Here is a 56,063-nt window from a genome sequence, read left to right as displayed (position 1 = left end):
ACGGGCCAGCAACACGCTGGCGCCCTGGTAGCGCTCGGCGTTGAGGACGAAGTCCTTGTTCAGCGGACGCTTGGAGTTGTCCTGGTACGGCTGGCCGACATCCAGGTAACGCCATTCGTCGAACAGGTTCGGGCCGAAGCCGGTGCGCTTGATCGACTTCAAGAATTGTTTCGGGATGATCTGGTCGGTGTCGACGTTGGCACGATCCAAAGGCGCGACAAGGCCAGTGTGCTGGGTAAAGGCTTTCATGCTGCGCTCCTCAGATCAAATCGCGGACGTCGATGAAACGACCGTTCACCGCCGCGGCGGCGGCCATGGCCGGGCTGACGAGGTGGGTACGACCACCGGCGCCCTGACGGCCTTCGAAGTTACGGTTGGACGTGGAGGCGCAATGCTCGCCCGACTCCAAACGGTCCGGGTTCATCGCCAGGCACATCGAGCAACCCGGCTCGCGCCATTCGAAACCGGCTTCGAGGAAAATCTTGTCCAGCCCTTCGGATTCCGCCTGCGCCTTCACCAGACCCGAGCCCGGCACAACGATGGCCTGCTTGATGGTCGAAGCCACTTTACGGCCCTTGGCGATCACGGCAGCGGCACGCAGGTCCTCGATTCGCGAGTTGGTGCACGAACCGATGAAAACACGGTCAAGCTGGATATCGGTGATCGCCTGATTGGCGGTCAAACCCATGTACTTCAAGGCGCGTTCGATAGAACCGCGCTTGACCAGGTCGGCTTCCTTGGCCGGGTCCGGCACGTTCTGATCAACGGCCAGAACCATTTCCGGCGAGGTTCCCCAGCTCACTTGCGGCTTGATCTGGGCGGCGTCGAGCTCGACGACGGTATCGAACACTGCATCGGCGTCGGACACCAGGTCTTTCCAGGCTTCGACGGCCAAGTCCCATTCCGCGCCTTTCGGAGCGAACGGACGGCCCTTCACGTAGGCCACGGTCTTTTCATCCGCCGCCACCAGGCCCACGCGGGCGCCGGCCTCGATGGACATGTTGCAGATGGTCATGCGGCCTTCGACGGACAGGTCGCGAATGGCGCTGCCGGCGAACTCGATGGCGTGGCCGTTACCGCCGGCGGTGCCGATCTTGCCGATCACGGCGAGGACGATGTCCTTGGCCGTCACGCCGAACGGCAGGGTGCCTTCAACCAGCACCTGCATGTTCTTCATTTTCTTGGCGACCAGGCACTGGGTGGCGAGCACGTGCTCGACCTCGGAGGTGCCGATACCGTGAGCCAGGGCACCGAAGGCGCCGTGGGTCGAGGTGTGGGAGTCGCCGCAGACCACGGTCATGCCGGGCAAGGTCGCGCCCTGCTCCGGGCCGATGACGTGGACGATGCCCTGGCGAACGTCGTTCATCTTGAATTCGACGATGCCGTATTCATCGCAGTTGTCGTCGAGGGTCTGCACTTGCAGGCGCGAAACCTGGTCGGCGATGGCCTCGATGCCACCCTTGCGCTCCGGCGTGGTCGGTACGTTGTGGTCCGGGGTCGCGATGTTGGCATCAATACGCCAAGGCTTGCGCCCGGCCAGGCGCAGGCCTTCGAAGGCTTGCGGCGAAGTCACTTCGTGGATGATGTGACGATCGATATAAATCAGCGCCGAGCCATCGTCGCGCTGTTTGACCAAGTGCGAATCCCAGAGCTTGTCGTAGAGCGTTTTGCCGGCCATCAGACGTTTCCTCATCAGCTTGTTTCTATGCCCTGGGTCTTGAGCGATTCAATAACCCTTTGGCTTGTGAGGCTGATGCTATGGGGTTAGATTAAATAACTCAAATTCATATTTTTTATGCTTTGGATAACCAACTGGAATGCGGCCATGGACCTCGCCAACCTCAATGCCTTTATTGCCATTGCCGAGACCGGCAGCTTCTCCGGCGCCGGCGAACGCCTGCACCTGACGCAACCGGCGATCAGCAAACGCATCGCTGGCCTGGAGCAGCAACTGAAGGTGCGCCTGTTCGATCGCCTGGGCCGTGAAGTCGGCCTGACCGAGGCCGGGCGCGCCCTGCTGCCGCGGGCCTATCAGATCCTCAATGTGCTGGACGACACCCGCCGCGCGCTGACCAATCTCACCGGCGAAGTGACGGGGCGGCTGACCCTGGCCACCAGTCACCACATCGGCCTGCACCGCCTGCCGCCGCTTTTAAGGGAGTTCACTCGACGCTACCCGCAGGTGGCGCTGGATATTCAGTTCCTCGATTCGGAAGTGGCCTACGAGGAAATTCTCCATGGCCGCGCCGAGCTGGCGGTCATCACCCTGGCGCCGGAGCCCCATTCGCTGGTCAAGGCCACACCGGTGTGGGACGACCCGCTGGACTTCGTGGTCGCCCCGGAACATTCGTTGATCAGCAACGGCGCGGTCAGCCTGGCGGACGTCGCCCTGCACCCGGCCGTGTTCCCCGGCGGCAACACCTTCACCCACCACATCGTCCAGCGCCTGTTCGAAGCCCAGGGCCTGACGCCGAACATCGCCATGAGCACCAACTACCTGGAAACCATCAAGATGATGGTGTCGATCGGCCTGGCCTGGAGCGTGCTGCCACGCACCATGCTCGACGATCAGGTGGCGCGCATACCTTTGCCGGGCATACAGCTCACTCGCCAGCTAGGCTATATCTTGCACACCGAAAGGACGCTGTCGAACGCAGCACGGGCTTTCATGGCCCTGCTGGATGGACAAGTCGATCTGCCAGGGAATCGAGGCTAACTTGTGCTACTCCTATAGAGCCGCGAATACCTGTGCCTAACGCCAATTCAGCCTAAGGCTTGCCAATGCCCAAATCTGTTGACCGTATTCCACCCATGCCCCGCATCCAGGCGCTCGACCCCAAACAATCGGAGCAGAGCTGGGAAAGTGCACCGCAGTTGCTCGCCGCCCTCAACGGCGCACGCCTGGGTGCCTGGTATTGGGACATCGAGCGCGGGCAGATCAGTTGGTCACGGGGCACGCAGGCCTTGTTCGGCTTCGACCCTCACCAGCCCCTGCCCGACGACCTGGAATACCTCGACCTGCTGCCGTTGGAAGACCGCGCGAAAACCGTCCGCGCCTTCCACGCGGTGATTGCCGGGGCACCGCTGGAGCAGGCGATGCACCACCGCATCCGCTGGCCCGATGGCAGCCTGCACTGGCTGGAGATCAACGGCAGCCTGCTGCCGGACAAGCACGGTCGGCCCAGGATGATCGGGGTGATTCGCGAAATCACTCACCAGCGCCAGCGCGAACAGGCCCTGAGCAGTTCGGAAAAACGCTTTGCGACGCTGTTTCACCTGTGCCCGAACATGGTCCTGCTGACGCGCCAGGACGACGGCCTGATCACCGAAGCCAATCAGTATTTCGAAAGCCTGTTCGGCTGGCCGGTACAGAACGCGATTGGCCGCACCACCGTTGAACTGGGCTTGTGGGTGCACCCCGAGCAACGGGAAAAGCTGGTCAAGGCGACCAAGGCCAAGGGCGAGCTGATCAGCATGGAAGTGCAGTTTCGCGCCAGCAACGGGCAGATCCACGACGGCATCCTCAGCGCACAGAAGGTCGAGCTCGAAGGGCAACCGTACTTGCTCAGCACCTTCCTCGACACCACCGAGCGCAAGGCCGCCGAACTCGCCCTCAAGGACAGCCAGGAACGCCTCGACCTGGCGCTGGACTCGGCGCAACTGGGTACCTGGGACTGGCACATCCCCAGCGGCATGCTCTATGGCTCGGCCCGGGCCGCGCAACTGCACGGGCTGGAAGCCAAACCCTTCCATGAATCGTTCGAGGAGTTTTTCGAAGGCGTGCCCGGCGAAGAACGCGCCGGCATGCGCGATGCCTACCGCAGCCTGCGCGAAGGGCCGGCGGGCAACTATCAACTGACCTATCGCGTACAACTCGAGGACGGCTCTTCGCGCTACCTGGAAAGTCGCGCGCGCCTCTACCGCGACGAAAACGGCGCCCCGCTGCGCATGGCCGGGACCTTGCTGGACATTACCGACCAGGTCGAACGGGAACAGAAACTGGTGGCCTCCGAAGAGAAGTTCGCCACGCTGTTCCAGGTCAGCCCTGACCCGATCTGCGTCACGCGCCAGGACACTGGCCAGTTCATCGAGATCAACTCAAGCTTCACCCAGACCTTCGGCTGGAGCACCGCCGAGGTGATCGGTCGTAGCGCCGACGAAATCGGCCTGTGGGATGCCTCGGCAAAAAGCCAGCGACGGATCGAACAAGTGGTCCGCGAACAGGGCCTGAACAACGTCGCCATCCTCGTGCGGCACAAGGACGGCCAATCCTTGACCTGCGTGATTTCCAGCCGGCAGATCAGCGTCGGCGACCAGCCCTGCATCGTCACCACCCTGCGCGACATCACCCAGCAGCAACGTTCGGAAGCGGCGTTGAAGGCCAGTGAGGAGAAGTTCGCCAAGGCCTTCCACTCCAGCCCGGACGCCATCACCATTACCGAGCGCGATACCGGCCGCTACCTAGAGGTCAACGACGGGTTCTGCCGCCTGACCGGCTACCGCGCCGATGAGGTGGTGGGCCGCACGGTGTACCAGGTCGGGATCTGGGCCGAGGAAAAACAGCGCTCGGCGCTGCTGGCCGAGCTGCAGATCAAAGGGCGTGTGCATCACCAGGAAATGCTCGGGCGCAACAAGCGCGGCGAGATGCTGACCGTGGAAGTGTCGGTGGAGCCGATCACCCTCAACGAAACGGCCTGCCTGTTGCTGACCGCCCGGGACGTCAGCCTGCTTAAGAATGCCGAGGCGCAGATCCGCCACCTCGCTTACCACGACCCGCTGACCAACTTGCCCAACCGTGCCCTGCTGATGGATCGCCTGAGCCAGCAGATCGCCCTGCTCAAGCGCCATAATCTGCGCGGCGCGCTGATGTTCCTCGACCTCGACCACTTCAAGCACATCAACGACTCGCTCGGCCATCCGGTGGGCGACACGGTGCTGAAGATCATCACCGCGCGCCTGGAAGCCAGCGTGCGCATGGAAGACACCGTGGCGCGCCTGGGTGGCGACGAGTTCGTGGTGCTGCTCAGCGGCCTTGAAGGCACGCGCAATGAGGTTTCCGCCCAGGTTCGCGAACTGGCCGACACCCTGCGCGACCTGCTCTCCGAACCGATGTTCCTCGACGGCCAGCGCCTGCAAGTGACGCCGAGCATCGGGATCGCACTGATTCCCGACCACGGCTCGACCCCGACCGATCTGCTCAAGCGCGCGGACATCGCGCTGTATCGGGCCAAGGACTCCGGGCGCAACACCGCGCAGATGTATCACAACACCATGCAGAAGGCCGCCAGTGAACGCCTGCGCATGGAAACCGACCTGCGCCTGGCGCTGTCCCGGGGCGAGTTCGACGTGCATTTCCAGCCCCAGGTCGATGCGCGGGACAACCGCATCGTCGGCGCCGAGGCGCTGGTGCGCTGGAATCACCCGGAACTGGGCGCGCAATCCCCCGCCGAATTCATCAAGGTATTGGAAGACAGCGGCCTGATCCTCGAGGTCGGCACCTGGATTGTCGACGAAGCCTGCGACGCCTTCAGGCAATTGATTGCCAAGGGCCTGGTCAACCCCTTGCAGTTCAGCCTGTGCGTGAACATCAGCCCGCGGCAGTTCCGCCAGAACGACTTCGTCGAGCGCATCGAACACAGCCTGCAAAGCCACGGCCTGCCCTGCTCGATGCTGAAACTGGAAATCACCGAAGGCATCGTCATCCAGAACCTGGAAGACACCATCAGCAAAATGCGCCGCCTGAAAAAGCTCGGCGTGAGCTTCGCCATGGACGACTTCGGCACCGGCTATTCCTCGCTGACCTACCTCAAGCGCCTGCCGGTCGACACGCTGAAAATCGACCAGTCGTTCATCCGCGACGCCACCACCGACCCCAACGACGCCGAGATCATTCGCGCCATCGTCGCCATGGCCCGCAGCCTGGAACTGAAAGTGATCGCCGAAGGGGTGGAAACGCCGGAGCAACTGGAGTTTTTGCAGGGGCTGGGTTGTCACCTGTACCAGGGCTACCTGCACAGCCAGCCGTTGCCGGTGGAGGCGTTTCAGCAGTTGTTGCGCTGAAACCTGTAGGAGCGAGCTTGCTCGCGATGGACGTCAACGATGACGCTGGCTGTCTGGATGCCAGCGGTGTCTGGGCGAACATCGCGAGCAAGCTCGCTCCTACAGGGATAGGGGCATCTCCCATACCTGCGTATGAATCTCTCAAACCTACACATGACGCCACTGACCCTGCGTACAAATGACGCCCCGGCGGCCAGCCCGTACATTGGATCCCACGTCGACGGCAAGCGCCCCCGCATCGCCGCCGACTGATCGCCAACAGTCGATCGCCCTCCCTGCAATACCCCGGCCCACCCTTCCCGATCACGGGCCGGTTTTTTTGCGCCCGCATACAGGTTATGCGGGCGCCTTTTTTCGTAGGTCATTACGACCAGGACGTAGTCAATGTGACCGCTCATGCAGCGTGTCATTTAGACGCTGGACAGGTAAACGAGCCCGCAAAAACGGGCGACTCCGCTCGGCACGAGTCTTGATAGGGCTACGCCCGAATGCCGAACGTCAACATCAAGGAGCTGATATGCAGCGCTACCCCGACCCGACAGCGATGAAGCTGTCGCGGCCATTACACAACCCTGTTCCGACGGAGGTGATCCATGGGTGAATACCGCAAATTATGGTGGTCGCTGATTGGCGTCCTCGGCGTGACTTTCTGCCTGCTGGGGTGGTTCGGTCGCGAGATCTACCGCCAGGCGCCACCGATCCCCGAACAGGTGCAGAGCGTCGATGGCACCACGCTGTTCCGGGCCGCCGACATCCTCGACGGCCAGACCGCCTGGCAGAGCATTGGCGGTATGCAGCTGGGTTCGATCTGGGGCCACGGTGCGTATCAGGCGCCGGACTGGACCGCCGACTGGCTGCACCGCGAACTGCTCGCCTGGCTGGACCTGGCGGCGCAACAGCGGTTTGGCAAGGCCTACAGCCAGATTGATGACGATCAGCAGGCGCTGCTGCGCCACCAGCTCAAACGCGAGTACCGGGGCAATCGACTGGTCGACGGCACGCTGGTGCTCAGTGAGCGACGCATCCAGGCGATCGCGAAAACCGCGGCCTACTACCACGCGCTGTTCAGCAACGATCCGTCGTTGCACGGCAGCCGTGAAAGCTTCGCCATGAAGGAAAACACCCTGCCGGACGCCGCCCGGCGCCAGCAATTGACCCAGTTTTTCTTCTGGACCGCCTGGGCGGCCGCCACCGAGCGTGATGGCCAGAGCGCGACCTTCACCAACAACTGGCCGCACGAGCCGCTGATCGACAACCACCCGACCGCCGAAAACATGGTCTGGTCGATCGTCAGCATTGTCGTGCTGCTCGCCGGCATCGGCCTCCTGGTGTGGGGCTGGGCGTTCCTGCGCAACCATGAAGAAGGCGAACCGACGGTGCCGGCCCAGGACCCACTGAGCCTGATCAAGCTGACGCCTTCGCAGAAAGCCCTGGGCAAGTATCTGCTGCTGGTCGGCGCCCTGTTCGGCTTCCAGGTACTGATGGGCGGCGTGACCGCGCACTACACCGTGGAAGGCCAGGATTTCTACGGCCTGCCCCTGTCGAAGTGGTTCCCCTACTCGCTGACCCGCACCTGGCACTTGCAGAGCGCGATGTTCTGGATCGCCACCGGCTTCCTCGCGGCCGGGCTGTTTCTGGCACCGTTCATCAACGGCGGCAAGGACCCCAAATACCAGAAACTGGGGGTCGATGTGCTGTTCTGGGCCCTGGTACTGGTGGTGGTCGGCTCCTACGCCGGTAACTTCCTCGCCATCGCCCAACTGATGCCCGTCGAGTGGAGTTTCTGGCTCGGTCACCAGGGTTACGAGTACGTCGACCTCGGCCGCCTGTGGCAGATCGCCAAGTTCGCCGGCATCGTGTTCTGGCTGGTACTGATGTTGCGCGCGATGATGCCTGCGCTGCGTCAGCCCGGTGACAAGAACCTGCTGGCACTGCTGGCGTGCTCGGTGATTGCCATCGGCCTGTTCTACGGCGCCGGCCTGTTCTATGGCGAGCGCACCAACCTGTCGGTCATGGAGTACTGGCGCTGGTGGGTCGTGCACCTGTGGGTCGAAGGCTTCTTCGAAGTGTTCGCCACCACGGCGCTGGCCTTCATTTTTACCAGCATGGGCCTGGTGTCCAAGCGCCTGGCGACCACCGCGACCCTCGGTTCGGCTTCGCTGTTCATGCTCGGCGGCGTTCCCGGCACTTTCCACCACATCTACTTTTCCGGCACCACCACACCGGTGATGGCGGTGGGCGCGACCTTCAGCGCCCTGGAAGTAGTACCGCTGATTCTGCTGGGCTACGAAGCCTGGGAAAACTGGCGCCTCAAAGATCGCGCGCCGTGGATGTCGCGCATTCGCTGGCCGTTGCAGTTCTTCATCGCCACGGCGTTCTGGAACATGCTGGGCGCCGGCGTCTTCGGTTTCCTGATCAACCCACCGATCTCGCTGTATTACATCCAGGGCCTGAACACCACGCCACTGCATGCACACGCGGCGTTGTTCGGCGTGTACGGTTCGCTGGCACTGGGCTTCAGCCTGTTGATCCTGCGCTACCTGCGGCCTAACTTGCAGTTCAATGATCGCCTGATGAGCACCGGTTTCTGGTGGCTCAACGGCGGCCTGGCGCTGATGATTTTCACCAGCCTGCTGCCAGTTGGCATCCTGCAGTTCTACGCCAGTGCCAGCCAAGGCCTGTGGTATGCCCGCAGCGAAGCATTCATGCAGCAGGACCTGCTGCAAACCCTGCGCTGGATCCGCACCTTCGGCGACATCGTATTCCTGATCGGCGCATTTGCGGTGATCTGGCAAATCGCCGGTGGGCTGCTGTTTTCGTCGCGCCATCCACGCGCCGTGAACTCGGCCACGATCGGTCAGCGCTAAACACCCACGCACAAAAAAGGGCGCCATTGGCGCCCTTTTTCATTGCTCGGCCTTAGTGTTGCAGGGCCGGCTTTTGCTCCCCGTTGATCGGGATGCGTTTGGCTTTCGCCTCTTCCGGAACCACGCGCAGCAGGTCGATGCTCAGCAGGCCATTGCGCAGGTCGGCGGCCTTAATCTCGATGTGATCGGCCAGGCGGAAGGACAGTTTGAAGGCACGCTGGGCGATGCCTTGATGCAGGAAGGTCACGCCTTCGTTGCCATCACGTTTGCCGCCACTGATGGTCAGCACACCCTTCTCGACTTGCAGCTCCAGGTCGTCTTCCTGGAAACCGGCTGCCGCTACGACGATGCGGTATTGATCGTCACCGTGTTTTTCCACGTTGTAGGGAGGGTAAGAGCTGCCAGGCTCGTTGCGCAGGGCGGTTTCGAACAGGTCGTTGAAGCGGTCGAAGCCCACCGAGGAACGGAACAGAGGCGCGAGGGAAAATGCAGTAGTCATGGTTCAAATCTCCTGAAAACAATCAGCAAGTTTTTTGTCTCCGCGACCCGAATTCGGCATCGCGTAACCCTTAGATAAGGACCGCTGATTGCATTTCAAGAGACTTTTTGCAGATTTTTTCAGGCCGCCTGCGCCACCGGCACACCGAGCAAACGCGAGACCTGATCCGGCTCGGTCTCGCGGCGCAGCGTGGTGAACAGCTCCACCGCCTCGGGATAATTGCGCGTGAGCATGGCCAGCCATTGCTTCAGACGCCCCGGTGACTGGCGCGGGGTCATCTGCGCCTGGGCCTGTTGCCAGAACTCGCGGATCAGCGGCAGCAGCTCGGCCCAGGTCATTTCGACCACCTCTTCACCGGCGCGGGCCGCCATGATCTGCCGGCCCAGGTCCGGACGCGAGACCAGGCCGCGACCGAGCATGATGTCTTCCACGCCGCTGATTTCGCGGCAACGGCGCCAGTCTTCGACGCTCCAGATATCGCCATTGGCGAACACCGGCACCTTGACCACGTCCTGCACCCGCGGGATCCACTCCCAGTGCGCTGGCGGCTTGTAGCCATCGGTCTTGGTCCGCGCATGCACCACGATGTGCTCCGCGCCGCCTTCGGCCAGCGCCGTGGCGCACACCAGCGAACCGTCCGGGCTGTCGAAGCCCAGGCGCATCTTCGCGGTGACCGGAATGTGCGCCGGCACCGCGCGCCGCACGTGCTCGACAATGCGGTTGAGCAGCTCGGGCTCCTTGAGCAGCACCGCCCCGCCCCGGGACTTGTTGACGGTCTTGGCCGGGCAACCGAAATTCAGGTCGATGACCTCAGAGCCCAGCTCGCAGGCCAGCGCGGCGTTTTCCGCCAGGCACACCGGGTCCGAACCCAGCAGCTGCACACGCAGGGGCACACCGGCGGCGGTGCGCGCACCGGTCAGCAGCTCGGGGCCGAACTTGTGGAAGTAGGCCGGGGTGAGCAATTGGTCGTTGATGCGGATGAACTCGGTCACGCACCAGTCGATACCACCGACACGGGTCAGCACGTCGCGCAGGATGTTGTCGACCAACCCCTCCATGGGTGCCAGGGCAATTTGCATGAAAAACATACTCGAGGAAAAACGTGCGGCAGTTTACTGGATTATGGACACCTGTAGGAGCGAGCTTGCTCGCGATGGCGGTGTGTCAGTCAACATCATATCCACTGACAGATGGCCATCGCGAGCAAGCTCGCTCCTACAGGGTTTGTGGCAGCGGCTGGTTAAGGGCCGGGCCATAGCCTTCGATGAACTCCGCCGGCATGCGCTTGGGCCGACCGGTGGACAGTTCGATGCACACGAAGGTGGTTTGCGCGCGCAGCAGGGTGGCGTTGTCGCTCGGGCGCTTGAGCTGGAAGTGCCGGGTCATTTTCAGGCGCTGGTCCCAATCGACGATCCAGGTTGCCAGTTGCAACTGGTCGCCCTCGTAGGCCGCCGCCAGATAGTCGATCTCGTGGCGCACCACGGCCATCGCCCGGTCCAGCCGCCGGTACTCGACCAGGTCCAGCCCCAGGCGCTGGGAGTGACGCCAGGCACAGCGTTCCAGCCAGGTCACGTACACCGCGTTATTGGCGTGCCCCAGGCCGTCGATGTCCTCGGCGCCCACTTCCAGGTTGATGATAAAAGGCGTTGCCCGATCCCAGCCCATGCCCCACTCCGGTCAGATTATTGCGACCGGGGCAGTGTAACGGATGCTCAGGCCGATTGGCGCGATTGCAGGCTGCGGCCAGCCAGCAGTGATAACACGCCATCAATCACACGCGGGTCGGCCAGTACCCGCTGATGACCGCCGTCGGGCAAGCGCAGCAAGCGGCTGTCGAACCAGGCTTCGTGGATCAGTTGGGACTCCTTGACCGAGACCAGGCGGTCGTCTTCGGCGTGGACGATCAGGCCGGGCATGTCGAGCTGATAGTGCGTGACATCCAGCGCCGCCGCGCGCATGCCGACGTCTTGCTCGACCTGGCGGATGAACGCCGAGCGAGCCCTGGGCGGCAGGCGCACGTAGCGGGCAAAGCCGCGCAGCACCCCGAGGATGCGCGCCGGCGCAGCAATGGTGACCAGCGTCTCGGTGCGCAGGCCCAGTTGCACCGCCAGCATGGCACTGGCGCCGCCCATCGAGTGGCCGATGACCGCTTGCAAGGGCGGCAGTTCGGCGGCCGCCTCGAGCATGGCGCGGGCGAACAGCATGACATTCGCTTCGCGACCGGGTGAACGCCCGTGACCGGGGCCATCCAGGGCTACCACGGAGTATCCGGCGTCCACCAGTGCGGTGATGAGGCTGGCGAATTGCGTCGGCCGCCCTTCCCAACCGTGCATCAACAGCACGGCCGGGCCGCGCCCCCAGCGCAGGGCCGAGAGACCGAAGCGCAAGGTGATGCGCTCGGATTTCGCCAGCAGCGGCAGCTCCCAGTCACGGGGCGGCAAATCCCGCGGCCTCATGAATGCCAGACGCATTTTCGCCGCAACCAGCTTCGGTGCAAACCAGCCCAAGGTGCCATTAACGCCACGAACCCACTTCAACGCGCTCATCGCTCTCACTCCCCAGGCTTGTGCCTTCAGGTCATAGCACCGCCGATTTGGCGGCACGCAGCAGTCGATCGGACAACTCTCCCGGCCCCAGCGCCCGCGCCAGGGCCAACCCACCGACCATCAGCGCCATATCGGCCAATGCCTTGTCGGTGTCTTCCGCACTGGCCGCCAACTGCGCGACCATCAACTCCACGTGCTCGTTCAACGCCACACGAAACGACTCCGGCAGGCGTCCCAACTCCCCGACCGAAGCCGGGATCGGGCACGCCGAATCAGAGGAATCACGGTGCTTGCGTGACAGGTAGAACGCCGCCACCAGCGCGCGACGCTCTTCGCCGGTCAGGTCGGCATCCATGTCGGCAATCAGTCCACGGCGGTGACCGAGCAATTGCTTGAACGCTTCCAGCATCATCGCGTCCTTGCTTTCGAAGTGCGCATAGAAGCCACCCACCGTCAGGCCGGCCGCCCCCATCACTTCACCTACGCTCGGTTCGGCCGGACCACGCTGAATCAGCGCAGCGCTGGCGGCCTTGAGAATCCGTTCGCGGGTTTGAGCTTTCTTGTCGTTCATCGCTGCCTCCAAATATTACGACTAGAATATTATTCTCATAATAATATTCTGCAAGTCATGAAAGTGACCGCTGGTCTGATGCACATTTTGAAGAAATAAGGGGATTTGGCCAAACGCCAGACAAACAAAAGGGCCATTCAATAATTGAATGACCCTTATAAATCCCGCAGAGCGGGTAATCGTGGCGTCCCCTAGGGGACTCGAACCCCTGTTACCGCCGTGAAAGGGCGGTGTCCTAGGCCACTAGACGAAGGGGACGCAAAACCTTCTATACAACTGATCAGCGCTGAGTACTGATCGCTTCAAGGCCGGTGTGGCCAGACCTTGAAGTGTAAATTGGTGGAGCTAAGCGGGATCGAACCGCTGACCTCCTGCATGCCATGCAGGCGCTCTCCCAGCTGAGCTATAGCCCCGGATTTTTCGCCTCTCGGCGCAGCGACATCTTGCAACATCGCTTGTGTAAAACTGGCGTCCCCTAGGGGACTCGAACCCCTGTTACCGCCGTGAAAGGGCGGTGTCCTAGGCCACTAGACGAAGGGGACGCAAACCCTTCTATACAACTGATCAACGCTGAGTGTTGATCGCTTCAAGGCCGGTGTGGCCAGACCTTGAAGTGTAAATTGGTGGAGCTAGACGGGATCGAACCGTCGACCTCTTGCATGCCATGCAAGCGCTCTCCCAGCTGAGCTATAGCCCCTCATCGCTGAGGACGGGGCGAATCTTAATGGCGCTTCGGAAACCTGTCAAACTTATTTTCAACAATTTTCAAAAAATTTTTCCGCCATAACAATCACTTACCGCCCTGCCCCGTAAATCCGGGGCATTTGTGCCCCTGCAGTCGCCACCTCTGGCAGCGACTGCAGAAGCCCACCTGAGATCAGGCGATGTTGCCCAGCAGTTTTTCCCACTCCTTGTTTTCCTTCTTCGACACACCACCGAGCAAGTCGATGGCCTGGCGCAGGCGGAAACGGGTGAGGTCCGGGCCGAGAATTTCCATGGCATCGAGCACCGACACCGAGCTCGCCTGGCCAGTGATGGCGGCGAACATCAGCGGCATGGCGTCACGCAGCTTCAACTCCAGAGACTCGACCACCGCCTGGATGGTCGCGGTGATGCTGTCCTTTTCCCACTGACGCAGGCTTTCGAGCTTCCACAGGATCAGTTGCATCAACTGACGCACCTGGTCGCCCGACAGTTTCTTCGACTCGAACAGTTTGGCATCCGGGTTGACGCCACCGGCAAAGAAGAAGCCGGCCAGCGGTGCCACCTGGCTGAAGGTTTCCACACGCCCCTGGACGTGAGGCGCGATCTTCATCATGTACTCGGCATTGAACGCCCACTTCTGCACCCGTGCGGCGAACTCTTCCACCGGCAGGTCACGCAGCCACTGGCCGTTGAGCCACGACAGTTTCTCGATGTCGAAGATCGGCCCGCCGAGGGACACCCGGCTCAGGTCGAAATGCTCGACCATTTCCTGCAACGAGAACTTCTCGCGTTCGTCCGGCATCGACCAGCCCATGCGCCCCAGGTAGTTGAGCATGGCTTCGGGCATGAAGCCCATGCGCTCGTAGAACGTCACCGAGGTCGGGTTCTTGCGCTTGGACAGCTTGCTCTTGTCCGGGTTACGCAGCAGCGGCATGTAGCACAGCTGCGGTTGTTCCCAGCCGAAGTACTCGTACAGCAGGATCAGTTTCGGTGCCGAAGGCAGCCATTCTTCACCACGCAGCACATGGGTGATGCCCATCAGGTGGTCATCGACCACGTTGGCCAGGAAGTACGTCGGCAAGCCGTCGGTCTTCATCAGCACCTGCATGTCCATGCGATCCCACGGGATCTCGACATCGCCACGCAGCATGTCCGGCACCACGCACATGCCTTCGCTCGGCACTTTCATGCGGATTACGTGCGGCTCGCCCGCAGCCAGGCGACGGGCGACTTCTTCCTTGGACAGCAGCAGCGCGCGGCCGTCGTAACGCGGGGTTTCACCACGCGCCATCTGCTCGGCACGCATCTGGTCCAGCTCTTCGGCGGTGCAGAAGCACGGGAACGCGTGGCCCATGTCGACCAGTTGCTGGCAATACTTCTGGTAGATATCGCCACGCTCGCTCTGCCGGTACGGACCGTGCGGGCCGCCCACATCCGGGCCTTCGCTCCAGTCGATACCCAGCCAGCGCAGGGCGTCGAAGATCTGCTGTTCGGACTCGCGGGTCGAACGCAACTGGTCGGTGTCCTCGATCCGCAGGATGAACTCGCCACCGTGCTGCTTGGCAAAGCAGTAGTTGAACAGAGCGATGTAAGCAGTACCTACGTGGGGGTCCCCGGTAGGCGATGGCGCGATGCGCGTGCGGACGGTGGTCATGGCAAGTCTCGAAATGAAGATGAAACAAAGGGCGAATGTTAACAGGCGTTGACCGCCCGGCTCCAGTGAGCAGGGCATTTAAGCCAAGTTTGCGTCTACATCGGGCCCTGGCCTGGATGAATGACCGAATATCAGCAGATGGCATTTACCCACTATTGGCTGTATGCCAAATTCGCCTGCTGATAACTTTCCTTACAATTTCTCGACTACAGTTTGCCCATGCCTGCCCAACTCAAGCGTCGCCTGTTCATTTTCCTGCTGATCGTCCTGCTGGTTGCCGGGGGCTTTTTCGCCCACTGGTTCTTCAAAGGACGGTTTTATGAAAGCACCGACAACGCCTATGTCCAGGGCGAGATCACCCGCGTGTCGAGCCAGTTGGGCGCGCGCATCGACGAAGTGCTGGTGCAAGATAACCAGCACGTCGAAAAGGGCCAGTTGCTGATCAAACTGGAGGTCGATGATTTCCAGCTCGCGGTCGACCGCGCCAATGCCGCGCTCGCCACCCGCGAGGCCGAACGCCTGCAAGCGCAGAGCAAGTTGACCCAGCAGGCCAGCCTGATCGCCGCCAGTGATGCGCAGGTGGCCTCCAGCCAGGCCAGCCTGGGCCGTTCGCAGATCGACCTGTCCCGGGCGCAAGCGCTGCGCAAGCCGGGTTACGTCTCCGAGGAACGGGTCACCACCCTCTCCGCCGACAATCACATTGCCCGCTCGCAAGTCAGCAAGGCCCAGGCCGATGCGCAAAGCCAGCGCCAGCAGGTCGCGTCCCTGACCGCGGAAATCAAGCGCCTCGACGCGATGATCAACAATGCCCGCACCGACCTGGCCCAGGCCGAACTGAACCTGACCCGCAGCGAAATCCACGCGCCTATCAGCGGCCTGATCGGCCAGCGGGCCGCGCGCAATGGCCAGTACGTGCAGGCCGGCGCCTACCTGCTGTCGATCGTCCCCGACGAGGACATCTGGATCCAGGCCAACTTCAAGGAAACCCAGATCGGCCACATGCAGCCCGGCCAGAAGGCCGAGCTGACCTTCGATGCCTACAGCGACACGCCGATCCAGGCGCGGGTCGACAGCCTGTTCGCCGCCTCGGGCGCGCAGTTCAGCCTGCTGCCGCCGGACAATGCCACGGGCAACTTCACCAAAGTCGTACAACGGATTCCGGTAAAACTGACCTTTGCCGCCGACAACCCGCTGCACGGCAAGATTCGCCCGGGCATGTCGGTCACCGCGACAGTGAATATCCAAGACAGCCCAGACAATGGCCGGTGATCAACTGCTCCGCCCGGTCGGCGAACCGACCCGGCGGGACTGGATCGCGGTGATGAGCGTGATGCTCGGCGCCTTCATGGCGGTGCTCGACATCCAGATCACCAACTCCTCGCTCAAGGACATCCAGGGCGCTCTGTCGGCGACCCTGGAGGAAGGCTCGTGGATTTCCACCTCGTACCTGGTGGCGGAAATCATCATGATCCCGCTGACGGCGTGGCTGGTGCAGTTGCTGTCGGCACGGCGCCTGGCGGTGTGGGTGTCTCTGGGGTTTCTCGTCGCGTCGCTGCTCTGCTCCATGGCCTGGAGCCTGGAAAGCATGATTGTATTCCGGGCGTTGCAGGGCTTTACCGGCGGTGCGCTGATCCCGTTGGCCTTCACTCTGACCCTGATAAAACTGCCCGAACACCACCGCGCCAAAGGCATGGCCATGTTCGCCATGACCGCCACCTTCGCCCCGTCCATCGGCCCAACACTGGGCGGCTGGCTCACGGAGAACTGGGGCTGGGAATACATCTTCTACATCAACATACCGCCGGGCCTGATCATGATCGCCGGCCTGATGTACGGCCTTGAGAAGAAAGAAGCGCACTGGGAACTGCTGAAAAGCACCGACTACACCGGGATTGTCACCCTTGGTGTCGGCCTCGGCTGCCTGCAGGTGTTTCTTGAGGAGGGCCATCGCAAGGACTGGCTGGAATCGGAGCTGATCGTCACCCTGGGCAGCATCGCCCTGATCAGCCTGATTACGTTCGTAATCGTGCAGTTTTCCAAGCCCAACCCGCTGATCAACCTGGGCATCCTCGGCAATCGCAACTTCGGCCTGTCGAGCATTTCCAGCCTGGGCATGGGCGTCGGGTTGTATGGCTCGATCTACCTGTTGCCGCTGTACCTGGCGCAGATCCAGAACTACAACGCCCTGCAGATCGGCGAAGTGATCATGTGGATGGGGGTGCCGCAGCTGTTTTTGATCCCGCTGGTGCCGAAACTGATGAGGTACGTGTCGCCGAAATGGCTGTGTACCGTAGGTTTCGGGCTGTTCGGGCTGGCGAGTTTTTCCTCGGGCGTGTTGAACCCGGACTTCGCCGGGCCGCAGTTCAACCAGATCCAGATCATCCGCGCCCTGGGCCAGCCGTTGATCATGGTGACCATCTCGCTGATCGCCACGGCTTATATCCTGCCGCAGGACGCGGGGTCGGCGTCGAGCCTGTTCAACATCCTGCGTAACCTGGGCGGCGCCATCGGCATCGCCCTCCTCGCCACCTTGCTGGATGCGCGGACCAAGACCTACTTCGATTATCTGCGTGAAGCGATCGTGCCGACCAACCCGCAGGTGGCCGAGCGTCTCGCGTCATTGAGCGACCGGCTGGGCAGTGAAACGGCAGCGCTGGGCAAGCTCAGCGAGATCGCCCACCAGCAGGCGTCGATCATGGCCTACAACGATGCGTTTCATTTTGTCGGGATTGCGCTGGGGATCAGCATGGTGGCGGTGTTGTTGACCCGGAAGTTGCCGGTGGGGCTCAAGGCTGGGGAGGCGCATTGAGTTTTGCGGTGTCTTTACCGGCCTCATCGCGAGCAAGCTCGCTCCTACAGGGTTTTGTGATCACCACAGAACCCTGTAGGAGCGAGCTTGCTCGCGATGAGGCCAGCAGCTACAGCACAAAACTCAGACGGTAATCAGACGCTCGCGCAACTTGGCAATCTCATCACGCATCTGCGCCGCCGCTTCGAACTCCAGGTCGCGAGCCAGCTGATACATCTTCTCTTCCAGCCCCTTGATCCGCTTGGTGATCTCACCCGGCGAGCGCAGTTCGGCTTCGTACTTGGCGCTTTCCTCGGCGGCCTTGGCCATGCCCTTGCGCTTCTTGCTGCGCGAGCCGGGCACGGTGGCGCCTTCCATGATGTCGGCGACGTCTTTTTTCACGCCTTGGGGGATGATGCCGTGGGCCTCGTTGAAGGCGATCTGCTTGTCGCGCCGGCGCTCGGTTTCGCCGATCGCGCGCTCCATCGAACCGGTCATGTTGTCGGCATACAGGATGGCCCGGCCATTGAGGTTACGCGCCGCCCGGCCGATGGTCTGGATCAGCGAGCGTTCGGAACGCAGGAAGCCTTCCTTGTCGGCATCGAGGATCGCCACCAGCGACACTTCCGGCATGTCCAGGCCTTCGCGCAGCAGGTTGATCCCCACCAGCACGTCGAAGGTACCCAGGCGCAGGTCGCGGATGATCTCGACGCGCTCCACGGTGTCGATGTCCGAGTGCAGGTAGCGCACGCGCACACCGTGATCGGCCAGGTAATCGGTCAGGTCTTCAGCCATGCGCTTGGTCAGCGTGGTGACCAGCACCCGCTCCTCGACCGCCACGCGTTTGGTGATTTCCGAGAGCAGGTCGTCGACCTGGGTCAGGGCCGGGCGGACTTCGATCTGCGGGTCCACCAGGCCGGTGGGCCGCACCACCATGTCGATCACGCGCCCGGCGTGTTCGGCCTCGTAATTGCCCGGCGTCGCCGAGACGAAAATGGTCTGCGGACTCACCCCTTCCCACTCGTCGAAGCGCATCGGCCGGTTGTCCAGCGCCGAAGGCAGGCGGAAACCGTACTCCACCAGCGTCTCCTTGCGTGAGCGGTCGCCTTTGTACATGGCGCCGACCTGAGGCACGCTGACGTGGGATTCGTCGATCACCAGCAAGGCGTCAGCAGGCAGGTAATCGTAGAGCGTCGGTGGCGCGGCGCCGGCCGGGCGCCCGGACAGGTAGCGCGAGTAGTTTTCGATGCCGTTGCAGTAACCCAGCTCGAGGATCATCTCCAGGTCGAAACGGGTGCGCTGTTCCAGGCGCTGGGCCTCCACCAGCTTGTTGTTGGTGCGCAGGTATTCCAGGCGCTCCTGCAACTCGACCTTGATGCCCTCGACGGCATCGAGCAGGGTTTCCCGTGGCGTGACGTAGTGGCTCTTGGGGTAGAAGGTGAAACGCGGCAGCTTGCGCAGGACTTCGCCGGTCAGCGGGTCGAACGCCGAAATGCTTTCCACCTCGTCGTCGAACAGCTCGATGCGGATCGCCTCGAAATCCGATTCCGCCGGGTGGATGTCGATCACGTCGCCGCGCACACGGAAGGTCGCACGGGCGAAGTCCATGTCGTTGCGGGTGTATTGCAGGTCGGCCAGGCGGCGCAGCAAGGCGCGCTGATCGAGCTTGTCGCCGCGATCCACGTGCAGGACCATTTTCAGGTAGGTTTCCGGGCTGCCCAGGCCGTAGATGCACGACACGGTGGTGACGATGATCGCGTCCTTGCGCTCCAGCAACGCCTTGGTCGCGGACAGGCGCATCTGCTCGATATGGTCGTTGATCGAGGCGTCCTTCTCGATGAAGGTGTCCGAGGACGGCACGTAGGCTTCGGGCTGGTAGTAGTCGTAGTAGGAGACGAAGTATTCGACGGCGTTGTTGGGGAAAAACGCCTTGAACTCACCATACAACTGCGCGGCCAGGGTCTTGTTCGGCGCCAGCACCAGCGTCGGGCGCTGCACCTGGGCAATCACGTTGGCGATGCTGAACGTCTTGCCCGAACCGGTTACGCCGAGCAGCGTCTGGTGCGCCAGCCCGGCTTCGATACCCTCGACCATCAGGCGAATGGCTTCCGGCTGGTCGCCGGCGGGTTGGAAGCGGGTGACTAGCTCGAATTCAGACATGAAATACCCCTGGGTCGCGCCCGTCCGGGCAAACCGGACAGCAACGAAAAAGACCGCAAACGACCGAAGTCGCCCGAGGAAAAAACTGGATTGGGCTCAATGTGGAGTCGATTGCTCGCTCTTTCAAGGCAAACGTCCTACATCCCTTAAAGACTATGACGCGGCCAATCGACTAACGGTCGAAAAATAATCGGAAAAACTTACGCCAAAAGCCGATTCCGCTGTCGCCATCACTCGCCGATGGCCTCTATACTAGCTCCCCGTTTGTGCACCGCTCTAGTGCATTCGGCTGGAGCGCGACACGTCCCTCCACACTCCATTCAGAGCCGCCGCAAAAATGAGCCTGTTCTCCGCTGTCGAAATGGCACCACGCGATCCAATCCTGGGCCTCAACGAAGCATTCAACGCCGATACCCGTACCAGCAAGGTCAACCTGGGGGTCGGTGTTTACTGCAACGAGGAGGGGCGAATTCCACTCCTGCGCGCCGTTGTCGAAGCCGAGACGATTCGCGTCGCTCAACACGCTTCCCGTGGTTACCTGCCAATCGACGGTATTGCCGCCTATGACCAGGCCGTGCAAAAACTGCTGTTCGGCAACGACTCGCCACTGCTGGCCGCTGGCCGCGTGGTCACCACCCAGGCCGTTGGCGGCACCGGTGCCCTGAAGATCGGCGCTGACTTCCTCAAGCAACTGCTGCCCAACGCGGTCGTGGCGATCAGCGACCCAAGCTGGGAAAACCACCGCGCCCTGTTCGAAACCGCTGGCTTCCCGGTGCAGAACTATCGCTACTACAACGCTGCGACCCACGACGTCAACCGCGCCGGCCTGCTCGAAGACCTGAACGCCCTGCCGTCCGGCTCCATCGTTGTGCTGCACGCCTGCTGCCACAACCCGACCGGTGTGGACCTGAGCCCGGCGGACTGGAACAACGTCCTGGACGTGGTGAAAGCCAAGGGTCACGTACCTTTCCTCGACATGGCCTACCAGGGCTTTGGCGACGGTATCGACGAAGACGCGGCGGCCGTGCGCCTGTTCGCCGAGTCGGGCCTGACTTTCTTCGTCTCCAGCTCGTTCTCCAAGTCCTTCTCGCTGTACGGCGAGCGCGTGGGTGCCCTGTCGATCGTCAGCGAATCGAAAGAAGAAAGCGCGCGCGTGCTGTCGCAGGTCAAGCGCGTGATCCGCACCAACTACTCCAACCCGCCCACCCATGGCGCGAGCATCGTCGCCGCCGTGTTGAACAGCCCGGAACTGCGTGCGCAGTGGGAAGCCGAACTGGCCGAGATGCGCCTGCGCATCAAGGGCATGCGCAACCAGATGGTTGACCTGCTGGCCAAAAATGCCCCGCAACGCGACTTCAGCTTCGTCGGTCGCCAGCGCGGCATGTTCTCCTACTCGGGTCTGACCGTTGAACAGGTGCACCGCCTGCGCAACGAATTCGGCATCTACGCCCTGGACACCGGCCGCATCTGCGTGGCCGCGCTGAACCAGAGCAACATTGATGTCGTCACCAAGGCGATCGTCGCGGTGATCTGAGCCGTACGGTGACAAGGCAACTGTAGGAGCGAGCTTGCTCGCGATGCGGTTTTTCATTCAACATCGTTGACGAATGACCCACCGCATCGCGAGCAAGCTCGCTCCTACAGGTCTTGTGGAGACTCCATGAAAAACGACAACCTGCGCGCCGACCGCGATGACCGCGACGATCTGGATGACTTCATCCCCCGCCCTGCTGCCAAGCGCTCCAACAACCTGGTGATGCAGGTGGCCGCCGGTGTGTTTCTCGGTGGCCTGGCCCTGTGGCTGGTGCAACTGGCCGCGACGGCGCTGTACGCCAAACTGATGCTCGGCACGATCACGTTCGGCGGTTGAACACCGTTTGTCCCGAAGATTGCCCCGATTTGCCAACTGGCGCTTGACTTCTCTTTTTGAATCAGTAAGATACGCGCAATTCCGCGATAGCTCAGTTGGTAGAGCAAGTGACTGTTAATCACTGGGTCCCTGGTTCGAGTCCAGGTCGTGGAGCCAGATCAAAAAACCCGCCTTATGGCGGGTTTTTTCGTTTTCGCGTCGCGCATCAGGTATTCAACGGCGACTGCGGTGTGTCCGGGTTGAGTTGCTGACGGCGAAATTGCCCAGGAGGCTGGCCGTGGATCTGACGAAAGCGCCGCGAAAAGTAAGCTTCGTCGGCGAAACCGCACAATCGCGCCACCTCCCCTACCGGCCGCGTGCCGTTGAGCAGGTAATTACGGGCCGCGTGCATCCGCCGCTCCAGCACCAGCTCGGTAAAGGTCTTGCCGACTTCCTTGCGCAACCAGTGGGTCAGGTAGGTCGGTGACAGGTAAGTCGCCGCGGCGACCTTGATCAGGTTGAGGTCCGGGTCGGCGATGTTCTTGCGCAAATATTCGGACATCCGGCTCAGCGCATCACGCCGGCTGACTTCGGCGGCGTTCTCTTCGGCCAGGCGCTTGAGCGGTTCGGCATACAAGGCACACACACTCCCCACCAGTTGCAGCAGCAAACCCTTGAGCATCTCGCGGGTGCCGAATTGCCGGTTCTCGTCGAGCACACGCATTTGCTCGATCAGACCGCAGACTTTGCTGAAATCCTCATCGCCGAGGATGAAGTCCAGGTGCTCCTGAAAGCGAAATGGCGACAATTCGGGCGCCAGCAGAATCGACACTTCCTCCAGATCCATCGGGTCGCACTGCAAGTGCGGCAGCAGGAAGGTCTGGGAAAAATTGATCACCATGAAATTGCTGTCGGCCGGATGCGGAATCACGTGCACCCGATGCGGCAGGATGAAGGCCAGGGTATTGCGCGGGAACGGACGCTCGACGTTGCCGATGTGCTGCACGGTGTCGCCACCGAGGTTGATCTGAATCTGGAAGTACTCATGACGATGGGGGCTGGTTTCGGCACGCCGGCCCTTTTTGTCGCGGATGTAAAAGTCCGTCAGCTCGCTGCGTTGCTGCATGACGTAGGTGGGTACTCGACTCGGTAACGACATCGGCTGAGGGTCCTCGACAGGTACATGGACAGCTTGTCGTCGCCCCGCGATGGAGACGACGACAGAGGGATTGTGACGGTGAATCCGGCCACGTTTCAACAGCTCATAGGATGACGCAGGCCTCGACGGATAATTTGTATCCGTGAGTGGAAATTTTTCCTGTCCAAAAAACCGGCCTCGATCTTTATTTTTTATTTGAATAAAAACAACAAGTTATAAATATACCAAGGCTAAAAGCGTTGGCGCACTTTCTTGGACAGGCATATTGATCACGGTTTTCATGCGAAAAAACGATCTAACGCCTCCGTTGATTTTGGAAGGTTGTACGACCACTGTGGCAGGCAATGCAGCCCGACCCATCCAAAAACAATCATTAGGTGCGCACATCATGAACCTGCTTTTTTCCCTCACCGACCCGCCCGACCTCTCCTTGAATCCGCCTTGTCGGAACATGTCCTCGGACACCTGACACCGGCTGTCCGCGCCGCTTTTGCAAACCACGCTGTTCCCGACCGGGAGCAACGGGCTCGGCTGCGCGCAGATATCTCGATTCTTCTAACAATAACGAGGTCTACCCATGTCCAACTCCACCACTTCCACGGCGACGGCGACGGCCGGCGTCCGCGATGCCGCCCCTACCCAGCGACTGCCGACACGTCGACGCTGGTTCATGCTGTCGCTGCTGCTGATCGCCACCATCATCAACTACATCGACCGGGTGAACATCTCGATTGCGGCGCCGTTCATGGCCAAGGACCTGGGCCTGGACAAGATCGAAATGGGCCTGATCTTTTCCGCGTTCGCCTGGACTTACGCCCTCGCGCTGGTGCCTGCCGGATTCATCGCCGACCGCTTCGGTTCCAGGTTGACCTATGGGGTGTCGCTGATCAGTTGGTCGACCGTCACTGTGCTGCAAGGCTTCGCCACAGGGTTTGCATCCTTGTTCGGCCTGCGCCTGGCCGTCGGTGCGATGGAGGCGCCGGCCTTTCCGGCCAATAGCCGCGCAGTGACCGTGTGGTTCCCGGCGCGCGAACGCGGGATGGCCAGCAGCATTTACGTGTGCGGTCAGTATCTGGGCACCGCCCTGTTCACCGGCGCATTGCTCTGGCTGGCGACCACCTTCGACTGGCGCCATGTGTTCTACAGCACCGGGTTGCTGGGCATCGTGTTCGGGGTGATCTGGCTGTTCCTGTACCGCGACCCGCTGAGCTGCAAGAAAGTCAGCAAGGAAGAACTGAAATACATCGAAAACGGTGGCGGCCTGGTCAAGAGCAGCCAGGAGCGTACCCGCTTCAACTGGCGGCAAATCGCCGAACTGTTCAGCTATCGGCAGATCTGGGCGATTTGCATTGGCAAGTTCGCCAGCACCTCGGCGCTGTACTTCTTCCTGACCTGGTTCCCGACCTACCTGATCGAGGAACGGCAACTGACCACCATCAAGGCCGGGATCTTTGCCGTGATGCCATTCGTGGGTGCAACGGTGGGCATTCTGCTGGCCGGGATCGTCTCGGACCTGCTGATCCGCCGCGGATACTCCATGTCCTTCGCGCGCAAATTGCCGCTGGTGGTCGGCTCGATGCTGGGGATGTCGATCGTCCTGGTGAACTTTACCGACTCGAACGTGATCTGCATCGCCATCCTGACCCTCGCCTTCTTCGCCCAGGGCATCGCCTCTTCATCGTGGGCGGCCGTATCGGAAGTCGCGCCCAAGGAATTGATCGGCCTGACCGGCGGGGTCACAAGCCTGGCCGCCAACATCGGCGGCATCGTCACCCCGATCGTGATCGGCGCAATCGTCCAGGCGACGGGCTCCTTCGCCTGGGCCTTCTGGTTCATCGGTGGTGTAGCGCTGATGGGCACCTTGTCCTATTCGCTGCTGCTCGGCCGGCTGTACCGCATCGAACTCAAGGCCCGCTGATTCAAGAAAAGCGTTTTTCTCCAAGACGAGGCGGCATTCGTCCAACTTCACCCGCGATTGCCGCCGTACGCTGATGCTTCCTACAGGACCGACACCAGGATGAACATGACCGAGTACGTTTTTACCCCCGATCTGCCCGTGACCCTGCCAGTCGCCGGCAGCCAGCAGCGTTTTCCCGTGGGCCGGGTCTTTTGCGTCGGTCGCAACTACCCCTGGCCTGACACCCAGGGCCAGTCCCGCCTGCCACCGGTGTTTTTCATGAAACCGGCAAGCAATGTGGTGGACGCGCAGGGTGAAATCGCCTTCCCGCCCTTGACCGAAGAGTTCGCCCACGAGATCGAACTGGTGGTCGCCATTGGCGAGGGTGGCGCCAATATTCCCGAGGATCAGGCACTGGCGTACGTCTGGGGTTACGGCGCGGGCCTGGACCTGACGCGTCGAGACGTCCAGCGCGCTGCCAAAAGCAGTGGCATGCCGTGGGAAGGCGCCAAGGTATTCGACGGCGCCGCCCCCATCACCGCCATCGTACCGGTCTCCCGTGCCGGACACCCCGACGGCGAGCTGTGGCTGAACGTCAACGGCCAGGAACGCCAACGCGACAGCCTCGACAGCCAGATCTGGTCAGCCGCCGAAATCATCAGCCGCATCTCCCAGTCCGTGGCCCTGCGGGCCGGCGATCTGATCATGACCGGCAGCCCGGCCGGCGTCGATGTGCTGCAACCCGGCGACATCGTCAACGCAGGCATCGACGGCATCGGCCAGATCGAAATGCGCGTCGGCCCGCGCCCCTGAACCACCACACGCTCCAGTGAATTGAAAAAAGGAAATAACAACATGACCCATCCTTTGAAAGTCGCCCTGGTAACCGGTGCCGGCAGCGGAATCGGCCGCGCCGTGGCCCTTGGCCTGATGGCCGACGGATTCACCGTGGTGCTCGCCGGACGCCGGCCAGAGCCCTTGCTGGAGTTGGCGGAACTGGCGGCTGTCGACGGCCACCAGGCACTGGCGGTGCCTACCGATGTCCGCGATCCGGCCAGCGTCGATGCGCTGTTCGCCGAGATCACCGTGAAATACGGACGCCTGGACGTGGTGTTCAACAATGCCGGAGTCAACGCCCCTGCCGTGCCCCTGGATGAACTGACGTTCGAGCAGTGGCGAAATGTGATCGACACCAACCTCAACGGCGTTTTCCTCTGCGCCCGGGGCGCCTTCGGCCTGATGCGCCGGCAACAGCCCATGGGTGGCCGGATCATCAACAACGGTTCGATCTCGGCCCACACCCCTCGCCCCTTCAGCAGTGCCTACACCGCCAGCAAACATGCGGTGCTGGGGCTGACCAAATCCCTGGCCCTGGACGGGCGCGAATTCAACATTGCCTGCAGCCAGATCGACATCGGCAACGCCCTGACCGAAATGTCGGTGCGCATGACCAAAGGCGTGCGCCAGGCCAACGGCAGCATCGCCGTCGAGCCGATGGTGGATGTGCAGCACGTGGCCGATGCCGTGCGCTACATCGCCGCCCTGCCGTTGTCGGCGAATGTCCTGAACATGACCGTCATGGCCACTGCCATGCCGTTTGCCGGTCGCGGTTGACCGGCCTTTTTATTGCGCTACACGAGGTTCACATGAAGCCAGAAGTCTTGCAGCTCAGCCCGATCCTGATCCCTGAAATCAACACTCGCCTGGGTGAGCTGTTCACCATCAGGCGCTATTTCGAACAGGCCGACAAAGCCGCGTTCATAAAAGAGCATGGTGCCAACATTCGAGGGGTCATCACGGGTGGACACACCGGCATCACCCAGGCCCTGATGGCCCAATTGCCCAAGCTGGAAGTGGTGGCGGTCAACGGCGTGGGCACCGACGCGGTGGATCTGGCTTATGCCAGGGACCGCGGGATTCGCGTGACGGCCACCATCGGTGCCCTGACCGAAGATGTCGCCGACCTCGCCATCGGCCTGTTGATTGCCGTGTGCCGGGGGTTGTGCACCAGTGATCGTTACGTGCGTTCCGGGCAATGGCCCGAAAGCCCGATACCCCTGGCTCCGTTGCCACTGGCACGCCAGGTGTCGGGCATGCGCATCGGCATCGTCGGCATGGGGCGGGTCGGGCGCGCCGTGGCAGCCCGCGCCGCCGCGTTCGGCTGCCCGATCAGCTACACCGATCTGCGGCCGATGAGCGACGTCAATCACGCCTTCGTCGCCGATCTGAAGCAACTGGCCAGTCAGAGTGATGCATTGATTCTGGCCGCCGCTGCCGACAAGGCCGAAGCCATCATCGACGCCGACGTGCTCAAGGCACTGGGTCAGGGTGGTTACTTGATCAACGTGGCCCGGGGCAAGCTGGTCAATGAAGTCGATCTGGTAGCGGCATTGAAGGCGGGAGAGATCGCCGGCGCGGCACTGGATGTGTTTGTCGACGAGCCGCGGGTACCAGAGGCCCTGTTCGGCAATGAACAGGTGGTACTGCAACCTCATCGAGCCAGTGCGACCGTGCAGACCCGCACGCGGATGGGCGAAATGGTGGTGGCGAGCCTGGTGGACAGTTTCGCCGGACGAGTACCGCAGGGCTCGGTAACCGACTGAACCCAGGCCATCGAGGGGGCGTTGCGCCCCCTCGATGATCCGGCATCAGGCGAACAGATCGACGCCCAGCTGGAAGGCGACCCACAGGGCGAGGCCGGTGGCGAACGCCAGTGCGATGTTCTCGAACAGGTTGTTGCGGTATTGCTTGTCCAGCAGCTTCTTCTGGTTGGACATGATCAGCAGACCCAGGGAAATGATCGGCAAACCAATGATGTTCAGCGCGCTGACGCCAATGGTCAGGGTCACGAAGTCCGGCATGCCCGGCATCGACCAGATCAGTGGCGTGACGAGGATGAACAGCATGAACCATTTGTGCATCGGATCATGGTGAAACTCCTTGCCGTACTTGTCGCGACGCTTGGGGAACACGTGCTGGAAGGCATCGGTGATCAGCATCGGGAACGCCGTGGTCTTGCCGGAAATGCTGGCGAACAGCGTGGCGAATACACCGATGAAGAACACGTACCAGCCGATCGGGCCGAAGTAGATTTCCAGCGCCTTGCCCAGGTCACCCAGGGTTTTCACTTCGATACCGTTGGGCCGCAGGATTTCCGCGCCGACGATCCAGATGGCCAGGTTGATGATGATCCCGACGAACACCGCAAACAGCAGGTCGTTGCGTTGAATGCGTTTGTGTTGCGGCCCGATCCAGCCCTTCTGGCGCATGACGTAAGGATGCACGAAGTTGGCGATGGAACCGGCGACCGCGCCGATCACCGACACCGCCACGAGCAACGCGCCATGCACGCCTTCGTCCTTCGGAATGCTGAAACCGATGGTGCCTTTGATGATGCCACCCACGTCGGGGCCGGACATCACCGCCAGGGCAATGAACGCCAGCGTCATGATCGCCAGCAGCAACTTCATCACGCCTTCGATCATCGAGTAGATGTTGCGACCGACCAGCATCCACACCGCCAGGACCACAGCCACCGAGCACAGCAAGGGCTGGTCGATCTTGAACAGCATCGCCAGCGACTCCCCTGCGCCCTTGATCATGTAGGCGTTCATCAGATGCCCCATCAGCAGGGCGTAAACGAGCATGAACCAGGCGAAGAAAGGATTGAGTTGTGCATAACCCTGCAGGATGGTCATGCCCTGGTTATTGCACAGCTGGAAGCGGGCGATGATGTTGACGATGAGGTATCGCAGCAGCAGCGAAACCGCCAGCACCCACATCATCGCGTAACCGTAGTTGGCGCCGGCCACGGACGACGTGATCAGGTCACCCGCGCCCAGCCAGGACAGTACGGCAATGATGCCCGGGCCCAGGAGTTTGAATATTCGTAGAAATCGACTTTGCGCGGGCGCCGCAGCCTGGCCTTCCACGGTGGGAATGCTGGTCATAGAGGGTATCTCCGTTGTTTTTTTTGTGAGAACCCGCGAAGTCGAACACAGTAAGTACGATGTCGTACAACACTTGTTAAAACGAGATTATTTAAAAATATTTCAATTCCTTAGACGCTGTACGGGCATAGCCATTAGCCATCGGCTGGGGATTTCTTCGCTGTCCGGCAAAACAGCCATTGATGTCTGAATGTTTCAGTCATAGGATGACTGATCACATCAATAACAATAAAAGGATCCACTGTGAGTAAATCCCTCCTCCTCGCGGCTGCCGTCGTCGGCGGTCTCAGCCTTCCCGTCCATGCCGCTACCTACGCCTACATCTCCAGTCCGGGTGACGGCCTGATTTCCCAGTACCGGCTCGACCAGAGCAACGGCTCGCTGAAACTGGTCGATCAGGTCAGCGCCGGGGATCAGGTCAACCCCATGGCCATCACGCCCGACGGCAAAGTGTTGTTCGCCGCCCTGCGGGTCAAACCCTTTCAGGTCGTTGGCTACCATATTGAATCCGAAAAGCGGGCACCTGACACCCGCGACCAAGGCACCGCTGGCGCAAAGCATGGCTTACCTGTCTACCGACCGGGATGGGCACTATTTGATGGGTGCCTCCTACGGTGCCGACGCCGTCACCGTGCAAGCCATCGACAAGGCCTACCAGCCCTCCGACACGATCCAGAGCTATGCCACCGGCCCGCATGCCCATTCGGTGCGCACCGACCCAAGCAATCGTTTTGCCTACACCGGCAACCTGGGCGCCGACCGGGTCCTGCAATATCGCCTGGACAGCAAGACCGGCGTACTCACCCCGATTGGCAGCGGCTACGTCAGCGTCCCGGACAACACCGGACCTCGCCACCTGGCCTTTTCCAAAGACGGCAAATACTTGTACGTGGTCGGTGAGATGAGCGGCACGGTGACTGCGTTTTCGATCAACGACAGCACCGGGGCGCTGACTCAGATTGCCGTGGCCAACGGCATTCCCGAGCGCTTGAAACTGGCCCACGGTGAAGTGCGCGATGCGCGCAACAACGACCTCAAGGACGACCCGACACCGCGAATCTGGGCGGCGGACCTGCGCCTTTCGCCCGATGGCAAGCTGTTGTTCATGACCGAGCGCACCAGCAGCTCGGTGTCGGCGTTCGCGGTGGATACGGCCACGGGTGGTTTGCGCTATCTCGAGAACTATCCGGTCGAGGAAAAGCAGCCACGTAACATCGCCTTCTCGCCGAACGGGAAATGGTTGCTGGTGACGGGTGAGAAAAGCGAAAAGGTCGGCACTTATGCGGTCGGCGACCAGGGTGCGCTGAAACGTGTCGGTGAAGCGGCGTCGGGCAAAGGGGCGTTGTGGATCGAGGTGTTGCAGACTTCGGTGGAATGAACCCTGTAGGAGCGAGCTTGCTCGCGATGGTGTTTCGGACACCGCGGGCATTCAGGCGGCCCGCGTTATCGTTGACGACCATCGCGAGCAAGCTCGCTCCTACAGAAGATCAAAAGCCCCTGTGGGAGCGGGCTTGCCCGCGATGGTGGTTCGGACACCACGGGCTTTCAGGCGGCCCGCGTTATCGTTGACGATCATCGCGAGCAAGCTCGCTCCTACAGGGGGTGGGGTCAGGCGTGTTCGCTGCTGTTGGCGTGCATTGGGCGTGGCTCGCCGTGTCCGTGGTCTTCGACTTCGATGACCGGCACTTCCTTGCCGTCGCAGTCGTGCAGCTTGCCTTCGCTGAAGTAATCGCCTTCACGCAAGGCGGCCAGGTCCTGATAGCGCAGGACACGTTCAGTGCCGGCGGCAAACACCGATTGCTGATCCGAGTTACCGGCAGTCAGGTGGTTGAACGTCAGGTTCAGCACAATCGCCATGATCGCCGAAGAACTGATTCCCGAGTGGAAGATCGTGGCGAACCAGCTCGGGAAGTGATCGTAGAAATTCGGCGCGGCAATCGGGATCATGCCGAAACCGATGGAAGTGGCGACGATGATCAGGTTGACGTTGTTGCGGTAGTCGACCTTGGACAACGTGCGAATGCCGCTGGCCGCCACCGTGCCGAACAGCACGATGCCGGCGCCGCCCAGTACGGAGGTCGGCACGGCGGCGATGACCCGACCCATGAACGGCAACAGCCCCAGGATCACCAGGAACAGGCCACCGGTTGCGACCACATATCGGCTCTTGATCCCGGTCACCGCCACCAGCCCGACGTTCTGGGCGAAGGCGCTTTGGGTAAAGGAGCCGAAGATCGGCGCAAGCATGCTCGACAGCATGTCTGCCCGCAGGCCATTGCCCAGGCGCTTGGAGTCGACCTTGGTGCCGATGATTTCACCCACGGCGAGGATGTCCGCGGACGTCTCCACCAGCGTCACCATGACCACGATGCACATCGACAGGATCGCGGCGAAATGGAACGTCGGCATGCCGAAGTGGAACGGCGTCGGGAAGCCGAACATCGGCCCTTCGGTGACGGACGAAAAGTCCGCCATGCCGAGGAACACGGCAATGATCGTCCCGACCACCATGGCCAGCAGGATCGACAAACGGGAAATGCTCGCGCTACCGATCTTGCTCAGCAGCAACACCAGCACCAGCGTCACGGCCGCCAGGCCGATATTGGCCATGCTGCCGAAATCCGGCGCGTGGCTGTTGCCACCCATGGCCCAGCGGGCAGCCACCGGCATCAGCGTCAGGCCGATGGTGGTAATCACGATCCCCGTCACCAGCGGCGGAAAGAACTTGGTAATTCGCGAGAACACCGGGGTGATCAACAAGCCGATCAATGACGCGGCAATCACCGCCCCCAGGATGGCCTGGAACCCGCCCTCTCCGCCCGTGCTGACAATCGCCACCATGGTCGCGACGCCCGAGAACGACACGCCCTGCACCAGCGGCAACTGACAGCCGAAGAACGGCAGACCGAGGGTCTGCAGCAAAGTCGCCAACCCTCCCGCAAACAATGAAGCAGCAATCAACAAACCGATGTCTGCGGCCGAGAGCCCGGCCGCCTGGCCGATGATCAAGGGCACCGCGACGATACCGCCATACATGGTCAGAACATGTTGCAGGCCGTAAGCCATATTCGCGCCGACCCCGAGGTTTTCGTCCTCGGGCCGTTGGAGTGAAACATGGGGCGTTTTCATGATTGGGGGGTTCCCTGATTTTTGTTATAGGGACCACTGTATGCAACATACGGAACAAATGTCCATAGAGTTGTATACAACTTGTCAGTCACTTTATGGACAGGCGTTCATCCCTGCCGCGCCCCATACCCTCGCCAACCCCAATAAACCTTGAAATACATCCCGGCGAGCCCGCTGGTTTCTCCCGCTAATCTTTTTCTACCTGCGGCGACAGTCGGTAGCGTTGCCCTGTTCTCAATACATATAAAGTATGCATAATGAAGTCATTCGAAATTCAGTTCGACAAAAGCAAGAACGCAGCAAACAAATTGAAGCATCACGGCGTCAGCCTCGCGGAAACCGAAGCCGTGTTCCATGACGAACGAGCACTGACATTTCAGGATGACCATCACGATGAACAGCGCTGGGTCACCTTGGGGCTGGATGCCAAGGGGCGTTTGCTGGTGGTGGCCTACACCTATCGCGACCCGAATTTCGTTCGAATCATTTCAGCGCGCTCCGCCACGAAAAAAGAGCGTCGCCAATACCTGGAAGAGGCTTGAGCAATGAAAGATGAATACGACTTCAGCAACGCCCGTCGCGGGGCGGTTGCCCCCGCCAAGGGCAAGACACGCATCACCATCATGCTGGACGACGCCGTCATCGAGGCGGCCCGTGTGCTGGCGGAAAGCGAGGGTTATGGCTATCAGACGGTGATCAACAACACCCTGCGCCATGCCTTGCTCAGCGGCAAAGGCAAATCGGCCCACCTGAAAAAGGGTGTCACCGCCGCTGACCTCAAGGCGCTGGAGAAAAAATTGCTGGATGCGGTCAGCGAGATCCAGCAGATGATGGAGCCTGAGGCTCGCCCCTGAGCGGCTCGGACAACCGTCTATGCCCTATGCAGGCGCGATCAACCGCCCAAGCGTCTGCTTCAACCGTTCACTGTCGGGTGCCTGAATATCGAACTCGCTTTGCAGCAGTGCGATCAGTTCCTCGACATCGGCGACCTCGCGTCGCACGCTTTCATGGCCGACCCGGTGAATCGCGAAACTGCCGTTGTTCAAGGTCCGCCGCCAGCCATCACCGGTGCGCGCCACCATCAGGCGCAGGGCAAAAGGTGAATCCGGATGGGTCGAGACGTACCAGTTGCCGACTTTGTAGTCGATGTCTTCCTGGCGTTGCAGATCAAAGATGTACATCGGCCGCCATTCATTCTCGACTTTGGCGCGCAACGTGTAGCCGTCCACATGTTGCTCGATGCGATAGGGCTCGTGCGGTGTGGACTGTTCGGCGCTCGTGTCGAGCAGCAGCGGCCCGGTAGGCACCATGCCACCAAAGCCGACATCCGTGATGTAGCGCACGCCGTGCAGGGTGACCAGGCTCAAGCGGTGTGTCCGCGCGGTCCATGCACCTTCGGGCTGCCCCATCACCACGCGACCGGAGATCCCCTGAGCGTCGAAACCCAACTCCTGCAGCAGGGCCAGAAAGAGATGGTTGAGCTCGTAGCAGTAGCCGCCACGGCGGTGGTGCAAGACCTTTTGCTCGATGGAAGCCAGATCAATGAGCACCGGATCGCCAGACAATGTGGTGAGGTTTTCAAACGCAAAGGCGCCGGTGTGGCGCCATTGCAACCGGCGCAGGGTTTCCAGGGTGGGCGGCGGCGCCTCGTCGAAACCCAGGCGCTGCAAGTACAACGCGAGATTACTCAGGCGCGGCTGACTCATTGCTCGTTCCTTATGCCAGTACTGCATGCCAGTGCTGCATGCCAAATGCTGCGATCTTGCACCGATTGTACCCATCGCAGATCAACGGCGCTTGCGCGAGCCCAATTGAATCCACGTCGGGGCATGGTCGCTGGCATGTGGCTCATTGCGCACCCAGGCATCGACACCAGCGTCGAGCAGATACGGACTCAGCGTCGGGTTGAGCAACAGATGGTCGATGCGCAGGCCGGAGTTTTTCTGCCAGTGTTGACGGAAATAATCCCAGAACGTGTAGAGCCGATCCTCGGGATACAGATGACGCAGGGAGTCAGTCCAGCCCTGGTCCAGCAACCGTTGATAACACTCGCGGCTTTGCGGTTGCAGCAGCGCATCCTTGAGCCAGGACTTCGGGTTGTAGATATCCAGGTCGGTCGGCACTACGTTGTAGTCACCGGCCAGCACCACCGGGTGCTCACTGTCGTGCAGGTCCCTGGCATAGGCGATCAGCCGCTCGAACCAGGCCAGCTTGTAATCGAACTTCGGTCCCGGCTGCGGATTGCCGTTGGGCAGGTACAGACAGCCCACCAGCACGCCATGCACCGCCGCTTCCAGATAGCGACTCTGGGTATCGCTGTCATCGCCCGGCAGTCCGCGACGGCTCTCCAGCGGCTGCGCATCCCGCGCCAGTATCGCGACACCGTTCCATGAAGACTGGCCCTGCCAGATCGCGCCGTAACCGGCCGCCTCGAGCTCTGCCGCCGGAAACGCGCTGTCCACCGACTTGAGTTCCTGCAAGCAGGCGATGTCCGGCTTCTCCCGCGCCAGCCACGCCAGCAGGTTGGGCAGCCGGGCGCGCAGGCCGTTGACGTTGAACGTTGCGATTCGCAATTTCTTCATCGGTCAGCTCCGGGCAGGGATGTTCTGCGTATGACATTCACACCGTCAGCGGGTTGCGTCCGCGAGCGCAAGTACGGCGTAATAAGCCCTCCCCGCTTTTCACCTCACCCGCCGAGCATACACACTGGATGGACACTCTCCTTCAAGGCAACAGAATCAGCCTGCGCCCACTGCAATACAGTGACGCCGAGGCACTGGTCCGCGCCGCCGCCGATGGCGAACTGTGGAACCTGACCGTCACCGTCGTACCCTCCCCGACCACCGTCGACGGTTACTTGAAAAAAGCGCTCGACGGCCGCGATGCCGGCACGGTCCTGCCCTTTGTCATTGTGCTGAACGACACCGCAGAAGTGATCGGCTCGACGCGCTTCTGGAAGATCGACCCACTCAATCGCAAGCTCGAAATCGGCAGCAGCTGGATCTCGGCCCGCTGGCAGAAAACCTTCGTCAACACCGAAGCCAAGTACCTGATGTTGCGCCATGCCTTCGAGGTGCTGAACTGCGTGCGGGTGCAATTCACCACCGATGAGAACAACCAGAAATCCCGCAGCGCCATCCTCCGGCTCGGGGCCCAGCAGGAAGGTATCGTACGCCACGAGCGCATCATGCCCGACGGCCGCAAACGCAACTCCGTGCGGTTCAGCATCATTGATGATGAATGGCCCCAGGTGCGTCAGCACCTCGAGCACAAACTCGGCGAGAGTGCCCGCTGACCTGACGACCGCTCGTCATCCAGTCGGCACCAAGCCATCCGCGCACCCCACCAACATCAGGTATTGACTCAGCTTTGGAGACGCATCTGATGAACAGCAAATTCGCTTCATTATTGCTGGCGAGCCTGCTGGCGACCTCCGGGGCGGCATTTGCCGCTTCGGGTGACGGCGCCGATGCCAGCGGCACCAAGTCCGGATCGACGGGCGGCTCGACCATGGCCCCCAACAACAATCCCGGCGAACCTTCCGGCGGTAACAACGGCGGCGGGAACGGCGGCTCGGGCAGTTCGGGCGGCAGTTCCGGGGGCACGAGTGGCGCCGGGGGTTCCAGTGGCTCCGGCGCGGGAGGCGGCACCGGATCGTCGGGCGGAGGCACCGGTGGTGCCGGCGGCGGAACTGGCGGCTGAAGCCAGCGCAACGACCCGTGAAAGACCTTCACGGGTCGCCCGCTGCACTCAGCGGTCGTAGCGCATCAGTTCTCCGACGCCTTCCATGGACAACACTGCCGAACGGTTGCGTCCGGAATGTTTGGCTTGGTACAGGGCCGCGTCGGCGCGCTCGATGAACACTTCGGTGCTGTCCAGCCGCGTGGGCACGAAGGCGTGACAGCCCAGGCTGACGGTCACGAAGCCACTGGGCGCGTCGCTATGGTTGATGTTGCGGGCCATGACGCTGCGGCGAATCTGCTCGGCGACCACCAGCGTGCCATGGATGTCCGTGTCCGGCAGCAACACGGCGAATTCCTCGCCACCATAACGAACCGCCAGATCGACTGGCCGGTGACAGCAACTCTTCACCGCATTCGCCACTTCCGCCAGGCAATGGTCACCCGCGACATGGCCGTAGGCGTCGTTGTACCGTTTGAAGTAGTCGATATCGAGCATGATCAGGCCCAGCGATCTCGACTGCCGGACGTCTCGGCTGAATTCGATCGCCAGCGCCTGCTCGAACAATCGACGATTGGCCAGGCCGGTGAGACTGTCATGGGTGGCGATCAGCTTCAGCGCTTCCTTGGCGTTGCGTAAATCCCGCTCGACCCGCTCACCGACACGCACCTGGCGAACGAATACCCAGCCAAACAGCCCCACGCCCAGCACGACCAGGGCGACGATCAGGCTCGATTGCAATGCCGTGTCGTACCAACCCTTGAGAATCGAATCCCTGGACGAGGCCGCCGTGACCACCAGCGGATAAGCGTCGAGTTGCCGAAAGCCATGCAGGCGCACGGAGCCATCGAGCACCGAGGTGATCATCGCGGTGCCCGACATGGCGCCAGCCAGGTACTTGCTGAATATCTCGCCCTTGGCCAGCGACAGCCCGATCTGGGCCTCCACGAACGGCCGCCGTGCCAGCAGTGTTCCGTCGGTCAGCGCCAAGGCAATCGAGCCCTCTTCATCAATGCTGAAACTCTTAAAGAACTGATCGAAGTAGGCCATCTTGATTCCGGCCAGCAGCACACCCTGGAAATTGCCCTGCTTGTCGTTCACCCGCTTGGACACCGGAATGATCCATTCACCATTGGTACGACTGCGGATGGGCGGGCCAATGTGCGCCACCGAGGACACGTTCTGCTGGTGAAAAAGGAAATACTCGCGATCGGCAACGCCGGGCCCCCGCGGCAGATCCTCGAACGACGTCACGACCCACTGGCCGTTGCGGTCGAACAGGAAGATACCGTGCAATTGACTCAACGCCTGCACACGCCGGGCGAACATCTTCTGCAACTGGGGATTTTGTGCCAGGCCGAAACCGTCCATCTGCAGCCAGTCCGCCAGGCTGGTCAGCACCAGGTCGGCCTTCATGAAAGTGTCTTCGGCCTGTTGCGCCACGGCGCGGGTCAGGTTCGCCGACGCCACTTCGGCAACGGCCAGATCATGCCGACGCGATTGCTCGAGTTGCAGGTACAGCAAGCCACACAGGCACACGCACACCACGGCAATGAACAGCACCGCAGCCTTGCGCAAGGGCAGCCGTTTCAAGGCAGTGCCATTGGCGTGCCGCGGGTCGTCGGGGGAGATAGGCAAAAAGCTCATCCTGCAAGGGCAAGGCATGGGCGAAGGCCCGAAACCCTAAAAACGGCGAGCTTAGTCTACGCGCCGATGCGCGGCAATTGTCCTTTCGACGGGCGTAGCATCGCGCGTCGAAAAGCCCCCGCGCCCATCGACTACTGCCCCGCCACCGCCGCGTGCAAATTCAACACGGGGACCGGCGAGGGTCGATTCAACGCGCGCAGCACGGGCGCGTCGTAGCCATACACATCCGGCTTGAACGACACCCGTCCGTCGCCACCCAGATCGACTGTCCAGTAGGCCAGGAGCACCGGCACCTTCACCGGCAGCCGAATGTTCTCGGTCCTGCCGTTGGCCAATTGTTTCTGAATCCCGGCGCTGTCCCATTTCACCGGATCGTTGAACAGCAGCTCCACCAGTTGCAATGGGTTTTCCACGCGGATACAGCCGGAACTGGTGGCACGCACGGTCCTGGCAAACAACTCGCGATGCGGCGTGTCATGAAGGTAGATCGCATAGTCGTTGGGGAAGCGGATCACCACCTGCCCCAACGAGCTGTCTTTACCGGCGTCCTGGCGCAGGCTGAGCCCACGGGGGTTACTCCAGTCGACGGTGGACGGGTCCACCTCGTTGCCCTCGCGATCAATCACCCGCATCCGGTTGGCGGCCAGGTAGCCGGGATTGCTCTGGATCTTGGGCAGCACGTCTTCCTTGAGGATGGTCGGTGGCACGGTCCAGGTCGGGTTGAAGGTGATGTAGGAAATCTGTGCCTGGAAAATCGGCGTATTGCGCGCCGCCTTGCCGACCTGTACCCGGGATCGCCAGATCGGCTGGCCATCGCGGTACATCGCCACTTTATAGCCGGCAATATCGACGATCACGAACGTGCCCTGAAGCTTGTACAACAGCCAGCGCGCCCGCTCCATATTCACCCGCACCTGGTCGATACGCGCCTCGACGGGCACGTTCAACGCCGCCAGGGTATTGGCCCCGGCCATGCCATCCGCCCCGAGGTATTGCTCGTCCTGGTACTTTTTCACTGCGGCGGTGACGGCGCCGTCGTAGCGGGTACCGTGAATCAGATGCGGATCGAGAAAACCGGCGGCGACCATTCGTGCGCGCAATTGCGCGACCGCCGGTTCGTCCATGCCTGGCTTGAGCGAATGATCCACCACCACTTTCGGCCAGCCGCCACGGTCACGAACATCGCGCAACTGCGCCAGCGCCTGGCGCAATCCGCCATACACCGCTTCCTGCGGCGGTGCCAGGGCAAACGCCTTGGCGACGTCGTGACTGTCGAGGGCGGCGAAGAAAGGACTGAGGTCGTCACGCGGATCCACGCCATCGACATCGAAGTTCCAGTGAATGTCGAGACGCGAAGGGTCGACCTTGCCTCGCCGCAACTGCAGCAGCGCCGTGATGAAGGTGTGGGTGGTCGCCAGGTCGAACGCCGCCAGTTGCTCTGGCGTGGCCGGCGCGACTTGCAGATTGGCGCGCGAACGCACCAGCTCATCAATGTGAAAGTCCGCCGGGTTCAGGCCATCGGTGTCGGTAGCGTTGAGGCTGGCGATCAATTGGTCGATGTCGCTGTCCTGGGTCCAGGCAGCGCGATAGGCACGGTGAGTATAAAAATCCATGACCAGGCGGGTGACGTCCACCCGACGATGACGTGACGCGGTCAGCAATGGCGGAAAGGCAGTTTTCAAGGGTTCCAGGGAAGCCTGGATGGCCTGGGCGACGTTGTCGTCAGGCGCCGCCGTAAAAATGGAGTTTGCCGCCGTTACCGGCTCAATCGGCGAAGTTTCTCCGAGCGCGGTGCCGCTGATCAGAAAGACCATAAAAAATACACGGCTTATGACGAATAACCTTGTTAAAAGCACCATGGATAATCCTTAATCTCCCGCATTCAACGCCTGGCCTGCACCGCACTGCTAGACTCGAACTTAACATGATGAGACATCTATATGGCGCTACTACGTTTTGGCAATCTGCTGCCGGGCCTGCTGCTGACTGCAATGTTCATACCGTCAGCCTACGCCGATTCACTGGCGGCCGCCCTCATCAAAGCGGCTCCGCAAGCTGACGCCAATGTCATAAATCTCGCCGTTCGTGCCTCGCAATGCAGCATCGCTCAAGGCGCTGCTCCTGTCCAAAGACTTGCCGTCATCGACTATTCCCTGCCTTCGACCCAACAGCGTCTGTGGGTGTTCGATCTGAAAAAGCGCAAGCTGCTATTCCATGAGCTGGTCGCCCACGGTCGCAACAGCGGCGAGAACATGGCGGTCAACTTCTCCAACCAGAACGAAAGCTTTGCTACCAGCCTCGGCTTGTATCGCACGCAACAAAGCTATGTGGGCCAGAACGGCTACTCACTGCGCATGGAAGGTCTGGAACCGGGTTTCAACGACAACGCGTTCGACCGGGCCATCGTGATTCACGGCGCGCCATACGTCAGCCCCGTGCTGGCACGGGCGAACGGGCGGATTGGCAGAAGCCTGGGTTGCCCGGCTGTACGCCCGGCGATTGCCCACAAGCTGATTGATTCGATGAAGGGCGGGCAGTTGCTGTTTTCCTACTACCCGGACCCGCGTTGGCTGAAGACGTCGTCCTACATCAATTGCGGAAGCGGGACGATGGCGGCGGCGGAGAAATCAACGAGCAAACGTTGAGCCCTCCACCGCAGCCATGACTGGCGAGCTTACATGTCGTAACGCAGCACCAGGCCCACCGTGCGTGGGGCACCGACATCAATGATGTCGCCACTGCGGTTGTTGGTCACGTATTCCTTGTCGAAGGCATTCTTCACGTAGCCGGAGACGGCGATGTTTTTGGTGATCTTGTACTCGGTGTTGAAGTTGACCAGCCAGTAGTTGTCGCTGCGACGCTCGCCCGTCACCTGACCTGCATCGTCGAACTCATACTCCGACGGCGCGGTACTCTGGTAGATGAGGTCAGTGTTGAGGGTCAGGCGATCGTTCCAGCGATAGGTGCCGCCCAGCGACATTTTGTACTTGGGCGAATAGAGGAAGTCCTCGCCGCTCATGTCCCGACCGTCACCCGTGACGAAGTCCTTGTACTTGCCATCCGTCACGGAAGCCCCGGCAGTCAGGGTCAACTGTTCGCTGAAGTCTTTTTCGACGAAGACTTCCAAGCCCTTGATGTCGCTGCTACCGGCGTTGAATACGTGCAGGAATTCGGTGTCCGGGTCCAGCGCACTGACCTGCTGGTCTTTCCAGTCGGTGTAGTAGACGTTGGCGCGGGTGCGCAGGGTCTTGTCGAAGAACGAGCCGCGGTAGGACAGCTCATAGTTCGTGGTGTATTCCGGATCGTAATCCTCGTGACCGCCACCAGCGCGGACGTTGACGCCGCCACCGCGATAGCCTTTCTGCACCATGAAGCCGACGTACTGGTCGGTGGCCAGCTCATAGTCGACGCCCAATTTCGGCAGCACCGCATCAAACGATTTCTTGACCTTGCCCGGACTTGAGAAGTCGTCCTGCTCAATATCGGTGTCGTTGGTCTCGTGGTCGTAGCGCAGACCGGTAATCAGCGTCCAGCGCGGGGCGAAGTTCCAGTCGACTTCACCGAACACAGCCTTGTTTTCAATCGTCGTATCGCCCTTGGCGGTGCCGAACAGCTCACCGTCGAACACCAGGCGATCGTGGAAGTTGTTGGTGTTGTGGCCGTAGTAGGCGCCAACGAAACTCTTCACCGTGTCGCCGTTGTAGTTCAGGCGCAATTCCTGGCTGAACAGATCACCGTACTGCTTGCGCAGCACCACCTGGTTGTCCACTGCCCCCTGGTCGAAATCGAGACGAGCGTCGTAATCCGAATCAGTGTTGGCCGTAAGGCTGGTGATAGACCAATTGTCATCCAGGCGATAGTCGACCTTGGCGCTGACCGTGTCCTGCTTGAGCTTGTCGTAGGCCTTGGTGTTGGACGTCATCTTGTAATAGCGGATCCGGTCGTTCTCGCGCATGACCGAGTTGTCGCCCTTGCGGCTTTCGCCGTGGGAGTACGTCAGCAACACATCGAGATCGTCGTTGGGCAGGATCAGCAACTTGCCACGGGCATTGGCGGTGCGGGTCGGGTTGGCGTCATCGCCGGTGAAGACGTTGTCGATATAGCCATCGCCTTCCTGGTAGTCCACGGCAATACGGCCGGCGATCTTGTCATCGACGATCGCACCACCGCCCGCCACTGCGCCGCCCCGCTCGCTGTAGTTGCCGACGTTGGTTTGCGCGGAAAAGCTCGGTTCGAAGGTAGGATTCTTGGTCTGGATCACCACCGCACCGGCCAGGGAGTTACGCCCCTGGGTGGTCGATTGCGGGCCGAGGAACACCTCCACCTGCTCGACGTCCCACAGCGGCATCGGGCTGAGGGTCAGTGCACGGTTGGGCTGTACCGCGCCGTCGACAAATACCGAGACCGCGCCGTTGAGGGTGGCCGGGCCCTGGTCATCGAAACCCGACACCGGCACACCGCGAATGCCCCAGTTTTCGTTGCCGGACTGGTTATAGACGCCTGGCGTGCGGGCGAAGACGTCGATCAGGTTGTGATCTTCCTTCTCGCGCAATTGCTGGTCGGTGACCACCACCACGCTCGATTGGGTTTGCTCGAGGGTGCGGTTGATTTTTTCCCCGGTCACCGTGATCGGTGCAATCTCCAGGGCATTCGATGGTTCCGCCGCCCACACGCTGTTGGACAGGTAAACGGCCGACCCCACAGCCAACGCGATTGTATTCTTTTTGAAATTCACGCCCCGCTCCCCCGCGACAGATGTTTTATGTTTTTTCTTACATCAAGAGCGCCGTAACCCTACGGCCCGCGGGAGTCTAAACGAAAGCAATGCTTTAACAAATACTATTGATAAGGCTTCTCATTTATATTTCATGACGCTTTTGTATCAGGCCCCATACAGTTTTTTGGTCAGGACTCTTGAACCGCTCTACCACAGGCAAGGTGGCGGCCACATGGAACATCACCGGCATATTTGCGGCAGAATATGCCCACACCAACATCCATCACGGAAGCCGGATAACAATGAAAACAACAAAACGCGTGCCAGTACTCGCCACCCTGCTTGCCCTATCAATGGGAGCCCAGGCCGAGCCCTCCCACCTGGACAGCGTCATCGAGCAAGGACAACTGCGCGTCTGCACCACGGGCGACTACAAGCCCTACACCTTCAAGGGCGAGAACGGCGAATATTCCGGCATCGACATCAGCATGGCCCAGTCACTGGCCGACAGCCTGGGCGTCAAGCCGCAATGGGTGCAGACCACCTGGAAAACCCTGATGCCCGACCTGGTCGCCGGCAAATGCGACATCGCCATGGGCGGCATCTCGGTGACACTCGAACGCCAGAAAAAAGCATTCTTCAGCACCACCCTCGACATCGACGGCAAAATCCCGCTGGTGCGCTGCGAAGACCAGGCGCGTTACCAGACCATCGAGCAAATCAACCAGCCCGCGGTACGCCTGGTCGAACCGGCGGGCGGCACCAACGAAGCCTTCGTCCACGCCTTCCTGCCCAAGGCGCAACTGGCCCTGCACGACAACGTCACCATCTTCCAGCAACTGCTGGATAAAAAGGCCGACGTGATGATCACCGACGCCTCGGAAGCGCTGTACCAACAGAAACTCAAACCCGGCCTGTGCGCGGTGAACCCGACGCAATTCATGCAGTACGGAGAGAAGGCCTACCTGCTGCCGCGGGATGACATGACGTGGAAGTTGTATGTGGATCAGTGGCTGCACCTGGCCAAGGTCACGGGCAATTACCAGAAGGTGCTGGGGCAGTGGATTGCGGTGCCTGAGGCCAAATAGGCGCGCCCTGCCCCTCGATTAGTCGTCGTGCAGCAGCCCGGAACTGTACTCACTGAAGCTGCTGCCAATCGCGCTCCCGCCAAACCTCAACTGGTTGGCGGAATGGCCGTCGAGCGACTGGCAGTCCTGTGCGAAACACGTGCTGGTGCTGACGCCCGAGCAGGCACTGAGCAGCACAGCGCCGCTGATGATCAGGACTTTGAGGAGGCTGGAGCTCATTTTGCAGATTCCCCTGGGCGGGCAGCATGGGACGGCGACGTTGTTATCGTAGGCCTGCTGCTTGCTGGTCAGGGTGAAATCTGCCGGTGCGACAGCTCCGGTTCAGGTGCCAAGGTTTTCGGGGCTGAAAAACAGTCCGCCGGCACACCCAACACCACCTCTTCATCCCTGATAAACTGCGGCCCTTCGCCTCGCTGATTCAGATTTCCCAATGTCCCAAAACACTGCTTCGCTTTCTCGCCGTTTTTCCGTGGCGCCCATGATGGACTGGACGGACAGACACTGCCGCTTCTTCCTACGCCTACTCTCGAAAAACGCCCTGCTCTACACCGAAATGGTCACCACCGGTGCCCTGCTCAACGGTGATCACGAGCGGTTCCTGCGCCACGACGAAGCCGAGCATCCGCTGGCCCTGCAATTGGGCGGCAGTGTGCCGCTGGATCTGGCGGCCTGTGCGCGCATGGCGCAGGAGCATGGGTACGACGAGGTGAACCTGAACGTTGGCTGCCCCAGTGACCGGGTGCAGAACAATATGATCGGCGCGGTGTTGATGGGGCATCCGCAGTTGGTGGCCGATTGTGTGAAGGCGATGCGTGATGCGGTGTCGATTCCGGTGACGGTCAAGCACCGGATCGGCATCAATGGGCGCGACAGTTACGAGCAGTTGTGTGATTTCGTCGGTACGGTCCATGAGGCTGGGTGCACCAGTTTTACCGTGCATGCGCGGATTGCCATCCTGGAAGGGCTTTCGCCGAAGGAAAACCGTGAGATCCCGCCCCTGCGCTACGACGTGGCGGCGCGGTTGAAGGCGGATTTTCCGCAACTGGAGATCATTCTCAACGGCGGGATCAAGACGCTCGAAGCCTGTCATGAGCACTTGCAGACCTTTGACGGCGTGATGCTCGGCCGTGAGGCCTATCACAATCCGTATGTGATGGCCGAGGTGGACCAGCAGCTGTTTGGCAGCACGGCACCAATCATCAGCCGGGCCGAGGCGTTGGCGCAGTTGCGGCCCTACATCGCGGCGCATCTGGATGCCGGCGGTTCGATGCACCACATCACCCGCCATGTGCTGGGCCTGGGCACCGGTTTCCCGGGGGCGCGCAAGTTCCGGCAATTGCTGTCGGTGGATATCCACAAGACCAAGGAGCCGCTGGCCCTGCTGGATCAGGCGGCGCAGTTGCTGGAAGGACGGTAAGCGCTAGCGCGCTGGCCGTCGCCTGCGTTGAACCTGTGAGCGGTTTTGTCATCGTATTTATCGACACTGCGCCCCGCCATTCAAACAGCCGTTTTCAGGTTGTTGCCGCCGGGGCCTTCGATACGTACATGTGCCCTTGAGTGGCTGTCAGCGCTCGGGTAATGTCATTGGACCCATAGGACAGAGCACGCTCATGACTTCCAAGCTGGAACAACTCAAACAAATGACCACGGTGGTTGCCGATACCGGCGACTTCGATGCCATCGCTCGCGTTAAACCGGTGGACGCTACCACCAACCCTTCCCTGCTGCTCAAGGCGGCGGCCATCCCTGGTTATGCCGAGTTGCTGAACGCCAGCGTCAACGACTGCAAGGGCGATGTGGGCCTGGCCAGCGACCGTTTTGGCGTTGCGGTCGGCCAGGAGATCCTGAAGGTGATTCCGGGCCGTATTTCCACCGAAGTGGATGCGCGCCTGTCGTTCGACACGGACGCCATGCTCAAGCGTGCGCACCGTCTGATCGAGCTGTACGACAAGGCCGGCATTGGCCGCGATCGCGTGCTGATCAAGATCGCCTCGACCTGGGAAGGTATCCGCGCCGCCGAGATCCTGGAAAAGGAAGGCATCCAGACCAACCTGACCCTGCTCTTCTCGTTCGCCCAGGCGGCTGCCTGCGCCGACGCCGGCGTGTTCCTGATTTCGCCGTTCGTGGGCCGGATCTACGACTGGTACAAGAAAGCCAACGGTAACGACTATACCGGCGCGGATGATCCGGGCGTGCAGTCGGTGACGCGCATCTACAACTACTACAAGGCCAATGACTACAAGACCGTGGTCATGGGCGCCAGCTTCCGCAACCTGAGCCAGATCGAACAGTTGGCCGGCTGCGACCGCCTGACCATTAGCCCGGACCTGATCGACAAGCTGGCGGCGGACACCGGCAAGCTGGAGCGTAAATTGGCGCCAGGCAACGCCGGTGAGGCGCGCCTGAGCCTCAATGAAGCGCAGTTCCGCTGGTTGTCCAACGAAGATGCGATGGCGACCGAGAAACTGGCCGAGGGTATTCGTCAGTTTGCCCGGGACCAGGAGAAGCTCGAGGCGCTGTTGCAGGCCAAGCTGTGAGCTGACTGGCAGGAATGAAAAAGGGCGAACCCTGGTGGGTTCGCCCTTTTTTGTGGCCGTTGGCTTATGAGGTGGTCCGGCTGACGCCCCCCCTGTAGGAGCGAGCTTGCTCGCGATGGTCGTCAACGATTACGCGGGCCATTTGGATCCCCACGAGGGTTGGGGCCCATCGCGGGCAAGCCCGCTCCTACAAGATCAGTGCCGCTCCAGCGCATTCACCAGGTCATGGAAGGCTTCACGATTGGAATCGTTGAGCCCCATGAGGATCTTGTGGGCTTCGAGCACCTTGATCCGCACCACTTCCTCGGACTGGTCCTGGTCAGGCAGGTCGTCCAGGCATTCCGGGCACGGCACGGGCTTGTCGACGATGTTGAACACCTGCTCGAACCCCATGGACTGCAACAGCCGGGTGATGTCTTCGTGGGTGGTGACGACGGTCGGCAGCAGGCCGACCTTCTGCCGCGACAGGATCGACAGCTTGGCCAGAAGGCCCAGGGTGGTGCTGTCGATGCTACGGGTTTCAGTCAGGTCGATCACGATCGCGTTGAAGTTCAACGCCGTGAAGATCCGCTCAATAGTCGCATCCAGCGCCGAACACAGGGTCAGGCGCACTTCACCGACAAACTTCAGAACGAAGGTGCCGTCCTGCTCGGCGAACTGGATTCTACCGGTACTCATTGAAGATTCCTGCTCAACACCAACAGGGCGATATCATCCGGCATCTCCCCTAGCGTGGCCAATCCAAAAACCTGCCGCAGCCCATCCAGGGTGCCGCCCGCTGCCTTGACCCGCTGGGGCAAGGCCGCTTCTTTCTCTTTGAGTGTAGGCTCCGGCAAAAGGTCCAGAATGCCATCAGACATCAGCGTCAGGCTGAATGTCGATGGCAGTTCCAGCACGTGGTCCTCGTAGGTGGCCTCGTTGAAGAGGCCTACCGGCAGGCCACGCCCTTCCAGATAACGGACACTGTCTGGCGTGAACAACACAGGCAACGGCAAATGACCGCCGATGCTATAGGTCAACAAACCTGTCTCCTCGTCGATGACTCCACCGACCATTGTGACGTGTTTACCCAGCTTACAACTGATCAGGCCCCGGTTGATATGACCCAGGACCTCGGAAGGCTTGAATTCAGGCAACGTGCCGTTGCGCTTGGACTCGAACAGCAGGCGCGTGGTCATGAACTTCAACAGCACGGTGACAAAGGCCGAGGAAGCGCCATGCCCGGAGACGTCCGCCAGATAGAACGCGACGCGACGCTCATCGACCCGGAAGTAGTCGACGAAATCACCCGACAGGTACAGCGACGGGATGATCTGGTGGGCGAACTTGAATTCGTCGGTGGTCCACGGACTCACCGGCAACATGTTCATCTGCACCTGGCGACCGGCGTTCTGGTCTTCCTGGAGCAGGTTCAGGCTGGCTTCGAGCTCGCGGTTGGCCTTTTCCAGCTTCTCGCGGTAGCGCTGGTTTTCCAGCAGCAGACGCGCACGATCCAGGGCCCGGCGCACGGAGTGCTCGAGCACGGCCAGATCTTCGAGAGGCTTGATCAGGTAATCCGCCGCGCCCAGGCGCAACGCCTCGACCGCGTCGTTCATCACGCCGGCGCCGGAAACCACGATGACCGGGGTTTGTGGCGACCGCTCGGTGACCTGGCGGATGAGTTCGAGTCCGCCCATCTGCGGCATGCGCAGATCGCAGATGACCAAGTCGGGCTTGTCTTGCTCGAATACCTGAAGTCCCTGCTGGCCATTGCTGGCCTGCAAGACGCTGAAACCACTGTCTTCCAAATAGGCCGCGAGACTCGCGCGCACTACTTCGTCATCATCGATTATCAGCAGCGTGGCACTGGTTTTTGGCATGTGGGCAAACGGCGCCAGAATTAGGTTGGCGTAGCAGGCTGGGGAATTTCCCCGCTCACACTACTGGATTCGCTTTCTAGCCTCTCTGGCGCACCGCTTTCGGGCATTGACCCGATCTGCTGGCACACCAGAGGTGCCCTTCTAAGGCGCAGACGGTACTCCCATCCGCGGGGCGTTTCAAGCTCACGCCGATGGTCGCTTGACGACTTTACTTGTCAAATCACCGGGAGTTATAAGAACAGATAAAACCGTAACCCAATGGAAGGACGAAGGCCATGAGTCGAACCGATCGGGACTACAGCGAAAAGCGCGATTTCATCCGCATGCGGGTTGATGCCGATATCACCCTGATTCATCAGGGCGACGAGGTCGCCGCCGTCTGCGTCGACCTTTCCAGCAGTGGCATGCAGGTCGAGGCGCCCCGCTCATTTGCGGTTGGCGACCGCCTCAGCGTACGGATCGAGTCCGATCACACCGCCCTCAAGGGCCTGGAAGCCGACACCGAAGTGGTGTGGGTGAAGGAACAGGACGGCGACGGCCAGAAACTCGGCCTTACAATCTTGAAGATGAGATAGGCGCGTTCCAACAACAAAAAAGGCGACTCGTGGGCCGCCTTTTTCGTTTTATCGACAGGGATCAGAAGTCGTCTTCGACCTGACCGTCCTTCACTTTGAATTCGCGGTTCTGCAGGTAGGCATTGCGAATGAAGGTGTACTTGTCGCCGCTGATCAGCTTCTCGCTGGACAGCAGGCTGGCGCGGGTGTCGACGATGTTCAGGGCGAAAATCGAGTTACGCACCGGCACATCGTTGATGTAACGGTAAGGGCCGGTGTAGCTGTCGACGAACCTGGCCGGCGCATCGCGCAGGGTGCTCGGCCCCAGCAGCGGCAACATGACGTAAGGACCGCTGCCCACACCCCAGTAGCCCAGGGTCTGGCCGAAATCTTCATCGCTGCGGTTCAGGCCCATCTTGGTGCCCACATCGAAGAAGCCCAGCAGGCCGAAGGTGGTGTTGAAGATCAGACGCGCCGTGTCGACGCCGGCCGCGGCCGGCTTGGCTTGCAGGATGTTGTTGGCAAGGTTGGTGACATCACCGACGTTGCGATACATGTTGTGAATGCCATCTTCCAGGAACTGCGGGGTCACGGCCTGGTAGCCCTGGGCAAGCGGCTTGAGCCCGTAGGTGTCGACGAAGTCGTTGAACTGGAAGATCGGACGGTTGACGCTTTCCCAAGGGTCGTCTTCCGTGGCTGCCTGGGCAACGAACGGAACCAGCAGCACGCTGGCGCACAAAGATAGCTGAGCGAGATGATTGCTCCAGCGCATAAAAAACTCCTTGGGTTTGTACGGGTGCGGGCCTCTTGGCCCAGGTATCAAGCTGGCAAGTATAAGACGGAAACGTGCATTTATGCAGCCTCGTGCGTGATGACCTACGGAGGATTCGCCATGACTGCAGGCCATTCACATCAATGTCACTCAACTGTCATTGATAACGCATAGTCTTGCGCTATTTCAGGGACGTTGACATGCCGCACGCCGAAGCCTTGCCTCTCGCCGCACCGAACCTGACTGCCGTGTTGTTCGGTCTCAGCGGCTGCCTGGTGGATTTCGGCGCCCTCACGCGCCCCCACGGCACCCATCGCGCCGAACACGCCCAAGTGACACCCGGCGCGCTGGACAGCTTGCTCAGCCTGCAACGCCAGCAGATTCCCTGCGCCTGGCTCGACGAACTTCCCCCTGCCCTCACCCACGCCCTGGCCGCCGACCTGCCGGCGTGGATCAAGCCCTCGCAACACCCAGCAACAATCAATCCATGGCCGTCGCCGAATGCCTGCTGGCAAGCATTGATGGCGCTGAACGTTGAGCGCCTGGATGGCTGCGTGCTGGTCAGTGGCGAACCCCGGCTATTGCAATCGGGCCTCAATGCCGGCCTGTGGACGATTGGCCTGGCCTCCTGCGGCTCGCTCTGCGGGCTGGCGCCCAGCGAATGGCAAGCCCTGAGCCAGAAGGAACGCGAACACCTGCGCGGCAAGGCGACGGTGCAGCTTTTCAGCCTGGGTGTGCATTCGGTGATCGATCACCTGGGCGAACTGGAGACTTGCCTGGCAGACATCAGCCTGCGTCGTGGCAAAGGCGAAAAGCCCTGATCGGGATCATGCAGGTTGCGCGCGAGTGGATTAATCTAAAGGTCAGCCATAGACCTTTGGCGTGCCGCTACGGTCTATGCCAGTGCCAATCGACAAAAGGAAGAACGCCATGCCCGCCCGCGAACTGCAAGAACAGCTCAATGCCCTGCGCGAGCAACTGGAACAGAATCCTCCACTGTCCGAAGCCGAGCGCGACAACCTGCGCGAACTGATGCAGCAGATCGAATACCAGCTTGAACTGGAAACCAAGACCCAGGACGCCAGCCTGGCGGACGGCGTCAACCTCGCGGTCGAACGCTTCGAACTCGAACACCCGACGATTGCCGGTACCTTGCGCAATATTGCCCAGGCGCTGGGCAATATGGGGATCTGATCACCCCAATTCACTGAATCCAATGAAACCTGATGTGGGAGCGAGCCTGCTCGCGATGGGGTGTCAGTCGACACCTCTGTTACTGAAAAAACATCGCGAGCAGGCTCGCTCCCACAGGATCTCCACAGAATCCAGTTTTACTGGCGAACCAACCGATGGTTCGGCAATTGAACGCTTTCAGTACTGCGATACGGATTGATATCCAACCCACCCCGCCGCACATAACGCGCATACACGGTCAACTTCTCCGGCTTCAGCAAGCGCTGCAGGTCGAGAAAGATCCGCTCCACGCACTGTTCATGGAAATCCGAGTGCTGGCGGAAGCTGACGATGTATTCCAGCAGGCTCGCGTGATCCAGCGCCGCGCCCCGGTACTCGACCACTACGCTGCCCCAGTCGGGCTGGCTGGTCACCGGGCAATTGGATTTGAGCAGGTGACTGTGCACGCTCTCCTCGACAATGCGCGAATCATCGCAGCGCAGCAGTTCAGGGCGCGGATGCTCATAGTTGCTGACGCTGATGTCCAGTTCGTCGATGCACACGCCAGGCAACGCCACGACGCCTTCGGTCTCGACCTCGCGCAAGCTGCGAACCCGCACGCCCACCGGTTTGCCTGCGGCTGCCGAGAGGTCCTTGACCAGCGTCGCTTCCAGGCTGGCGGTGTCTTCGAACGGCGTCTGGTTCAAGGAGTTGAGGTACAACTTGAACGACTTCGATTCGATGATGTTCGGCGAGTCCGCAGGGATGCTGAATTCACCGATGGCCACCACCGGCTTGCCGGACGGCAGCAGCCACGACAGCTCGAAGCAGTTCCAGAAGTCCACGCCCTTGTACGGCAGGGTCTCGGCCGTCAGGCCCAGCTCGGCCCATTTCGCGGTGCGCGGGATCGGGAACAGCAAGGACGGCGTGTACGTGGCGATGTATTCGCTGGATTTGCCCAGCGGCGAGTGTTCGGCTGCGGGATGCATGGCGGAAACCTGACTGAATAATCAGCGGATTCTATCAGCCTTTGCTCCCGCCTTAGAGTGCTTACTGACTGACAGTCAACTTGCCGACCATGCCCGCCTGGTAGTGGCCGGGAATATTGCAGGCAAACTCGAGGCTGGTGGCCTTGCTGAAGGTCCAGGTCAATTCGGCGGTTTTCCCCGGCTCCACCAGCACGCTGTTCGGATCATCGTGCTTCATGGCCTGGCCGTGGGACGCGTGATCCATGCCCGCCATAGCGCCGTGGTCCATTTCTTTCACGCCCGTAGGCGTCAGCATGCCGCTCTGCTGCATCTTGAGCATTTCCTGTTGATGGCTGGCATGCATCGCCGCATCGCCCAGGTTGAATTCATGCAGCAATTGCCCCTTATTCACCAGCACAAAGCGAACGGTCTCACCGGCCTTGATCTCGATGGCCTTGGGCGTGAACGACATGTCGCCCATCACCACTTCCACACTGCGGCTCGCCTTGGCGGCCGGGGCCGGCTGACCGAAGTCGTAGCTGTGACCCGGCGCAGCCCACAGCGGCGAACTCAATGCCAACAGGCCGGCGGCCAGCAGATTACGTAAAAACATGGTCGTACTCCAACAAGATGAGGTTCAGCGTGCGCAAAACCTTAAACTGTCTACGCTGCCCGCAAGCTGACGAACAGATTACAACTTTGTCAGGTTGGCCCGTGCAGACACTGCCCACGGTATAAAGCCTTCGTTCCCTCTGCCCCGAGTTGTCCATGAAACTGCTGATCGTCGAAGACCAAGCGAAAACCGGTCATTACCTGCGCCAGGGCCTGGCCGAAGCCGGGTTCAACACCGAGCTGGTGGCCGACGGCAGCACCGGCCAGCAGATGGCGCTGAGCGGTGACTACGCGTTGTTGATTCTCGACGTGATGCTGCCCGGCCGCGATGGCTGGCAGATCCTCCAGGCCGTGCGCGGCGCGGGCCTCGACACGCCGGTGCTTTTTCTCACAGCACGAGACGCCGTGGAAGACCGGGTCCACGGCCTCGAACTGGGCGCCGACGACTACCTGGTCAAGCCCTTTGCCTTCTCCGAGCTGCTGGCCCGTGTGCGCAGCCTGCTGCGTCGCGGCAGCGCCCAGCCCCAGGAAACCAGCCTGCAACTGGCCGACTTGCGCCTGGATCTGATCCGCCGCCGCGTCGAACGCAACGGCCAGCGTATCGACCTGACCGCCAAGGAGTTCTCGCTGCTGGAAATGCTCCTGCGCCGCCAGGGCGAAGTGCTGCCCAAATCGTTGATTGCCTCGCAGGTCTGGGACATGAATTTCGACAGCGACACCAATGTCATCGAGGTGGCGATCCGCCGCCTGCGCCTGAAGATCGACGACGAGTTCCCGAACAAACTGATTCACACCGTGCGCGGCATGGGTTACGTGCTTGAAGAGCGTCCGGCCTGATGCGCCGACTGTCCTTGAGCGGCCGCCTGGCGCTGCTGTTCGCCGCCTGCACCGCCGCCGTGTCGCTGGTGGCCGGGGTGTTGTTCAGTCGCGCCAGCGAGGCGCATTTCGTCGAACTGGACCAACAGTTGTTGGACGGCAAGCTGATCGGACTGCGTCGGGCGCTGCATGACCTGCAGTCGAGTGACAGCGAAGTGCGCCTGGCCGATGAGTTGAGCCGGCAGGCCGATCTGTCCCTGCGCATCACCGGCAGCGACGGCCAACGCTGGTATGACAGCTCGACCCGCCTGCCGGAAAAACTCCCGCAAACCGCGGGGCTTTCGACCATCAGTGACAACGGCACCGATTACCGGGTGTTGAATGCACCGCTGTTTGTCGACCAGCCGGGCTCGCCGCGCCTGACCCTGCTGCTGGACATCACCCACCACCAGCACTTCCTGCAACGCATGCAGCGCCTGATCTGGCTGACCGTCGGCCTGTCCGCCCTGGCCACCGCACTGCTTGGTGCCTGGGCGGCCCGCAGCGGCCTGCGCCCGTTACGCCGCATGAGCGCCATCGCCCGTAGCGTCTCGGCGCAATCGCTCAACGCTCGTTTGCCCGCCGACGAAATGCCGCCGGAACTGGCGCAAATGGCCCACCAGTTCAACGCCATGCTCGAACGCCTCGACGACGCCTTCCAGCGGCTCTCGGCGTTTTCCGCCGACATCGCCCATGAACTGCGCACGCCGCTGTCGAACCTGCTGACCCACACCCAGGTCACCCTCACCCGTCCGCGCCCGATCGAGGATTACCGCGAAGCGCTGCACAGCAACCTCGAGGAACTGCAATGGATGGCGCAACTGGTCAACGACATGCTGTACCTGGCCAAGGCGGACCATGGCCTGCTGATGCCCAAACGCGAACCGCTCGAGCTGGCCGAAGAAATGGAGGTATTGCTGGAGTTCTTCGCGCCGCTGGCCGAGGACGCCCGGGTGCGCATCAGCCGTGAGGGTAGCGCGCGCATCGACGGCGACCGCAGCATGCTGCGCCGGGCGCTGTCCAACCTGCTGGACAACGCGCTGCGCTTCACCCCGCCGGAGGGTGAGGTTCGGTTGCGGCTTGTCGACCAGGGCAAAGGCGTGAGCCTGAGCGTCGAGAACAGCGGCCCCGGCATCGACCCGGCGCTACTGCCGCGCCTGTTCGACCGGTTCTACCGGGCCGATCCGGCGCGCCAGGAAGGCAGCAGCGAGCATGCGGGGTTGGGGTTGGCGATTACCGAGTCGATCGTTCGGGCCCATGGGGGGCGGATTCGTTGCGAATCAGCGGATGGGTGGACGCGGTTTGTGATTGAGTTGCCGAAGAGGGATTGAGGCCAGCAGGTCTGACCCCATCGCGAGCAGGCTCGCTCCCACAAAGGTGGTGTTTCAACTCAAACCACTGTGGGAGCGAGCCTGCTCGCGATAGCGGTCTCAGGCCTTACGAATACCGAAGCGCATGCGCCGGCTCAACCTTCGCCGCCCGCCAAGCCGGATAAACCGTCGCCAGGAAGCTCAGCACGAACCCCGCCGTGCAGATCAGCGCCACATCCCCGCCCTGCAATTCCGAAGGCAGGTTGCTGACGAAATAAACGTCGGAACTGAAGATGTGCTGGCCGCTCACCCGTTCGAACCAACCCACCAGCTCGCTGACATTGAGCGCCGCGATCACCCCCAGCACGCCGCCGATCAAGGTGCCGACAATGCCGATCACCGTGCCCTGGACCATGAAGATCGCCATGATCTGCCGCGGTGTGGCACCGATGGTGCGCAGGATGGCGATGTCCGCGCCCTTGTCGTTCACCACCATGATCAGGGTGGCGATGATGTTGAACGCGGCCACCGCGACAATCATCAGCAACAGCAGGCCGATCATGGTTTTTTCCATCTTCATCGCACTGAACAGGCTGCCCTGGGTGTGGGTCCAGTCGTCCGCCTTGTAGGCGGTGCCCAGGCCGCCCGCGATATCGCTGGACACCTGTGGCGCGGCGTACAGGTCCTTCACCGCCAGGCGCACGCTCTGCACCTGGTTCGGTTGCCAGTGCTGCATCTGCGCAGCGTCGGCGACGTGGATCAGCGCCATCGAGCCATCGAGCTCGGCACCGACCTTGAACACACCCACGACGTTCAGGCGCTGCATGCGCGGGGTGATCCCGCCCGGTGCGGTGCTGACTTCCGGCACGATCAGGGTGATCTTGTCACCGACGTTCAAGCGGAAGCGCCGCGCCGTGATCTCGCCGACCACCACACCGAACTCGCCCGGCTTCAAGGCATCGAGGCGACCCTGGACGATGTGCTGGGCAACGATCGACACCTTGCCTTCCAGCGCCGGGTCGACGCCGCTGACCTGGATCGGCTGCATCGAGCCCTTGTAGGACAGCATGCCTTCCATTTCGGTAAACGGTACGGCAGCGGTCACTTGCGGGTTCTTCATGGCGGCGGCGGCCACTGGCTGCCAGTCGTCGATCGGGTTGACGCCGACGATGGTGGCGTGGGGCACCATGCCGAGGATGCGCGAGCTCATTTCGCGCTGGAAGCCGTTCATCACCGACAGCACCACGATCATCGCCAGCACGCCGAGGGCGAGGCCGATCATCGAAGTCATCGAGATGAAGGACACAAAGCGATTGCGGCGCTTGGCGCGGGTATAGCGTGTGCCGATAAAGATCGATAACGGTCTGAACATTCGCGGAAGCACCGTATAAAAATAAAAGACCCGAGGCACACCCGGCGCCTCGGGTTTCAGTCAATCAGATGGGCGTCAGGCGACCTTCCTGCAAGTGCAGGACACGATCCATCTGGCGAGCCAGGTTCATGTCGTGGGTCACCACCAGGAACGCAGTGCGCATCGACGTGCTCAGCTCCAGCATCAGGTCCTGGATGCCCTCGGCGGTGTGCAAGTCGAGGTTGCCGGTGGGCTCATCGAGCATCACCAGACCCGGCCGGTTCACCAGCGCACGGGCGATGGCCACGCGCTGGCGTTCGCCGCCGGACAACTCGGCCGGTTTGTGCTCCAGGCGATGACCGAGCCCTACCCGCTCCAGCAACGCGGTGGCACGCTGGCGCGCTTCGGGGATCGCAGTCTTGCCGATCAGCAACGGCATGCAGACGTTTTCCAGGGCGGTGAATTCGGCCAGCAAATGGTGGAACTGATAAACGAAGCCCAGCGCGCGGTTACGCAGCAGGCCACGGTTCTTCTCGCTCAGAGCCGACAGCTCTTCACCGTCGAGCCACACGCTGCCCTTGGTCGGCGTGTCGAGGCCGCCGAGCAGGTTGAGCAAGGTACTTTTGCCCGAGCCCGATTTACCGATGATCGCTACGCGCTCGCCTGGATGCAGTTCCAGTTGCAGGTTCGCCAGCACTTCCACCGACTCCGGGCCTTCCTCGTAGGACTTGCCCAGGTTGCGACAGCTCAGGATTGCTTTTTCACTCATGCCCGACTCACTCATAACGTAGCGCCTCCGCAGGCTGGGTGCGCGCGGCACGCCAGGCAGGATACAGGGTGGCGAGGAAACTCAGGACCAACGCGGCGGCGCAGACCATGACGACATCCTGGCTCTGCACTTGCGAAGGCAGGTAGTCGATGAAATACACGTCGGCGTTGAGGAATTTGTGGCCGATCAGGCCTTCGAGCGCCGAGATCGCAGCGCTGACGTTCAGGGCGGCGAAGATCCCGACCACGGCGCCGATCAAGGTGCCGACCACGCCGATGACCGTGCCCTGCACCATGAAGATGCCCATGATCGTGCGCGGCGTGGCGCCCAGGGTGC

At 61.3% G+C, this 56,063-nt stretch carries 51 protein-coding genes, 5 tRNA genes and 1 pseudogene (2 of these 57 cut by a window edge); 26 read left to right on the top strand and 31 right to left on the bottom strand.

Annotated elements, in window-relative coordinates; translation table 11 throughout:
• Both leuD and leuC read right to left on the bottom strand, forming a co-directional pair.
• Positions 1–249 carry the 5' end (the start) of a 3-isopropylmalate dehydratase small subunit gene (leuD, locus tag ABVN20_RS02115; protein ID WP_368553699.1) on the bottom strand. Its footprint begins 396 nt before the window's first position, so the window shows 249 of its 645 coding nt (coding positions 1–249); it begins with the start codon at positions 247–249; its stop codon lies beyond the left edge, outside the window.
• A 10-nt stretch (positions 250–259) separates the two neighbouring features.
• Positions 260–1,678, bottom strand: a complete 1,419-nt coding sequence (gene leuC, locus ABVN20_RS02110; RefSeq protein WP_368553697.1) for a 3-isopropylmalate dehydratase large subunit — start codon at positions 1,676–1,678, stop codon at positions 260–262.
• 147 nt (positions 1,679–1,825) lie between these two features.
• On the opposite strand from leuC, the gene ABVN20_RS02105 reads away from it, so the two are divergent.
• The 3 genes from ABVN20_RS02105 to ABVN20_RS02095 all read left to right on the top strand — a co-directional run bounded on the left by ABVN20_RS02105 (position 1,826) and on the right by ABVN20_RS02095 (position 8,927).
• Positions 1,826–2,716, top strand: coding sequence for a LysR family transcriptional regulator (locus tag ABVN20_RS02105; RefSeq protein ID WP_368553695.1), 891 nt, complete (start codon positions 1,826–1,828; stop codon positions 2,714–2,716).
• Positions 2,717–2,781: 65 nt separating this feature from the next.
• Positions 2,782–6,060: an EAL domain-containing protein gene (locus ABVN20_RS02100; RefSeq protein WP_368553693.1), complete on the top strand. Its 3,279-nt coding sequence runs from the start codon at positions 2,782–2,784 to the stop codon at positions 6,058–6,060.
• 593 nt (positions 6,061–6,653) lie between these two features.
• Positions 6,654–8,927, top strand: a complete 2,274-nt coding sequence (locus ABVN20_RS02095) for a nitric-oxide reductase large subunit (protein WP_368553692.1) — start codon at positions 6,654–6,656, stop codon at positions 8,925–8,927.
• Between the two features lie 52 nt (positions 8,928–8,979).
• Here the strand turns inward: ABVN20_RS02095 and ABVN20_RS02090 are convergent, their stop codons facing one another.
• The 10 genes from ABVN20_RS02090 to gltX all read right to left on the bottom strand — a co-directional run bounded on the left by ABVN20_RS02090 (position 8,980) and on the right by gltX (position 14,902).
• On the bottom strand, positions 8,980–9,426 hold the full coding sequence (locus ABVN20_RS02090; protein ID WP_368553690.1) for an Hsp20 family protein: 447 nt from the start codon (positions 9,424–9,426) through the stop codon (positions 8,980–8,982).
• Positions 9,427–9,545: 119 nt separating this feature from the next.
• Complete coding sequence (locus ABVN20_RS02085) at positions 9,546–10,505, bottom strand: tRNA dihydrouridine synthase (RefSeq protein ID WP_368553689.1); 960 nt, start codon at positions 10,503–10,505, stop codon at positions 9,546–9,548.
• Between the two features lie 136 nt (positions 10,506–10,641).
• Positions 10,642–11,091 carry an acyl-CoA thioesterase gene (locus ABVN20_RS02080; RefSeq protein ID WP_368553688.1) on the bottom strand — a complete coding sequence of 150 codons (450 nt, stop codon included), beginning with the start codon at positions 11,089–11,091 and terminating at the stop codon, positions 10,642–10,644.
• A 47-nt stretch (positions 11,092–11,138) separates the two neighbouring features.
• Entirely contained in the window at positions 11,139–11,972 is an 834-nt protein-coding gene (locus tag ABVN20_RS02075; protein ID WP_368553686.1) for an alpha/beta fold hydrolase, read from the bottom strand.
• Positions 11,973–12,003: 31 nt separating this feature from the next.
• Positions 12,004–12,543, bottom strand: a complete 540-nt coding sequence (locus ABVN20_RS02070) for a TetR/AcrR family transcriptional regulator (protein WP_368553684.1) — start codon at positions 12,541–12,543, stop codon at positions 12,004–12,006.
• Between the two features lie 182 nt (positions 12,544–12,725).
• Positions 12,726–12,801 (bottom strand) — tRNA-Glu (locus tag ABVN20_RS02065).
• A gap of 79 nt (positions 12,802–12,880) precedes the next feature.
• Positions 12,881–12,956 (bottom strand) — tRNA-Ala (locus ABVN20_RS02060).
• 53 nt (positions 12,957–13,009) lie between these two features.
• Positions 13,010–13,085: transfer RNA gene (locus ABVN20_RS02055), tRNA-Glu, on the bottom strand.
• Between the two features lie 79 nt (positions 13,086–13,164).
• Positions 13,165–13,240: transfer RNA gene (locus ABVN20_RS02050), tRNA-Ala, on the bottom strand.
• Between the two features lie 180 nt (positions 13,241–13,420).
• Positions 13,421–14,902 (bottom strand): glutamate--tRNA ligase, encoded by a 1,482-nt coding sequence (gene gltX / locus ABVN20_RS02045; protein ID WP_368553682.1) that lies wholly within the window; start codon positions 14,900–14,902, stop codon positions 13,421–13,423.
• Between the two features lie 219 nt (positions 14,903–15,121).
• Between gltX and ABVN20_RS02040 the strand changes: the two genes are divergently transcribed.
• Positions 15,122–16,171: an HlyD family secretion protein gene (locus ABVN20_RS02040; protein WP_368553680.1), complete on the top strand. Its 1,050-nt coding sequence runs from the start codon at positions 15,122–15,124 to the stop codon at positions 16,169–16,171.
• A 49-nt stretch (positions 16,172–16,220) separates the two neighbouring features.
• Complete coding sequence (locus ABVN20_RS02035; protein ID WP_368554548.1) at positions 16,221–17,711, top strand: MDR family MFS transporter; 1,491 nt, start codon at positions 16,221–16,223, stop codon at positions 17,709–17,711.
• Between the two features lie 123 nt (positions 17,712–17,834).
• On the opposite strand, the gene uvrB is transcribed toward ABVN20_RS02035, so the two are convergent.
• Positions 17,835–19,850, bottom strand: a complete 2,016-nt coding sequence (uvrB, locus tag ABVN20_RS02030; protein ID WP_368553678.1) for an excinuclease ABC subunit UvrB — start codon at positions 19,848–19,850, stop codon at positions 17,835–17,837.
• 337 nt (positions 19,851–20,187) lie between these two features.
• On the opposite strand from uvrB, the gene ABVN20_RS02025 reads away from it, so the two are divergent.
• The 3 genes from ABVN20_RS02025 to ABVN20_RS02015 all read left to right on the top strand — a co-directional run bounded on the left by ABVN20_RS02025 (position 20,188) and on the right by ABVN20_RS02015 (position 21,876).
• Complete coding sequence (locus ABVN20_RS02025) at positions 20,188–21,384, top strand: amino acid aminotransferase (RefSeq protein ID WP_368553676.1); 1,197 nt, start codon at positions 20,188–20,190, stop codon at positions 21,382–21,384.
• A 126-nt stretch (positions 21,385–21,510) separates the two neighbouring features.
• On the top strand, positions 21,511–21,720 hold the full coding sequence (locus ABVN20_RS02020; protein WP_368553674.1) for a hypothetical protein: 210 nt from the start codon (positions 21,511–21,513) through the stop codon (positions 21,718–21,720).
• Between the two features lie 80 nt (positions 21,721–21,800).
• A tRNA-Asn gene (locus ABVN20_RS02015) sits at positions 21,801–21,876 on the top strand.
• Between the two features lie 49 nt (positions 21,877–21,925).
• Here ABVN20_RS02015 and ABVN20_RS02010 read toward each other — a convergent pair.
• On the bottom strand, positions 21,926–22,858 hold the full coding sequence (locus tag ABVN20_RS02010; RefSeq protein ID WP_368553672.1) for an AraC family transcriptional regulator: 933 nt from the start codon (positions 22,856–22,858) through the stop codon (positions 21,926–21,928).
• Between the two features lie 577 nt (positions 22,859–23,435).
• Between ABVN20_RS02010 and ABVN20_RS02005 the strand changes: the two genes are divergently transcribed.
• The 4 genes from ABVN20_RS02005 (at position 23,436) to ABVN20_RS01990 (ending at position 27,358) form a co-directional block, all read left to right on the top strand.
• Positions 23,436–24,776 carry an MFS transporter gene (locus ABVN20_RS02005; RefSeq protein ID WP_368553670.1) on the top strand — a complete coding sequence of 447 codons (1,341 nt, stop codon included), beginning with the start codon at positions 23,436–23,438 and terminating at the stop codon, positions 24,774–24,776.
• Positions 24,777–24,875: 99 nt separating this feature from the next.
• Complete coding sequence (locus tag ABVN20_RS02000; RefSeq protein WP_368553669.1) at positions 24,876–25,568, top strand: fumarylacetoacetate hydrolase family protein; 693 nt, start codon at positions 24,876–24,878, stop codon at positions 25,566–25,568.
• Between the two features lie 42 nt (positions 25,569–25,610).
• Complete coding sequence (locus tag ABVN20_RS01995) at positions 25,611–26,369, top strand: SDR family oxidoreductase (RefSeq protein ID WP_368553667.1); 759 nt, start codon at positions 25,611–25,613, stop codon at positions 26,367–26,369.
• A gap of 32 nt (positions 26,370–26,401) precedes the next feature.
• Positions 26,402–27,358 (top strand): 2-hydroxyacid dehydrogenase, encoded by a 957-nt coding sequence (locus ABVN20_RS01990; RefSeq protein WP_368553665.1) that lies wholly within the window; start codon positions 26,402–26,404, stop codon positions 27,356–27,358.
• Between the two features lie 45 nt (positions 27,359–27,403).
• Here the strand turns inward: ABVN20_RS01990 and ABVN20_RS01985 are convergent, their stop codons facing one another.
• Positions 27,404–28,705: an Nramp family divalent metal transporter gene (locus tag ABVN20_RS01985; protein WP_368553663.1), complete on the bottom strand. Its 1,302-nt coding sequence runs from the start codon at positions 28,703–28,705 to the stop codon at positions 27,404–27,406.
• Positions 28,706–28,924: 219 nt separating this feature from the next.
• Complete coding sequence (locus ABVN20_RS01980) at positions 28,925–29,206, bottom strand: hypothetical protein (RefSeq protein ID WP_368554574.1); 282 nt, start codon at positions 29,204–29,206, stop codon at positions 28,925–28,927.
• Here ABVN20_RS01980 and ABVN20_RS01975 point away from each other — a divergent pair.
• Positions 29,087–30,083, top strand: a pseudogene (locus ABVN20_RS01975) (lactonase family protein). The gene ABVN20_RS01980 and the pseudogene ABVN20_RS01975 sit on opposite strands and share 120 nt — an antisense overlap.
• A gap of 230 nt (positions 30,084–30,313) precedes the next feature.
• On the opposite strand, the gene ABVN20_RS01970 reads toward ABVN20_RS01975, so the two are convergent.
• Positions 30,314–31,834 carry a nucleobase:cation symporter-2 family protein gene (locus ABVN20_RS01970; protein ID WP_368553662.1) on the bottom strand — a complete coding sequence of 507 codons (1,521 nt, stop codon included), beginning with the start codon at positions 31,832–31,834 and terminating at the stop codon, positions 30,314–30,316.
• A gap of 257 nt (positions 31,835–32,091) precedes the next feature.
• Here ABVN20_RS01970 and ABVN20_RS01965 point away from each other — a divergent pair, with 257 nt between their 5' ends.
• Complete coding sequence (locus ABVN20_RS01965) at positions 32,092–32,376, top strand: BrnT family toxin (RefSeq protein ID WP_368553660.1); 285 nt, start codon at positions 32,092–32,094, stop codon at positions 32,374–32,376.
• Between the two features lie 3 nt (positions 32,377–32,379).
• Positions 32,380–32,688, top strand: coding sequence for a BrnA antitoxin family protein (locus ABVN20_RS01960; RefSeq protein WP_368553658.1), 309 nt, complete (start codon positions 32,380–32,382; stop codon positions 32,686–32,688).
• A 24-nt stretch (positions 32,689–32,712) separates the two neighbouring features.
• On the opposite strand, the gene ABVN20_RS01955 is transcribed toward ABVN20_RS01960, so the two are convergent.
• A complete protein-coding gene (locus ABVN20_RS01955; protein WP_368553656.1) occupies positions 32,713–33,540 on the bottom strand; it encodes an arylamine N-acetyltransferase in 828 nt (275 codons plus the stop codon).
• A gap of 81 nt (positions 33,541–33,621) precedes the next feature.
• A complete protein-coding gene (locus ABVN20_RS01950) occupies positions 33,622–34,416 on the bottom strand; it encodes an exodeoxyribonuclease III (RefSeq protein WP_368553654.1) in 795 nt (264 codons plus the stop codon).
• Positions 34,417–34,544: 128 nt separating this feature from the next.
• Between ABVN20_RS01950 and ABVN20_RS01945 the strand changes: the two genes are divergently transcribed.
• Both ABVN20_RS01945 and ABVN20_RS01940 read left to right on the top strand, forming a co-directional pair.
• The gene (locus ABVN20_RS01945) at positions 34,545–35,129 is read left to right on the top strand and encodes a GNAT family N-acetyltransferase (RefSeq protein ID WP_368553652.1); all 585 of its coding nucleotides are present in this window, start codon (positions 34,545–34,547) and stop codon (positions 35,127–35,129) included.
• 89 nt (positions 35,130–35,218) lie between these two features.
• Positions 35,219–35,536: a hypothetical protein gene (locus tag ABVN20_RS01940; RefSeq protein WP_368553651.1), complete on the top strand. Its 318-nt coding sequence runs from the start codon at positions 35,219–35,221 to the stop codon at positions 35,534–35,536.
• A gap of 48 nt (positions 35,537–35,584) precedes the next feature.
• Here the strand turns inward: ABVN20_RS01940 and ABVN20_RS01935 are convergent, their stop codons facing one another.
• Together ABVN20_RS01935 and ABVN20_RS01930 are read right to left on the bottom strand one after the other, a co-directional pair.
• Positions 35,585–37,162 carry a sensor domain-containing diguanylate cyclase gene (locus ABVN20_RS01935; RefSeq protein WP_368553649.1) on the bottom strand — a complete coding sequence of 526 codons (1,578 nt, stop codon included), beginning with the start codon at positions 37,160–37,162 and terminating at the stop codon, positions 35,585–35,587.
• A 131-nt stretch (positions 37,163–37,293) separates the two neighbouring features.
• Entirely contained in the window at positions 37,294–39,021 is a 1,728-nt protein-coding gene (locus ABVN20_RS01930; RefSeq protein ID WP_368553648.1) for a murein L,D-transpeptidase, read from the bottom strand.
• Between the two features lie 81 nt (positions 39,022–39,102).
• On the opposite strand from ABVN20_RS01930, the gene ABVN20_RS01925 reads away from it, so the two are divergent.
• The gene (locus ABVN20_RS01925; RefSeq protein ID WP_368553647.1) at positions 39,103–39,807 is read left to right on the top strand and encodes a murein L,D-transpeptidase catalytic domain family protein; all 705 of its coding nucleotides are present in this window, start codon (positions 39,103–39,105) and stop codon (positions 39,805–39,807) included.
• Positions 39,808–39,836: 29 nt separating this feature from the next.
• Here the strand turns inward: ABVN20_RS01925 and ABVN20_RS01920 are convergent, their stop codons facing one another.
• The gene (locus ABVN20_RS01920; protein WP_368553645.1) at positions 39,837–41,897 is read right to left on the bottom strand and encodes a TonB-dependent receptor; all 2,061 of its coding nucleotides are present in this window, start codon (positions 41,895–41,897) and stop codon (positions 39,837–39,839) included.
• 284 nt (positions 41,898–42,181) lie between these two features.
• On the opposite strand from ABVN20_RS01920, the gene ABVN20_RS01915 reads away from it, so the two are divergent.
• The gene (locus ABVN20_RS01915) at positions 42,182–42,967 is read left to right on the top strand and encodes a transporter substrate-binding domain-containing protein (RefSeq protein WP_368553643.1); all 786 of its coding nucleotides are present in this window, start codon (positions 42,182–42,184) and stop codon (positions 42,965–42,967) included.
• 18 nt (positions 42,968–42,985) lie between these two features.
• On the opposite strand, the gene ABVN20_RS01910 is transcribed toward ABVN20_RS01915, so the two are convergent.
• Positions 42,986–43,186, bottom strand: a complete 201-nt coding sequence (locus tag ABVN20_RS01910; RefSeq protein WP_368553641.1) for a hypothetical protein — start codon at positions 43,184–43,186, stop codon at positions 42,986–42,988.
• A 211-nt stretch (positions 43,187–43,397) separates the two neighbouring features.
• Here ABVN20_RS01910 and dusA point away from each other — a divergent pair, with 211 nt between their 5' ends.
• Together dusA and tal are read left to right on the top strand one after the other, a co-directional pair.
• On the top strand, positions 43,398–44,384 hold the full coding sequence (gene dusA, locus ABVN20_RS01905) for a tRNA dihydrouridine(20/20a) synthase DusA (protein WP_368553640.1): 987 nt from the start codon (positions 43,398–43,400) through the stop codon (positions 44,382–44,384).
• A 193-nt stretch (positions 44,385–44,577) separates the two neighbouring features.
• Entirely contained in the window at positions 44,578–45,504 is a 927-nt protein-coding gene (gene tal / locus ABVN20_RS01900; RefSeq protein WP_368553638.1) for a transaldolase, read from the top strand.
• A 195-nt stretch (positions 45,505–45,699) separates the two neighbouring features.
• Here the strand turns inward: tal and rssC are convergent, their stop codons facing one another.
• Positions 45,700–46,182, bottom strand: a complete 483-nt coding sequence (gene rssC / locus ABVN20_RS01895) for an anti-sigma factor antagonist RssC (protein WP_192301801.1) — start codon at positions 46,180–46,182, stop codon at positions 45,700–45,702.
• Positions 46,179–47,363 carry a two-component system response regulator RssB gene (gene rssB, locus ABVN20_RS01890; RefSeq protein ID WP_368553636.1) on the bottom strand — a complete coding sequence of 395 codons (1,185 nt, stop codon included), beginning with the start codon at positions 47,361–47,363 and terminating at the stop codon, positions 46,179–46,181. The genes rssC and rssB overlap by 4 nt, the downstream gene beginning before the upstream one ends.
• A gap of 275 nt (positions 47,364–47,638) precedes the next feature.
• Here rssB and ABVN20_RS01885 point away from each other — a divergent pair, with 275 nt between their 5' ends.
• Positions 47,639–47,938, top strand: coding sequence for a PilZ domain-containing protein (locus ABVN20_RS01885; protein ID WP_368553634.1), 300 nt, complete (start codon positions 47,639–47,641; stop codon positions 47,936–47,938).
• 61 nt (positions 47,939–47,999) lie between these two features.
• Here ABVN20_RS01885 and ABVN20_RS01880 read toward each other — a convergent pair whose 3' ends face one another.
• Entirely contained in the window at positions 48,000–48,689 is a 690-nt protein-coding gene (locus ABVN20_RS01880; protein WP_368553632.1) for a VacJ family lipoprotein, read from the bottom strand.
• A 200-nt stretch (positions 48,690–48,889) separates the two neighbouring features.
• Here ABVN20_RS01880 and ABVN20_RS01875 point away from each other — a divergent pair, with 200 nt between their 5' ends.
• Entirely contained in the window at positions 48,890–49,510 is a 621-nt protein-coding gene (locus ABVN20_RS01875) for an HAD family phosphatase (RefSeq protein WP_368553630.1), read from the top strand.
• Positions 49,511–49,619: 109 nt separating this feature from the next.
• The gene (locus tag ABVN20_RS01870; RefSeq protein WP_368553628.1) at positions 49,620–49,883 is read left to right on the top strand and encodes a DUF4404 family protein; all 264 of its coding nucleotides are present in this window, start codon (positions 49,620–49,622) and stop codon (positions 49,881–49,883) included.
• 137 nt (positions 49,884–50,020) lie between these two features.
• Here ABVN20_RS01870 and queF read toward each other — a convergent pair whose 3' ends face one another.
• Together queF and ABVN20_RS01860 are read right to left on the bottom strand one after the other, a co-directional pair.
• Positions 50,021–50,851, bottom strand: coding sequence for an NADPH-dependent 7-cyano-7-deazaguanine reductase QueF (gene queF, locus ABVN20_RS01865; RefSeq protein ID WP_368553626.1), 831 nt, complete (start codon positions 50,849–50,851; stop codon positions 50,021–50,023).
• A 61-nt stretch (positions 50,852–50,912) separates the two neighbouring features.
• Positions 50,913–51,443 carry a plastocyanin/azurin family copper-binding protein gene (locus ABVN20_RS01860; RefSeq protein ID WP_368553624.1) on the bottom strand — a complete coding sequence of 177 codons (531 nt, stop codon included), beginning with the start codon at positions 51,441–51,443 and terminating at the stop codon, positions 50,913–50,915.
• Between the two features lie 155 nt (positions 51,444–51,598).
• Between ABVN20_RS01860 and ABVN20_RS01855 the strand changes: the two genes are divergently transcribed.
• Positions 51,599–52,279 carry a heavy metal response regulator transcription factor gene (locus ABVN20_RS01855; protein WP_368553622.1) on the top strand — a complete coding sequence of 227 codons (681 nt, stop codon included), beginning with the start codon at positions 51,599–51,601 and terminating at the stop codon, positions 52,277–52,279.
• Positions 52,279–53,628, top strand: coding sequence for a heavy metal sensor histidine kinase (locus ABVN20_RS01850; protein WP_368553620.1), 1,350 nt, complete (start codon positions 52,279–52,281; stop codon positions 53,626–53,628). Before ABVN20_RS01855 ends, ABVN20_RS01850 begins: the two co-directional genes overlap by 1 nt.
• 106 nt (positions 53,629–53,734) lie before the next feature.
• Here the strand turns inward: ABVN20_RS01850 and ABVN20_RS01845 are convergent, their stop codons facing one another.
• The 3 genes from ABVN20_RS01845 to ABVN20_RS01835 all read right to left on the bottom strand — a co-directional run.
• Entirely contained in the window at positions 53,735–54,979 is a 1,245-nt protein-coding gene (locus tag ABVN20_RS01845) for a lipoprotein-releasing ABC transporter permease subunit (RefSeq protein ID WP_368553618.1), read from the bottom strand.
• A gap of 64 nt (positions 54,980–55,043) precedes the next feature.
• Positions 55,044–55,727, bottom strand: coding sequence for a lipoprotein-releasing ABC transporter ATP-binding protein LolD (lolD, locus tag ABVN20_RS01840; RefSeq protein WP_368553616.1), 684 nt, complete (start codon positions 55,725–55,727; stop codon positions 55,044–55,046).
• Between the two features lie 7 nt (positions 55,728–55,734).
• On the bottom strand, positions 55,735–56,063 hold the 3' portion of the coding sequence (locus ABVN20_RS01835; RefSeq protein ID WP_368553615.1) for a lipoprotein-releasing ABC transporter permease subunit. It continues 922 nt past the right edge of the window; 329 of the gene's 1,251 nt are visible here — the last part of the coding sequence; the start codon falls outside the window, past its right edge; the stop codon is at positions 55,735–55,737.

It is taken from the genome of Pseudomonas sp. MYb118, assembly GCF_040947875.1.
In the GTDB taxonomy this organism is placed as follows: Bacteria; Pseudomonadota; Gammaproteobacteria; order Pseudomonadales; family Pseudomonadaceae; genus Aquipseudomonas.
This window is presented reverse-complemented; position numbering and strand designations above follow the sequence as displayed.

Coding starts and splice junctions, on each gene's coding strand:
- ABVN20_RS02075 (WP_368553686.1), bottom strand. CDS start 11,972: ATGAGCGCGTTGAAGTGGGTTCGTGGCGTTAATGGCACCTTGGGCTGG.
- rssB (WP_368553636.1), bottom strand. CDS start 47,363: ATGCCAAAAACCAGTGCCACGCTGCTGATAATCGATGATGACGAAGTA.
- ABVN20_RS01945 (WP_368553652.1), top strand. CDS start 34,545: ATGGACACTCTCCTTCAAGGCAACAGAATCAGCCTGCGCCCACTGCAA.
- ABVN20_RS02100 (WP_368553693.1), top strand. CDS start 2,782: ATGCCCAAATCTGTTGACCGTATTCCACCCATGCCCCGCATCCAGGCG.
- ABVN20_RS01965 (WP_368553660.1), top strand. CDS start 32,092: ATGAAGTCATTCGAAATTCAGTTCGACAAAAGCAAGAACGCAGCAAAC.
- gltX (WP_368553682.1), bottom strand. CDS start 14,902: ATGACCACCGTCCGCACGCGCATCGCGCCATCGCCTACCGGGGACCCC.
- ABVN20_RS01985 (WP_368553663.1), bottom strand. CDS start 28,705: ATGACCAGCATTCCCACCGTGGAAGGCCAGGCTGCGGCGCCCGCGCAA.
- ABVN20_RS01930 (WP_368553648.1), bottom strand. CDS start 39,021: ATGGTGCTTTTAACAAGGTTATTCGTCATAAGCCGTGTATTTTTTATG.
- ABVN20_RS02010 (WP_368553672.1), bottom strand. CDS start 22,858: ATGTCGTTACCGAGTCGAGTACCCACCTACGTCATGCAGCAACGCAGC.
- ABVN20_RS01855 (WP_368553622.1), top strand. CDS start 51,599: ATGAAACTGCTGATCGTCGAAGACCAAGCGAAAACCGGTCATTACCTG.
- ABVN20_RS01940 (WP_368553651.1), top strand. CDS start 35,219: ATGAACAGCAAATTCGCTTCATTATTGCTGGCGAGCCTGCTGGCGACC.
- ABVN20_RS02070 (WP_368553684.1), bottom strand. CDS start 12,543: ATGAACGACAAGAAAGCTCAAACCCGCGAACGGATTCTCAAGGCCGCC.
- ABVN20_RS01910 (WP_368553641.1), bottom strand. CDS start 43,186: ATGAGCTCCAGCCTCCTCAAAGTCCTGATCATCAGCGGCGCTGTGCTG.
- dusA (WP_368553640.1), top strand. CDS start 43,398: ATGTCCCAAAACACTGCTTCGCTTTCTCGCCGTTTTTCCGTGGCGCCC.
- ABVN20_RS02020 (WP_368553674.1), top strand. CDS start 21,511: ATGAAAAACGACAACCTGCGCGCCGACCGCGATGACCGCGACGATCTG.
- ABVN20_RS01885 (WP_368553634.1), top strand. CDS start 47,639: ATGAGTCGAACCGATCGGGACTACAGCGAAAAGCGCGATTTCATCCGC.
- ABVN20_RS01915 (WP_368553643.1), top strand. CDS start 42,182: ATGAAAACAACAAAACGCGTGCCAGTACTCGCCACCCTGCTTGCCCTA.
- ABVN20_RS02085 (WP_368553689.1), bottom strand. CDS start 10,505: ATGCAAATTGCCCTGGCACCCATGGAGGGGTTGGTCGACAACATCCTG.
- ABVN20_RS01935 (WP_368553649.1), bottom strand. CDS start 37,162: ATGAGCTTTTTGCCTATCTCCCCCGACGACCCGCGGCACGCCAATGGC.
- ABVN20_RS02095 (WP_368553692.1), top strand. CDS start 6,654: ATGGGTGAATACCGCAAATTATGGTGGTCGCTGATTGGCGTCCTCGGC.
- ABVN20_RS01980 (WP_368554574.1), bottom strand. CDS start 29,206: ATGGTAGCCAACGACCTGAAAGGGTTTGACCCGCAGGGCGGCGAACAA.
- ABVN20_RS01850 (WP_368553620.1), top strand. CDS start 52,279: ATGCGCCGACTGTCCTTGAGCGGCCGCCTGGCGCTGCTGTTCGCCGCC.
- ABVN20_RS02080 (WP_368553688.1), bottom strand. CDS start 11,091: ATGGGCTGGGATCGGGCAACGCCTTTTATCATCAACCTGGAAGTGGGC.
- ABVN20_RS01845 (WP_368553618.1), bottom strand. CDS start 54,979: ATGTTCAGACCGTTATCGATCTTTATCGGCACACGCTATACCCGCGCC.
- ABVN20_RS02040 (WP_368553680.1), top strand. CDS start 15,122: ATGCCTGCCCAACTCAAGCGTCGCCTGTTCATTTTCCTGCTGATCGTC.
- ABVN20_RS01880 (WP_368553632.1), bottom strand. CDS start 48,689: ATGCGCTGGAGCAATCATCTCGCTCAGCTATCTTTGTGCGCCAGCGTG.
- ABVN20_RS01925 (WP_368553647.1), top strand. CDS start 39,103: ATGGCGCTACTACGTTTTGGCAATCTGCTGCCGGGCCTGCTGCTGACT.
- ABVN20_RS01960 (WP_368553658.1), top strand. CDS start 32,380: ATGAAAGATGAATACGACTTCAGCAACGCCCGTCGCGGGGCGGTTGCC.
- ABVN20_RS01870 (WP_368553628.1), top strand. CDS start 49,620: ATGCCCGCCCGCGAACTGCAAGAACAGCTCAATGCCCTGCGCGAGCAA.
- lolD (WP_368553616.1), bottom strand. CDS start 55,727: ATGAGTGAAAAAGCAATCCTGAGCTGTCGCAACCTGGGCAAGTCCTAC.
- ABVN20_RS01995 (WP_368553667.1), top strand. CDS start 25,611: ATGACCCATCCTTTGAAAGTCGCCCTGGTAACCGGTGCCGGCAGCGGA.
- tal (WP_368553638.1), top strand. CDS start 44,578: ATGACTTCCAAGCTGGAACAACTCAAACAAATGACCACGGTGGTTGCC.
- ABVN20_RS01955 (WP_368553656.1), bottom strand. CDS start 33,540: ATGAGTCAGCCGCGCCTGAGTAATCTCGCGTTGTACTTGCAGCGCCTG.
- leuC (WP_368553697.1), bottom strand. CDS start 1,678: ATGGCCGGCAAAACGCTCTACGACAAGCTCTGGGATTCGCACTTGGTC.
- ABVN20_RS01970 (WP_368553662.1), bottom strand. CDS start 31,834: ATGAAAACGCCCCATGTTTCACTCCAACGGCCCGAGGACGAAAACCTC.
- ABVN20_RS01860 (WP_368553624.1), bottom strand. CDS start 51,443: ATGTTTTTACGTAATCTGCTGGCCGCCGGCCTGTTGGCATTGAGTTCG.
- ABVN20_RS01875 (WP_368553630.1), top strand. CDS start 48,890: ATGCCGCACGCCGAAGCCTTGCCTCTCGCCGCACCGAACCTGACTGCC.
- queF (WP_368553626.1), bottom strand. CDS start 50,851: ATGCATCCCGCAGCCGAACACTCGCCGCTGGGCAAATCCAGCGAATAC.
- uvrB (WP_368553678.1), bottom strand. CDS start 19,850: ATGTCTGAATTCGAGCTAGTCACCCGCTTCCAACCCGCCGGCGACCAG.
- ABVN20_RS01950 (WP_368553654.1), bottom strand. CDS start 34,416: ATGAAGAAATTGCGAATCGCAACGTTCAACGTCAACGGCCTGCGCGCC.
- ABVN20_RS01990 (WP_368553665.1), top strand. CDS start 26,402: ATGAAGCCAGAAGTCTTGCAGCTCAGCCCGATCCTGATCCCTGAAATC.
- ABVN20_RS02025 (WP_368553676.1), top strand. CDS start 20,188: ATGAGCCTGTTCTCCGCTGTCGAAATGGCACCACGCGATCCAATCCTG.
- rssC (WP_192301801.1), bottom strand. CDS start 46,182: ATGAGTACCGGTAGAATCCAGTTCGCCGAGCAGGACGGCACCTTCGTT.
- ABVN20_RS02090 (WP_368553690.1), bottom strand. CDS start 9,426: ATGACTACTGCATTTTCCCTCGCGCCTCTGTTCCGTTCCTCGGTGGGC.
- ABVN20_RS02000 (WP_368553669.1), top strand. CDS start 24,876: ATGAACATGACCGAGTACGTTTTTACCCCCGATCTGCCCGTGACCCTG.
- ABVN20_RS02105 (WP_368553695.1), top strand. CDS start 1,826: ATGGACCTCGCCAACCTCAATGCCTTTATTGCCATTGCCGAGACCGGC.
- ABVN20_RS02005 (WP_368553670.1), top strand. CDS start 23,436: ATGTCCAACTCCACCACTTCCACGGCGACGGCGACGGCCGGCGTCCGC.